Genomic DNA, 52,790 nt, shown 5'->3' on the forward strand with positions numbered 1-52,790 from the left:
TTGCGGAAGGTGGTGATCTTGCCGCCGAAGACCGAAAGCAGCGGCGCCTGCCCAGCCGGTGCGTCGAGTTCGAATATGTAATCGCGGGTCACCGCGCTCGGATTGTCGGCATTGTCGTCATAGAGCGGCCTGACGCCGGAAAACGAGTAGACGACGTCGCTTCGTGCGAGCTGGCGCTTGAAGTAGCGATTGACTGCCTTGATCAGGTAATCGATCTCGCTCGCATCGGCGGTCACGTCCTCCGGCCGCCCTTCATAGGGAATGTCAGTGGTGCCGATCAGCGCCAGATCGTCCTGATAGGGATTGATGAAGATCACCCGCTTGTCGCTGTTCTGAACGAGATAGGCCTGCCGCCCTTCCCAGAATTTCGGCACAACGATGTGGCTGCCCTTGACCAGGCGCACGTTGCGCCTGGAATTCTGGCCGCCGACGCGGTTGATGACGTCGTTGACCCAGGGTCCGGCGGCGTTGATCAGCGCCCGTGCCCGGACTGTGGTCCTGACGCCGGTTCGACCGTCGCGCATCTCCACCGACCACAGGCCGTTTTCGCGGCGGGCAGCGGTGCAGGCAGTGCGGGTGAATATCCTGGCCCCACGCTCCGCGGCGTCGAGCGCATTGATGACGACCAGGCGGGCGTCGTCGACCCAGCAGTCGGAATATTCGAAGCCGCGCTTGAAGCTGTCCTTGATCGGCGCGCCTTCTGGCGCGGTGCGCAGGTCGAGCGTGCGGGTGGCCGGCAGTCGCTTGCGGCCGCCAAGATGGTCGTAGAGGAACAGGCCGAGCCGCACCAGCCAGGCCGGCCGATCATCGGGGCTGTGTGGCAGCACGAAGCGCATCGGCCAGATGATGTGCGGCGCGGATTCGAGCAGCACCTCGCGCTCGATCAGCGCCTCCCGCACCAGGCGGAACTCGTAATATTCGAGATAGCGCAAACCGCCATGAACGAGCTTTCCCGATCGCGAACTGGTGCCCTCGGCAAGATCGTCCTTTTCGCAAAGAATGACCGACAGACCCCGGCCCGCCGCATCGCGCGCGATTCCGGCGCCATTGACACCGCCGCCGATGACGAAGAGGTCGACGATTTCGGTTTCACCGTTCATCTCGCTCTATGCCCTGTCGTCAGCATGGATTGACCGGAGGCAGCCCGGCGATGTAGCGGCGCACTTCCTGGGCCGCCTGCTCGGCCGCGTAGGTCACGGTGCGTACCGACGCGCCGGCGATATGCGGCGTCAGCGTCACGTTCGGCAGTTGCAACAGCGGCCAGTCGGCAGGCACCGGCTCGATGGCGAACGTCTCCAGCATAGCGCTGCCGATCTGCCCCGAGACGAGCGCATCGTAGAGCGCATCGTAGTCGACCAGCGGTCCGCGCGCGGTATTGACGAAGATTACGCCGGGTTTCATCCGGGCGATGGCGTTCTTGCCGATCAGGCCGCGCGTCTCCTCGGTGACCCGGGAATGCAGCGTGACCACATCGGAGCGCGACAGCAGATCGTCCAGCGCAACCAGTTCGACGCCGGCATTGCGGTCCTCGGCGCTCAATTGCACATAGGGATCGCAAACCAAGATGCGGCAGCCGAAGGCGCGCAGCAGGCGAACCAGCCTGGTGCCGATATTGCCGTAGCCGATGACGCCGACGGTCATTTCGTTGAGCTCGCGGCCGGTGCGATCGGCGCGGTAGAGATCGCCGCGCCATTCGCCCTTGCGCAAGGCTTCGTGACCGACGCGGATCAGCCGCGTTTCAGCGAGAATGGCGCCGATGGTGAACTCGGCCACGGCGCTGGCGTTGCGGCCGGGCACATTGACCACGGTGATGCCGTGGGCCTTGGCGGCGGCCATGTCGATGTTGATCGGTCCGCCGCGCGAGACCGCAACCAGCTTGAGCGTGGGCAGGCGCTGCATCATGCTTTCGGAGAGCGGCGCAAGCTGGGTGACGAAGATTTCGGCGTCGCCGATGAAATCCACCACCTCGTCGGGATCGCCGAAATACTCCTTGACCTTGTCCAGACCAAGCGCGGCATTGCCGAATTGCATCGGCTCGTCGGGCCAAGCGGTCTCAATGCTGCGGATGTCGAGATTGTCGCCGCAGGCCGCCTCGATTTTCTCGCGAAACACTTCCGGAAGCATGAAGCGGTCGCCGATGATCGCAATTTTCTTGGGCATGCTCTTCTCAATTCACGTCGGTTTGCCTGGACGCGGCCATCGAGCGCCAGACCGGCCGCAGCGCCTCATGCGCCAATGTGTAGGACGGAGCCATCGCCTCATAGGCAGCGGCAAGTTTCCGATCGCTGGGTTCGGCCGTACGGAGCAAAGGCGTGACCCATTCGCTGACGCAATCGTCCATCGATGCGTATTGGCCGACGCAGACCGCAGCAATCATTGCGGCGCCCGCAGCACCGGCCTCCTCGCGCTCGCTGGTGCGAATGTCGGCGCCGACCGCAGCACCCAGGATCTTGCGCAGAGCCGGGCTCCTGGCCGCTCCGCCGGTCAGGCGGATTTCCTTGGGCAGGGCCCCCATGGCGGCGTAGCAATCGCGCGCCGCGAAAGCCAGCCCCTCGAACACCGCGCGGACTATGTCGGCATAGCCGTGCCTGGACGAAATGCCGATGAAGCCGGCCCTGGCATTGGCATCGACGAACGGCCCGCGCTCGCCGGCCTCCGAGACATAGGGCTGGTAGAGCAGCGCGCCTGGCTCGGACGACGATATCCACTGGTCGACCAGCGCGATCATCTCGCCATTGGTCCGCGTAATACCTTGCGAGGCGAGAATGCCGGAGGCGAGGCCAAGGACCCAGTCGATATTGAGCGTTGCCGCCATGTTCGACTGCATCTGCGCAAAGACGCCGGGTGCCGGCATCGTCATCGTGTAGCCGGTTGCAGCCTCGTTGAGCAGAACCTGGTCCGGCGTTTCGGCAAGCCGCATATGCATTCCGGTGGAGCCGATGATCGAGCATCCCGGCTTGCGTTCGCGATCGAACAGGCCGGCGCCGAGCGCCGTGCAGGCGACATCGACATAGGCCAGAACGACCGGTGTGCCGGCGAGCAGGCCGGTCGCATCGGCTGCTGCCGCCGACAGCGAGGTGCTTTGCCTGGTGCCATCGACGATGGGCGGCAACAGATGCCGGAGATCGGTGACGCCGAGTACCTCGAGCACATCATCGCAATAGCCGCGCGTGCGGAAGTCGCCGAAGGTGAAGGTGCCCTCGGACGGGTCGGTGGCGCGGTGGCCGGTCAGCTTGAAATAGAGCCAGTCCTTGCAGTGGAACGCCGTCGCTGCATTGGCAAGCATCGCGGGCATGTGGCGCTTCATGAACACGAACTGCGATCCCTGCTGGCAGGCAGCGAGCCCGCTGCCGGTCTTTTCGAAGCGCAGCCGGTCCTCCGGCCGCGCGCGGATCTCCTCGACGACCGCGGCAGCGCGCGCGTCGAGCCACAGCCAGCCCTTGGCAACCGGCTCGCCATCCTTGTCGATCAGCCAGGTACCGTCGCCCTGCCCGGTCACGGCGATGGCAATGGTCCGGCTGGCGAGATCCGGCACCTTGTCGGCAAGCTCGCACAAGGTCGTCGCGGTATCGGCCCAGGTGCGTGTCAGGTCCTGCTCGGCGCCGCCGCCCGGCAGTGTCTCGTATTTATTGGGCAGCGCGGCGGACGCGATCTGCCTGCCCGCCGTGTCAAAGGCGACGCATTTTATGACAGACGTGCCGGCGTCGATGCCGATCAGCACATCCTGCATCAAGCCAGCTCCGTGCCGTGCGAAATGGCATTGCCGCTCGCCTGATCGAAGACGTGAAGGTTTTTCGGATCGATGCTGATCTTGATCGGCGCGCCAAGCTCCAAGCGGGTTCGGTCATGTTCGACCAGGACCAGCGAACCGCCGGCGAAATCGGCGGCGATATGGGTCTGGTCGCCGAGCCATTGATTGGCCGAAACCGTCGCCGGCACACCATCTTTCGAGCGGCGGACCGCATAGGGCCTGACGCCGATGACGACGCGCTGCCGGTTGAGCAATTCGTCGCGAACCGGGCCGCTGAACGCATCCTTGTCGTATTCGAGCGAAAGCCCGTCGGGCAGCTTGAGACTGATCTTGCCGGCAGCTGTGCCGACATAGGCCTCGAAGACATTCATCGGCGGCTCGCCAACGAAGGTGCCGGTGAACAGGTTTGCCGGCCGCTCCTTGAGCCTGTCAGGCGTATCGAACTGCTGCAGCACGCCGCCCTCCATGACAGCGATGCGATCGGCCAGAGCATTGGCCTCGGTCTGGTCGTGGGTGACAAGGATCGCGGTCAGGCCACGCTCCTTGATGAAATGCTTGATGCGGCCGCGCAGCACGGCGCGAAGCTGCGGCTCGAGCTGGCCCATCGGCTCGTCCAGCAGATGCAGGTCGGCCTCGCGGATCAGCGCCCGGCCGAGGCTGGCGCGCTGCTGCTGGCCGCCGGAGATCGAGCTCGGATAGCGCTCGAGAATGTCCTCGATCTCGAGCAGCTTGGCGATGTTGGCAACCTTTGCATCGACCGCACTCTTCGCCAGCCTGGCGGCCTTGAGGGCGAAGGCCATGTTCTCGCGCACGGTCAGCGGCGGGTAGAGCGAATAGCCCTCGAAGGCCATTGCGACGTTGCGCCTGACCGGCGGCAACGTGTGCACCTTGCGGCCGGCAACCGAGATGCTACCCCGCGAGACCTCTTCGAAGCCTGCGATCATGCGCAATGTCGAGGTCTTGCCGCAGCCGGACGAGCCGAGCAGCGCCACGATCTCGCCCTTGACGATTTCCATCGTCAGGTTCTTGACGGCGTGTACGCCACGGTCGATCGGACCGTAGAACTTGTCGACGCCCGAAATGGTGATTGCGGTCGGGCTCATGCCGCTTCTCCGCTACGCAAATTGACGACGTTTTTCGAGCCGATGCGCTCGCCGCTTGTGCGATCGAACAAAAGGGCGCTTTTACTGTCGACGGCAATGTAGACCTTGCCCTCGGATTGGCCCGGTGTCCCGGAAGGACGCGAAACCAGAATTTCACGGCCGCGCACGGTGCGCACCAGCGTGACGATCTTCTCGTTGAGCGGCGTCTCAGCCTCGACCGTCACCGGGATGGCGCCGAGCGTGCGTTCATCGACAAACGCCAGCGCCTCCGGCCGCAAACCGATCACGCAGTCGCGGCCGACCGCCGCCTCATGAGCGCCGGCAAGATGGACCTGGACGTTGGACAGGCCGACATAGATGCCCTTGGCGTCCCGCGCCGGCTTGACGTCCAGAAGGTTGATGGTCGGGTCGCCGAACAGCCGGGCAATCTCGACATTGGCCGGCTCGCGATAGATCTGCTCGGGCGTGCCGAGCTGTTTGACGACGCCCTGCGACATCACCGCGATGCGGTCGCCGAGCGCCATCGCTTCCTTGTAGTCCTGGGTGACGTAGATAACGGTCGCGCCACGATCCGCCAGCAGTCTTGGCAGTTCCAGCCGCATTTCGAAGCGCAATTTGGCATCGACGTTGCGCAAGGGATCATCGAGCAGCAGCAGCGGCGGCGAGCCGACCAGGGCGCGGGCAAGCGCGGTGCGTTGCTTCTGGCCATTGGACAGCGCCCGCGGCTTGTGGCTGAGCACATGGCCGATTTTCAACAGCTTGGCGACGCTCTCGACGCCGGTCTTTATCGTGCCTTGCGATGAGTGCTTCGCCTGCAGCGGCGTCGCAATGTTATCGAACGCCGTCATATGCGGGAACAGCGCGAAGTTCTGAAATGCCATGCCGACGCCGCGGAACTCGGCGTCGAGATCGGTCATGTCCTCGCCGCCGATGAGTATCTTTCCCTCGTCGGGGTCGATGACGCCGGCCACCAGCCGCAGCAGCACGGTCTTGCCGGCGCCGGACGGCCCGAACAGGACCAGCGTTTCGCCGTCGGCGACGGTCAGCGACAGATTGTCGAGAACAGTCTGGCTTTTATAGCGCTTGACGATGTTTCGCAGTTCGAGGCTTGCCATCGGACTATCCTTTCACCGCGCCAAGCGACAGGCCTTCGACGAGATAGCGTTGCGCATAGAGCGCGAGCGCCAGCGTTGGCGTGATCGACAGCACGATCGCCGCCGAGATCTGGCCATACTGGATGCCCGAGGAGGTGATGAAGGCGAGCGCGCCGACCGTCACCGGCTGCTTGTCGGCCGAGGCGAGCACCAGCGCAAAAACGAAATTGTTCCAGGCAAAGATGAACGCGAGCAGACCGGCAGCGGCAATGCCTGGGCCGGCGAGCGGCAGCGCGATCTTGCGGAAGGTGGCAAACCAGGAATGTCCGGCAATGCGGTAGGCGTATTCGATGTCGGCGGGAATGTCCTCGAAATAGCCGCGCACGATCCACAGGATCAACGGCAGGCAGATCAACTGATAGACCCAGATCAGCCCGATATAGGTGTTGGCCAGCCCGAGCTTCTGGAAATAGAGGGTGAGCGGCAGGAGCACCAGCAGCGCCGGCGCAAACCGGAACGACAGCAGCGTAAAGGCAATGTCCTCCGAGCCGCGGAATTTGTGCCGCGCAAAGGCGTAGGCCGCCGGAACGCCGAGCAGCAACGCGACGGCAACCGAGGTGACCGACAGGAAGACGGAATTCCAGAGGTTGCGCATGAAGGCGATGTCGAGCGTGCCGGCCGCCGTCATCAGCTTGCCGGTGATCAAGGCAGTGTAGTTGGCGAGCGTCGGCTCGAAGACAAGCTGCGGCGGAATCCGCAGGATTGTCTCGTTGGTCTGGAACGACATCATCAGAATCCAGACGATCGGGAACATGAAGAAGATCACGACCAGCGCCAGGGCAATGCCGCGCAGGATGCGTTCGAGAAGCGAGGTGTGTTCCACGCCAGCCTCCTATGCCTGGCCGCGGGCGCGTTCGCGCAGCCGCAGCCAGTTCTTGATGAAAATGTTCGAGAGGAAATAGGTGATCGCCCACAGGATGATCATCAGTGCCGCCGAGCGGCCGACATTGGTCGACTGGAAGAAATTGAGATACGCCTCGACCTGGAACACGGTCAGCGTGTCGCCCGGACCGCCCTGCGTCATGGCGTAAATGATGTCGAACTGCTGGATGGAATCAAGCAGGCGGAACAGGGTCGCCGTCAGGATGTAGGGGGTCAGCATCGGCAGTGTGATGCGGAAGAAGACGAAGCTGCGTGGCACGCCGTCGAGTGCTGCCGCCTCGAAGGGCTGCGTCGGCAGGCTGCGCAGACCTGCAAGCAGCAGGATCATGATGAAGGGCGTGTAGACCCAAATGTCGACGAGCACGACGGTGAGCAGCGCCGTCGACGGAGACGAGGCCCAGCGGAAATCCTGCAACCCGATCAGGCTGGCGAGATAGCTGAGCACGCCGAAACCGGGATTGGTCATCAGCTTCCACATCAGCGCGGCGAGCGCCGGCGCCGTCATCAGCGGCATCAGCAGCATGATCGAGATGAAGTTGTTCAGCGTCGAGCGCTTTTGCAGCAGCATGGCGATGCCGAGACCGAGAAGCAGTTCAAGCACAACGGTGATGCCGGCGTAGAGCAGCGAGATCTCCAGCGTGTTCCAGAACTTCGGGTCGGTGAAGAAGGAGATATAGTTGTCGCCCCAGTTGAACTGCCGCGCCCAGGGTTGGCTCAACCGGTAGCGCTGGAACGAATAGACCACCGACGTCAGGAACGGGATCAGGATGCCGATGCAGACCAGCAGAGCCGGCAGGCTGAGGAGATAGGGCAGCACCCGCTTGCTGATCCTGAAGCCCGACGGCCTGTTTCTTTGTATTGTCGCCGCAGTCATCGGCTGCTCCGTCATCCTGTTGCTTCGCCGTCCCGGCCGCCCAAGGGAGCAAGGCGGCCGGTCGGGCGAGCAGGCGGCACCTTTCGGGACCGCGTCGCAAACGTATCACATCTCAAAGGCTGGCCCGCGGACGGGCCAGCCTTGGCCGCGGCTTAGCCGAGCCCGGCTTCCTTGAGCTGGCTGTTGATGCTCTCGGCCAGCTTGTCGAGGCCCTCGTCGACCGGCACTTCCTTGGCCACCATCTTCTGCAGCGTCGCCGCCCATTCGGTGGTGAGATCAAAGAACAGCGGCTGCGGGGTGAACTTGATGCTGGCGCCCGGCGCCGAGACGTCGAACATCTCGACATAACCCGGATAGCTCTTGTTCAGCTTCTCGCGGAACATCTCGTCGTTCCAGACCGACTGACGAACCGGATTGACGAAGTCCATCTTGGTCGCACCGAACAATGCATGCTCGGGTCCGGATGCCCATTGCATGAAGTACCAGGTGGCGTCCTTGTCCTTGGAGAAGTTGGACATCGACAGCGACCAGATCCAGATATTGGGCGTCGGCGCCTTGGCGGCAGGATTGGCCTTGAATGCCGAAAAGGCGAGCTTGCCGGCCATCTTGTTGTCGCCGCCATTCATGAAGTAGCCAAGGATGTCGGCGTCGTAAATCATCGCCGAAGCACCTGCACCGAGATCGGTGCCGACCTGGTACCAGGTGTAGGTCGACCAGTCCTTCGGGCCGCTCTCCTGGATCATCTGGACCCACTGCTTGTGGAAAGCCTTGGATTCGGCGGTGCTCATCGCGGCCGACAGCTTGCCGTCAGCCGAGACGTTCAGGTCCTTCTGGTCGAAATTGGCGTAAGCCGACAGGAATCCCGGGTGGATCGTCGCCCAAGAGCGCGAGCCGCGCACGCCGATGCCGTAGACGCCACCGCCGACGTCCTTGGTGAGCTTCGCCGCCGTAGCGACCATCTCATCCATATTGCCGGGAACGCTGACGCCGACCTTGTCGAACATGCCCTTGTTGTAGGTGATGTTGTTCTGCTCGAAGCCCCACGGAATGCACCATTGCTTGGCGTCCGCCGAACCGAGGGCGCCGCCCGGCTGGCCGTTCCAGGCGCAGGAGTTCTTGACGCCGGGCAGGAAGTCGTCCCAGGCATATTTCGGGTTGGTCTTGGCCGGATCCTTGATCCATTCGTTGAGGTCGGTGATCCAGCCGGCCGGACCGTAGGTCCAGGTCATGTAGGCGCCGGTCATGAAGGCATCGTATTCGGGCGAGCTGGCCGACAGCGCGGCGGTAACCTTGTCGAAATAGACGTCTTCGGGGAACACGTCATAGACGACTTCCATGCCGGTCAGCTTCTTGAAATTGTCGAGGTTGGCGATCATCGCATCGGCGTAAGGATGCTTGTTGAGCAACAGCTTGATGGTTTTGCCCTTATGCGCCTGCCAGTCGAAATCAGCCGCCAGGGCGCGGGTCTGCCCGAAATTGAGCAGTGTGCCGGCGGTGCTGGCGGCAAGGCCCATTGCACCGAGGCCCTTGATCAGCCCACGGCGGTCGACTTGTCCACGCAGGAATGCGTCGATGAGGTCTTTCTCTTTCTCATGCATTTCTCTTCTCCTCCACAGGGTAGTTTCAACGAAATGGTTGCCGGCTACCCGACCGGCGTCTGTTCCACGAGCGATCGCGCCGTCCGCTCGTCGGTTATCAAGCCTTTGAGATAACGGCCCTCCAGCACTGACTTGATGGCGCGAACCTTCACCTTGCCGCCGGCGACGGCGACAATCCTGCGGTTGCTGATGTCTTCGCGCGCCAGTGCCAGCGCCCGGTCGGAAAGCGTCGTCGCAACGGCCTTTCCGGCATCGTCGAAGAAATGGCCGAGCAGTTCGCCGACACCGCCGTTGCGGCGGATCTCCTCCATCTCGCCCTTCTCGATCATACCGGTGGCGACAAGCGAGGCCTCACGTTCGGCGGTGCCGATGCCGGCGATGAGCAAGTCGGCGGACTTGGCGAGGTCGAAGACATCGCTGACGCCTTTCTGCCCGAGCAATACTGTTCGATCCTCGACCGTGTTGGCGAACATCGGTACGGGCATCACATAGGCCTCCGCACCGGTGCGTTCGGCGACGCGGTGGATGACGTCATGGGGGTTGGCCGAGAACTTGCGCGTCAGGCCGCCAAGCAGCGAGACGAAACGGATCCTGCCGGCCGATATGCGCGGCAGATATTCCACGCAGGCGGCAAGCGTGCGGCCGTGGCCGACGCCGATCAGCGCCTCTTCGCCGCGTTCGATCTCGCGCTTGAGAAACTGCGCGCCGGCAATGCCGAGCGCCTTGAGCGGCAGGTCTTCGGCATCGAAGTCCGGAACCACCTCGCAGTAGTCGAGGCCGTACCGGCCGGACAACTCATCCTCAAGCTCCACGCATTCTGAGACTTCGCCGTCGATGTAGACTTTGACCAGGCCTTCCTGATTGGCCTTGGTGATCAGGCGATGCGCCTTGAGACTGGTCAGGCCGAGCCGCTTGGCGACCTCCGACTGGGTCAGGCCGCCGGCATAGTGAAGCCAAGCGGCACGGGCGGCCATCCCGGTCTCATCGTCGCGCAGCAGGCCGTTGCCAAAACCAACCATTTCCGCCCTTTGATATTTTTATCAGTTGCTGCAAAATTTTTCACAAGGCGTCGCCCGAGTCAAGCAACCGCTGCGTTTAAATCTCCGGCCAGGAGCTTGCCGGCCGGGGCCGAATTGGGCCGCGCTAACCAACGGGCAAGAAACAACACCGACCATGCGCATTTAAAACGTTTGCAATTTGGATTGGACGCATTACAAACGTTTCAAACTTCGTTCGGGAGAAACGATGCCGGCCCGCGTTACCACCCTCAAGGAACTTGCTGCGCAGCTCGGCCTGTCGATTACCACCGTTTCGCGCGCCCTTGCCGGCCACGTGCAGATCGCCTTGAAAACGCGCCAACGTGTCGCCGAGGCTGCGCATCAGGCCGGCTATGTGCCGAACACCGCAGCCCGCACGCTGGTCTCCGGCCGCAGCGGCTTTGTCGGCATGGTGCTTCCGATCCGCGGCCCCAATCTGGTCGACTCCTTCCTCGGTGAATTCGTCACAGGGCTCGGCGAAGGGCTGGTTTCGCACGGCTCCGACCTGATCCTGGCCGCAGCAGCGCAAGGCCAGTCGGAACTTTCCGTGCTTCGCCATGTCGTCGAATCGGGCCGCGCCGACGGGGTCGTCGTCACCCGCATCGCCGAGATCGACGAGCGGCTTGCCTATCTGCGCCAGCGCAATTTCCCGTTCGTCGCGCATGGCCGGCTGCTCGACGGCGACTTTGCCTACCATTGGCTCGATACCGATGGCGCGCACGCATTCGGCGAGGCCTTCGACATGCTCTACGATCTCGGACACCGCCATTTCGGCCTGGTGACGATTTCCGAGCCGATGACATTTCGCCATCTCAGGCAGGACGGGCTCGCCGCCGCGATCGCCCGCCGGGGCGATCCGTCTGTCAGCCTCGATGTGGCGACGGCGCCGCGTTTCGATCGCGGTGCCCGCATCCAGGCAATCAACCGGCTTCTGCACGCCACCGAGCGGCCGACGGCGATTGTCGCACTGTTCGACGAGCTGGCGCTGACTGTGATGGAAGAGGCGGGGCGCGCCGGACTTGCCATTCCTCGCGACCTTTCGGTGATCGGCTTCGACAACATAGCCGCCTCCGCCTATGCGCCGCCGGGGCTGACCACTTTCGACGCCTCGATCCGCCAGTGCGCGCGCGAGATCGGCGAGATGCTGCTGACCGTCATCGGCGACAGGCCGGACGCGCCACTGACGCGGCTGGTCCGGCCGACACTTGTCTCGCGGGCAAGTCATGGCCCGGCACCCGCAGGACGGAACTGACGCCTTAGCGGCGCACAACCAGGGAGGAAGACGACGATGAATGCGTTGAGGACATTGGCAGGTGCGGTGCTGGCGTTGTCGCTTGCTGCCGGCGCAGCACAAGCCCAGCAGGTGTTGTTCTGGTCGACACAGGCGCGACCAGTGGAAGAGACACAGAAGATGCGCAGCGAAGTGCTGAAGGGGTTTGACGGCCAGGTCGACTATCAGGTCGCCGAGGACGGGCCCTGGCTCACCCGCCTTCAGGCCGAACTGCAGGCCGGCGCCGGCACCATAGGCGTGCTCGGCGGCCTGCACGGAGACTTCTCCACCGTCGGCGCGAACCTTGTCGATCTCTCTGGCGTCGATCTCGGTGGTGTCAAGGTCAACGAGACCTACAAGAAGCTCGGCATGCTCGGCACCGGCGAGCAGAAGTACCTGCCATGGATGCAGGCCACCTTTCTGATGGCGGCCAACAAACAGGCGCTGCAATATCTGCCGGCCGGCACCGATCTCAACACCATCACTTATGACCAACTGATCGAGTGGGCGAAAAACATCGCTGAAAAGACTGGTTCGCCCAAATTCGGTTTTCCGGCCGGCCCGAAAGGGCTGAAGCACCGTTTCTTCGAGGGTTTTCTCCTTCCATCGTATACCGGCTCGATGGTGACGAAGTTCCGCTCGGCGGAGGCCGAGACGGCGTGGAACAAGTTCAAGGAATTGTGGCAATACACCAACCCGAATTCGACCAACTATGCCTTCATGCAGGAGCCGCTGCTGACCGGCGAAGTCTGGGTGGCATTCGATCACGTGGCGCGCCTCGCCGACGCCTTCAACCAGAAACCCGACGAGTTTGTCGCCTTCCCGGCGCCGGCTGGCCCGGCAGGCCGCGGCTACATGCCGGTGGTGGCCGGTGTCGCTATCCCGAAGACCTCGCCTGACATGGACAAGGCCAAGGCGCTGGTCGCCTATATGCTGAAACCGGAAACCCAGATCGCGACGCTGAAGGCGACAAACTTCTTCCCGATCGTCGACGTCAAGCTGCCCGACGACATGCCGGCCTCGGTGAAGGCCTTCAGCCCAGTGATCGCCACCATGACCGGAGCTCCCGATGCGTTGCCGGCGCTGCTGCCGATGGGACTTGGCGGCCTCGGCGGCAAGTTCAATCAGATCTACACCGACAGCTTCGAGCGCATCGTGCTCGGCGGCGAGGATGTGCACGGCGTGCTCGACGAACAGGCGACGGCGCTGAAAGCGATCATCGAAGAGGCCAAGGCGCCGTGCTGGGCGCCCGACAAGCCCTCGCAAGGCGCCTGCCCGGTCGATTAAGAATCCTCCCGGGCGTCCGGATTTCCAGCGCGCCGGGCGCCCACCCCTTTTGAAGCTTCGAATAGAGAGCGCTCCATGCACAGCAAGGCCCTGCCCTATCTGCTGCTGACACCGGCGGCGCTGTTCCTCTGCGTCTTCTTCCTCTACCCGTTCGTGTTGGTCGCCTTCGAGGCGTTCACCCGCGACGGCGGCTTTACGCTCGACAATTTCCGCACCATGGCGGGCAGCTGGAAGTTTCCGGTCACTGTCCGCAATACGCTACTGCTGAGCGTCGTCGTCGTGCCGATTCAGTTGGTCATGGCACTGCTGATGGCAACCGCGGTGTCGCGGCTCGAAACCGGACGCAGCGCCGCGCTTTATATCTTCGCCATTCCGCTCGGCATCTCCGATCTGGCCGCCGGGCTGATCTGGCTCGCCATCTTCGACCAGTCCGGCTTCCTGAACACCTTGCTCTCCAATCTCGGCGTCATCGACAGCCCGGTCATGTTCCTCGGCTACCAGAGCAAGCTGACGATCTTCATCGCCGTGGCGCTGGCCGAGATCTGGCGCGCGACCGCCATCATGATGGTCATTCTGGTCGCCGGCATGGGGCTGATCCCCCGGGAATACTACGAGGCGGCGGAGGTTTTTGGCGCTAGCCCGTGGAAGCGCTTCATCAAGATCACGCTGCCTCTGCTGCGCCCAAGCCTGCAGACGGCGATCATCCTGCGCGTCATCCTTGCCTTTGAGGTCTTTGCCGTGGTTGCAGCACTCGGCGGCACCAATCTGCCGGTGCTGATGGGCGAGACCTACAATTGGCAGTTCACGCTGCAGGACCACAATGTCGCCGCCGCCATGGCGCTGTTCATCCTCGCCATCTCGATCGGTTTCACACTGTTCTTCCTGCGTGTGCTGCGTGTGCCGAAGGAGGCGCGGATATGAGCACTGTCGCGGAGATCTCGATCGCCGCGCCTGAGGCCCGCAAAGCCGGCAACTGGCTGCTGGTCGCCACCGTCATCCTGCTTTGCGTCTGGGTGCTGCTGCCGATCTATCTGCTGATCGTCAACGCGCTGTCGTCGCCGGAAGAGGTGACCGCCTTTCCCAAGCGCTTCTTCCCGTCATTCGATTTCGGCAGCTTTGCTTTCTTCATCAATTTCGCCGGCATCGCCAAGGCGCTGTGGAACTCCGTGCTCGTCGCCACGCTGACGATGATCCTCTCGATCGGCTTCGGCGCACCGGCCGGCTACGCACTGTCGCGCTTCGATTTCCCGGGCAAGGAAACGTTCCGTTTCCTCGTGCTGATGACCCGCGCCTTCCCGCTGCCGCTGCTGGCGCTGCCGCTGGCGGTGATGTTCATCCGCACCGGCCTCGACGACACCGCGATCGGGCTGGCGCTGGTCCACACCACGCTGGCGCTGCCGTTTGCGGTGCTGATCACTTTCTCGCTGTTCTCCGGCATTCCCGTCGAGCTGGAGGAGGCGGCCTGGACGCTCGGCTGCACGAGATTGCAGGCATTCCGAAAAGTCATTCTGCCGCTGGCGCTGCCGGGCATCGCGGCGTCCGCGGTGTTTGCCTTCACCATCTCCTGGAACGAGGTGTTTGCCGCCGCCGTGCTCACCATCGAGAACCGGACGCTGACCGCCTTCCTGCTGCAGAGCCTTGGCGAATCGCCGCTCTACCTCAAATTCACCGGCGGTGCTGCCTTGGTTATCCCGGCACTGATCTTCATTTTTGCCGTCCGCAAATATCTGTTCGCCATGTGGGGGATCGCCAATCGATGACGCGCACAAAAGAGAACGCCGATGGCTGAGATCGTCATCAAGCAGGTGGCAAAACGTTTCGGCGGCTTCACCGCGCTGCATTCGATCGACCTGACCATCGCCGACCAGGAATTCATGGTGCTGCTCGGCGCCTCGGGTTGCGGCAAGACCACGCTGCTGAGGATCGTCGCCGGGCTGGAAACGCCAAGCCAGGGCGAGGTCTGGATCGGCGGCCGTCGCGTCGACCATCTGCCGCCGCGCGAACGCGGCATCGCTATGGTGTTCCAGAATTACGCCGTGTTTCCGCACCTGACGGTATTCGAGAATATCGCCTTCGGCCTGCGCATGAAGAAGCTGCCGCAGCAGGAGGTCGACGGGCGCGTCAACCGCACCGCCGAGCTAATGCATATCGAACAGCTTTTGAAGCGCTATTCGGGCCAGCTTTCCGGCGGTCAGCGCCAACGCGTGGCTGTGGCCCGCGCCCTGGCGATGGAGCCTGACGTGATCTTGATGGACGAGCCGCTGTCCAACCTGGACGCGCTGCTGCGGCTCGAAATGCGCGCCGAGCTCAAAGGTGTGCTCGCGGCGTCCAAGACCACCACCATCTACGTTACCCACGACCAGGTCGAGGCGATGAGCCTTGCCGACCGCATCGCCGTCATGCATCAGGGCCGTATCGTCCAGGCCGCCTCGCCGGTAGAGGTCTACCGCAATCCGGCGGCCCGCTTCGTCGGCTCCTTCATCGGCAACCCGCCGATGAATTTCATCCCGGCGACGAAGACGGCCGACGGCAGTTGGACCGTCGCCGGGCTGACGCTGCCCGGCCCCAAATCGGACAAGCAGACGATAGAATTCGCCATTCGCCCCGAGGATGTAGACGCCGGCAACGAAGGTATTAACGCCACCGTGCGCGTTGTCGAGCCGCTCGGACCGCACACGCTGGTCACCTGCGGCGTCGAGGGCGGCCTGTTCCGCGCCATCCTCGAATCGAATGCCACGGTCGCCGTCGGCGATCACTTGCGGCTTTCGCCCAAACCCGATCGCATCCGCTGGTTCGATCCCGAAACCACCAACGCCCTTTGATCCCCTTCGATTCTGAAAGTACGAACGCCCGATGATATCTCTTGCTGTCGACGAAACCATCGCCCGCGCCGTCGAGGTGCTCAGGGAAAATGACCAAGGCACCTACACCATACCGACCAAGGGCCTCTACCCGTTTCAGTGGAACTGGGATTCCTGCCTGACCGCGCTCGGCCTTGCCCACTATGACGAGGCGCGCGCCTGGACCGAGATCGACACGCTGTTCGCCCACCAATGGCCAGACGGCATGGTGCCGCACATCGTCTTCCATGTCTGGAGCGACGGCTATTTCCCCGGGCCGGAGGTCTGGCGAACCAATCGCCCGACTGCCACCTCCGGCATCACCCAGCCGGCGGTCGCCGGCTTTGCCGTGCGCCGCTTGTTCGACCAGGCCAAGGACAAGACCCCGGCGGCCGAGCGCGCCCGCGCACTGTTGCCGAAAATCGATGCCTGGCACCGCTGGTTCTACGAAAATCGCGACCCGGACGGCGAAGGGCTGGTCGCCATAATCCACCCATGGGAGTCCGGTCGCGACAACTCGATCGACTGGGACGAGGCGTTCGAGCGCGTGCCGACCGAAGGCGTCGAGCCCTACACCCGCCGCGACATCCTGCACGCCGATCCGGCGCATCGTCCAACCAAGGCACAGTATGACCGCTATGTCTGGCTGTTGCAGCATTTCCGCGGGCTTGGCTGGGACAATGCCCGGCTGCACGATGCCTCGCCATTCCAGGTCGTCGATCCCGGCTTCAACGCCATCCTGATCCGTTCCGCCGCCGACCTTGCCGATCTCGCCGAGGCACTTGGCGAAACCGAAATCGCAGAAGCCAATCGCGCCCGTGCCGAAAAGGGGCTTTCGGCAATGGAACGGCTGTGGAGCGACGCGCATGGCCAGTACATTTGTTTCGACCGAGTGGCCGGAAAGCATGTTGACAGCGCGTCGGTCGGCGGCATTCTGTCGGTATTTTCGGCCATCCCGGAAAGCCGGGCAGCGACCATCGCTGCAACGATCGAGCGCATCGCCGGCAAAACGCGTTGCATCGTCCCGTCGCACGATCCTGAGGATGGGCGCTTCGACCCAAAGCGCTACTGGCGCGGCCCGGTCTGGCTGGTGGTCAACTACATGATCGCCGACGGCCTTGCCGTCGCCGGCCACAGCCAAATCGCACAACGCATCACGCAATCCAGTCTCGAGCTGATCGCCGAGAGCGGTTTTGCCGAATATTACGATCCCCTCAACGGCGAGCCGCTCGGCGGCAATCGCTTCACCTGGACCGCGGCAATGGTGATCGAGTTCCTGAAGGGCAGAGCCTGAAGCTTCCGCCAAGGCCGCCGGCTACCAAAGCCCGTTCTGTCCGCCGAATAACAGTCGATACTATTTGCGTCTGAGGCACGTCCTGGTCCATCAAAACAGGGCCAAGGCATGCCAATCTTCACCATGCCAGAGCTATAATAATTCTTCACAAACCGCTATCTATACTGCGTCGAGGCGGGGAGAAGCGCGGCTCGCGGCACTTGGCATTCCGGTCTTCGCCTGCACCCCGGATCTGTTTCCGGACATGATGGCGGCGGCACTGCGGCGGGAGGATATCGGCGCCTGGGCGGCGGGAGCCGACATCAAGCTCATTTGCGCCGAGGCTGAGGCGCCTGGGACGCGTGAGTGAGCGTTTGCCTCGGTCCAGAATACTGGGCCGCCCGCAGGTAAGCGCTTGCGGTCAAAGGTTTGACAAATAGCCGGCCGCGCCTATGGTCGACCTGTTACAGGAGCGACGCATGGCGAAGACAACCGGCTGTATTCTTGGCGGGTTTTCCGCACATTTGCTGAACAGTAGAAATCAGCCACGGCCGCTTTCACAGCCCTCGCCCTTCCCTCTCCCGGCCGCGTCGATGCGCCCGGGCCGTTCATGTCCTTGAGCCACATGTCGCAGAAAATTACCGAGCTTCTGTCGCGGCTGGAAAAGCGGCTGGACAGGTCAGCGATTGTCTCGGCTGAGGAGGCCGGACCACGCTACCGGGAAGACCCCGACGGCAAGGACGGCGCGCCGCCGGCGATCGTCTTGCGTCCACGCACGACCGGCGAGGTGTCGGACATTCTGCGCCTGTGCAACGAGGTCGGGCAAAGGCTCCTCGTCCAGGGTGGCCGCACCGGTCTTGCGGGCGCGGCGCGCATCCAGCGCGGCGAAGCGGTGCTGTCGCTGGAGCGCATGACTTCCGTTGAGGCTATCGACCGCGAGGCGGCGACCATCATCGCCGAGGCCGGCGCGCCGCTGCAAGCGGTGCAGGAAGCCGCCGATGCGGCCGGCTTGCTGTTCGGCGTCGACATCGGAGCGCGCGGCACGGCCACCGTCGGCGGCAATGTCGCCACCAATGCCGGCGGCATCCGTGTGCTGCGCTACGGCATGTACCGGGCGCAGGTGCTTGGGCTGGAAGCGGTGCTTGCCGACGGCAGTATCCTGACCTCGCTCAAGGGTTTGGCGAAGGACAACTCCGGCTACGACCTCAGCCAATTGTTCATCGGCAGCGAAGGCACGCTCGGCGTGGTCACGCGCGCATGCCTGCGGCTGCATCCGAAGCCGGCCACCGAGATCAATGCCTTCTGCGCGCTTGCTTCGCTGGACGCGGCGATCACGTTGCTTGCGCTGCTCAGGCGGAAGCTCGGGCCCTTGCTATCGGCCTATGAGGTGAATTTCGCACCGCTCTATGGCGCCATGATCGCCGGCATGGAGGCGCCGGCGCCGCTGCCGGTCGGCTCGCCCGTCTATGTGCTTGCCGAGATACAGGGCAGCGAGCCCGACCGCGACCGCGAACGTTTTGCCGCGGTGCTGATGCAGGCGGTTGAAGATGGCGTGATCGACGACGTGGTCGTCTCGCAATCGCCGCGCGAATTCCGGGCGCTCTGGGCGGTGCGCGAGGAGGCCAACCGTTTCCTGTTTTCGATGGCAGGCCTGATCGGCGTCGATATCAGCATCCCACTGGCGAGAATGGCGACTTTCCTGGGCGAAACAGAAGCCGTCATCAAGGCCGTCGACCGCAGCGCCGACGTCTACGTCTTCGGCCATCTTGGCGATGGCAATCTGCATTATCAGGTTCGCACCGGGGATCCGGCGGCCGCATACGACATCGTCTACCGGCGCGTGGCCGCGGCTGGCGGCGGCGTCTCGGCCGAGCATGGCATCGGCCTGGACAAGAAGGAATGGCTGCACCTTGTGCGCAGCGACGCCGAGATCGCGGCCATGCGGCGCCTGAAAGCAGCCTTCGACCGGAACAACATCCTCAATGCCGGGCGCATCTTCGACCTCGCGCCGGGCTGAAATCGAAGGTGCGTAGCGCTGGCCGGGCGCTGTCTCTATCTGGTCGCGCCCTTCAATTCCGCATGCGCAACCGCGATGCGGGCAGCAAGCGCGGCGTTGTTGCGGACCAGCGCGATGTTGGCCTTCAGGCTGCGGCCTTGCGAAAGCTCATTGATGCGTGCGAGCAGAAACGGCGTCAGTTCCTTGCGCCCGATGCCGCGCTTCTCGGCCTCAGCCACGGCCGCTGCGATCGTGCCGTCGATGAACGCCGGATCGAGCGCGTCCGCTTCGGGAATAGGGTTGGCGACGAGAATGCCGGTGCCGGATTCCATCTCGTCATGCAGCAGCATGGCTCGCGCGATCTCGTCGGGCGTGTCGAGGCGATGATCGGCCTTGAGCCCGCTGGAGCGGGTGTAGAAAGCCGGAAAATCATCGCTCCCATAGGCGATCACCGGCACGCGCTGAGTTTCCAGATATTCCAGCGTCTTCGCAATATCGAGGATCGACTTAACTCCGGCGCAGACCACGGTCGTGCCGGTTTGGCCGAGTTCGGTCAGGTCGGCGGAGATATCGAAAGTGGCTTCGGCGCCGCGATGCACGCCGCCCACGCCGCCGGTCGCAAAAATGCCGATCCCGGCTAACGCGGCGATCCGCATCGTCGCCGAGACGGTGGTTCCGGCCGAGCCGCCGCGCACCATGATGGCGGCGAGATCGCGCCCGGAAGCCTTGACCACGCCCTTTGCCGCTGCCAGCTCTTCCAGCTCACGGTCGTCGAGGCCAACCTTGATCTTGCCGGCGACCACTGCGATTGTGGCGGGCACGGCGCCGTTTTCACGCACCACGGTCTCGACACCACGGGCAGTTTCCAGATTGGCCGGATAGGGCATGCCGTGGGTGATGATCGTCGATTCCAATGCCACCACCGCGCGGCCTTCATCAAGCGCAGCAGCGACTTCATCGTTCAGGTGGACAAGGAAAGGTTTCATATCATCTCGCTTTCAGGCAGGAATGCGGTACATGCCGGCGGCAAGGAAGCGCGGCGACAGATCGGGATGGACGCTGGCTTCGCTCTCGGTGGTCAGTGTGGCAAGCAGCGCGCCGGTGCGCACGGCATGAGCGACCGGCTCACCCGAAAGCACCTTGTACAGTGTGCCGGCGATCATCGCGTCACCGGCGCCGGTGATATCGACGGGCTTGGCCGGGACGGAGTGCATGGTCGTCACACCGCTCTCAGTCGCAACGGCAAATCCATGCGCGCCCACGGTCACGATCACCTCGCCGGCGCCGGCCGCGCGCAGCGCTGCCGCTGCTTCCTCCGGCGTCAGCCGCCTGTCGGCATCCGTCATGCCGAGCATCGTATTGGCCTCGTCATGATTGGTGAACAGAAGATCGATGCCGGTCAGGTCCTTCGGCAGGCGCGCTGATTTCGGCGCCGATACCGTGTCGACGGCGAGCTTGAAGCGCGCACCCTGCTTGCGCGACATCAGTGCTGCGAGGGTCGCGGCCGGCAGATTGCAGTCGATGAACACCCATGTCGCCGAAGCCAGATGCGGCCAGAAGCGGTCGAGATAGGACGACGAAAACAGATCGAAGATCTCCATGTCGGCAATGCCGAGCACGAGGTCGTTGTTGCGGTCGAGGATGGCCGCGTATTCCGCCGTCGGCCGTTCCGTGGTGGTGATGACCTGGCTGACATCGGCGCCGAGGTCGCGCAGATGCCGCACCAGTGAGCGGCCGGTTTCATCGTCGCCGACGATCGAGACGAAGCTTATGTCGACGCCGAGGCGGGCAAGGTTTTCGGCGACGTTGCGGGCAACCCCGCCGAAGCTGCGATAGCCGTCGACCGGGTTCGACGTCTCGAAAATCAGATCCTTCTTGGCGTGGTATTTGCGGTCGAGCACCGCGCCGCCGACGCAGACCATGCGCTTTGACGTCGGCAAGACGTAACCACGGCCGAGAATGTATCCCTTGTTGACGAGTTGCACGATGTGGGCCGCAACCGTCGAGCGGGCAATGCCGAGCGCGGTTGCAATATCCTGCTGGCCGGCGAACGGATTCGCCGCAATGAGGTCGAGAACCGCTTGTTCCTGTGCTCCAATGTCGTCCATCGTCTCACCTGGCCCGCCAAATTCGAGCCTGAATGTACGATATTCTAAACAACAGATGCTCTTGTCAATATTTGTTTGAAGCTGGGCGTTCCAGTCGACTGCCCGCATTTCGGCGACGCCCAGTCAGTCCACTTGGCGACTGTATCGACGTATCGATCGTGCTCACGCTGAAGGTCCGTACGCCGCGGGGATTCCGTCGAAAAACGGGACTCTTTAACACCAGGCCGCGAATACCGCTAAGCCTTCAGCACCGAGACGGCCAATTCGCTGTTGTGGACGTATTCGTTGGCGTCAGGCTGCTTCTGCACGAGCAGGATGAACAGCAGGTCGGTCAGCGTCAGTTGTGCATCACGCGCAGTTATCGATGAAGAGCGCGCGCGCTCTTCATCGGCGATCGTGTGGAGGCGAATGTCGGCAACCCGGCTCAGCGGATTGTCGCGAAGTCCGGTGACGGCGATCACGGTGGTGCCACGTTTGCGGGCAAGTTCAGCTATCCGCAGGGTTTCGATGCTCGCCCCGGAATAGGAGAGCGCGAACAGCACGTCACCTCGTCCAAGCGTCGAGACATTGGCCATTTGCACATGGCTGTCGCTGTCGTGCAGCACGTTGCGGCCGAGTTTCATCAGCTTGTAGGAAAAATCGCGCGCCACCAGCGAGGATGCGCCGACGCCGGCCAAATGAATGCGGCGCGCACCGTTCAACGCTTCGAGGGCCTTGCCGATTTCCTGCTCGGTGTTGGCCGCGACGGTCTGTTGCATCGACAAGAGCTTGCTGCCGATCAGCTTGCGCAGGATGACCAGATAGCTGTCGCCGACCTCGATCGAACCGTGGATCATGCCGGCCGGCACGTGCCATTCCTGCGACTTGGCCTCGCTGACGGCGAGCTTAAGCTCCTGATAGCTGGAATAGCCGAGCTTCTGGCTGAACTTGACGACGCTCGACTGGCTGCGGCCGATCTCGGCGGCAAGCGCCGCCGTCGACAGGCGGAGCATCTGGTCGGGATTATCGACGATATACCGACCGATCTCGCGGTCGCCGGGCGCCATGACTTCGAGCTTGGCCTCGATCTTCTTCAGGACGGACATGCGTTCCCCCATTGCCTGTCATCGACAATGCCAAGCCAAGGAATAAATTATTCCGTCTCTGATTGACAGCCAAGAATGAACCATCAAATCTCGACTGATGCAGTTGCGGCCCAGCCTTCGGGCATGTCGACGATTCGGACATGAAAAGATCGTAGACTCGCCGACAGCTCGGGATTAGGTCAGAGCCATGGACAAATTGCGGATCGTCGGCGGGCACAGGCTTGAGGGCGCGGTTACGATCTCCGGCGCCAAGAACGCGGCCTTGCCGCAAATAGCGGCGGCGTTGCTCAGCCCCTATCCGCTGCAGCTGACCAACCTGCCTGAGGTGACGGATGTCGATAACATGCTTGGCGTCGTCGGCCTTCATGGGGCCGAAGTCACCAGATCGGCGCATGCCGCCACAATCGATACCAGTGCCGCCGCTTCCAGGGAGACAAGCTACGATACAGTCAGGCGCATGCGCGCGACGGTGCTGGTTCTCGGTCCACTGCTTGCCCGCTTCGGCCATGCCCGGGTCTCGCTGCCTGGCGGCTGCGCGATCGGCGCACGGCCGGTCGACATGCATGTCGCCGCACTTGCCGCACTTGGCGCCGATATCGCGATCGAAAACGGACTGATCGTCGCGTCTGCGCCGGGCGGACTGAAAGGCGCGCGCATCGTTTTGAGCTCGCCGTCGGTCGGCGCGACCGAAACGGCGATGATGGCGGCGACGACGGCAAACGGCGAGACCGAGATCCTCAACGCGGCCCGCGAGCCGGAGGTGGCCGATCTTGCCGCCTGCCTGAACGACATGGGCGCGCAGATCGAGGGCGCCGGCACGCACCGCATCCTGATCGGGGGCAGCACAGACTGGCGCGCCGCCACGCACGACATCATCCCGGACCGGATAGAGGCCGGCACCTATGCCGTCGCAGCGGCCATCACCGGCGGTCAGCTCGAGCTGACCCACGCGCGGCTCGAGCACATGGCATCCATCGTCCAGCTGCTCGAAGCAGCCGGTGTGAAAATATGGCCGGGCGACCGCGGGCTGATCGTGTCGAGAGACGGGCCGCTCAAGGCGGTCGACGTGACGACGGAGCCATATCCGGGCTTTCCGACCGATCTCCAGGCGCAGTTCATGGCGTTGATGTGCTGTGCCGAGGGCGCTTCGCTGTTGCGCGAGACGATCTTCGAGAACCGCTTCATGCATGTGCCTGAACTGATGCGGCTCGGCGCCAATATCAAGCTGCAAGGCACCATGGCGCTGGTGCGCGGAGGCGAGAAGCTGAAGGGCGCGCAAGTGATGGCGACCGACCTGCGCGCCTCCGTCTCGCTGGTGCTGGCAGCGCTGGTGTCGGAGGGCGAGACGACGATCAATCGCGTCTATCATCTCGACCGCGGGTACGAGCAGTTGGACCGCAAGCTCCGGCTGTGCGGTGCCCAGATCGAACGAATAAGGCAATGAGTGCCGGTGGGGCGTCTCCGCATTATTTCCTGGGCGTCGATGGCGGCGGAACCGGCTGCCGGGCGCGTATCGAAGACGAGGCAGGAACCGTGCTCGGGCAAGGCCTGTCGGGCCCGGCGACAACGCGACTCGGTATAGAGGTGGCCTGGGCCTCGATTGCCAAAGCCTTTGGCGCGGCGATCGAAGAGGGAGGGTTCACGGCGGCGGAAATCGCCAGGATCCGCGCGGGTATCGGTGTTGCCGGCATCGGCCGTAAGGGTGCGCTCGAGGCGTTTCATGGCATCGAACAACCCTTTGCGAGCATCGACTTCGTCAGCGACGGCGTCGCGGCTTGCCTTGGCGCGCATTCGGGTCAAGACGGCGCCATCGTCATAGCCGGGACCGGTTCGATCGGGCTCGGCTTTGTCGAAGGGCGCGACCTGCGCGTCGGCGGCTACGGTTTTCCGATTTCCGATGAGGGCAGCGGCGCCGATCTCGGACTGAAGGCAGTGCAGCTTGCCTTGCGAGCCCATGACGGTCGGCATGAGCGGACGGCGCTGCTGGCCGAGGTGATGCAGCGCTTCAAGGACGATCCGTTCGAGGCGGTGGCCTGGATGGACCGCGCCAGTGCGACTGACTATGCCGCCCTGGCGCCGATGGTGATCCGCCATGCCGATCAGGGCGATCCGGCCGGTCGGCGGATCGTGCAAGGCGCTGCCGAGCAGATCGACACCTTCGTGCGGGTGCTGTTCGAAAAAGGCGCGCCGCGGGTTACGCTGCTCGGAGGGTTGTCCAGCCCGCTTGAGCCATGGCTCGCTCCCGACGTCCGCCGACGGCTGAAGCCGGCCGACGGCGACGCGGTTTCGGGAGCCATAATCCTGGCCAGAAAATCCCTCTGCCGCCAGTGATGCCTTGCTCGCAAGGAATATAATATTCCTACTTTCTGTTGACACAGGGAATATCGAATTCTAAAAAGTTAACGAAACAGAACCGGCGCAGCCGGTACGGAGCCGACGGCCAGGTGCAGGCACTGGACGCCGCTTGCTGTGGGCATCACAGTCCTGCTCGCAGTCGCACTTGAAAGTAAGCGAAGTGGTCGAACAAGGGTTGATGTCGGAGCTGGAGCGGCTGGTTTCCGAGGACCGGAACCCGAAAACCATGGACATCGATCTGTTGCCGACCCTCGAGGTGCTGCGCAAGATCAATGACGAGGACAAAGGCGTTGCGGCAGCCGTCGAGAAGGTCATCCCCGATATTGCTGCGGCCGTGGACCGGATCGTGAGCGCGTTCCAGGACGGTGCACGCCTTGTCTATATGGGGGCTGGCACCAGCGGCCGGCTCGGCGTCCTTGACGCCTCGGAATGCCCGCCGACCTTCGGCGTACCCGAGGACATGGTGGTGGGCCTGATCGCCGGCGGCGTCGACGCGCTGGTGCACTCTGCGGAAGGCGCCGAGGACGATCCGAAACAGGGAATAAAGGCGCTGCAGGACATCAAGCTGACCGCCGACGACGTGGTGGTCGGCATCGCTGTCAGCGGACGCACACCTTATGTCATCGGCGGCCTGACCTATGCCAAGGAGGTGGGAGCCACCACCGTGGCGTTGTCCTGCAATCCTCGATCGACCATTGCCGGCATTGCCGATATTGCCATCTCTCCGGTGGTTGGCCCGGAGGTCCTCACCGGCTCGACCCGGCTGAAATCGGGAACCGCGCAAAAGCTGGTGCTCAATATGCTGTCCACCGCCAGTATGATCCGCATCGGCAAGAGCTATCAGAACCTGATGGTTGACCTCAATCCAAGCAACAAGAAGCTTGTCGCAAGGGCGGTCAGGATCGTGATGCAGACGACCGGCTGCGCGGCACAGCAGGCACGACAGGCACTCGACCAGACCGGCAATGATGTAAAACTGGCAATCCTCGTGACGATCACCGGCATGGGTGTCGAAGAAGCACGTAAGGCGCTTGCCAACGCGGGAGGTTTCCTGCGCAAGGCGATAGGCGAAAAGACGGTGTAAAACCGCATGGATACTGGGCCGATGTTCCGGGGCGTGTGTCCCTTTGAAGCGGTCCGGGGAACTGCAAGGCATCTGGTTTAACAATAATGGGAGACGACAATGGTACGGCACATTGGCAAGAAACTGCTTTCCGGCATGACGCTCGCGGCAATGGTTGGCATCGCCGCGCTACCGGTGCAGGCGAGTGCGGCGACGCTGCATATGGCGTGGTCGCAGGACGCCACCGGTCTTGATCCGCACAAGCAGACGGCATTCTCCTCACTGCGGCTGCTGGAGCTGATCTACGAACCGCTGGTGCGGCTCGACGCAAACCTGCAAATCACGCCCGCGATTGCCGATTCATGGCAGTTCTCGCCGGGCGGCAAGGAGCTGAGCTTCAAGCTCAATCCGAAAGCAAAATTCCAGAACGGCGCCGCCGTGACCTCGGCCGACGTCAAGGCATCGTTCGAGCGCATACTCGACGAGAAGACGGGTGCTGCGGCGCGCGCGAACTTTCTCTCGATCGCCAGCATCGACACGCCCGATCCAGCCACCGTCGTGTTCCACCTCTCGCAGCCGGACGTGCCGATCCTGACGGCGATGAGCGACGTCAATGCGGCGATCGTCCCGGCAAGCGAAATCGCGGCCGGCTCGATCGGCACGACAACGATCGGCTCGGGTCCGTTCAAGCTCGAAAAATGGGATCCGAATTCCAAGGAAGTGCTTGTCGCCAACAAGGACTGGGCAGGCGGCGCGACCGGCGTCGACGGCATCGATATCAGCGTGCTGCCGGACGAGACGGCAATCCTGGCGGCGATGCGCACCAAGCAGATCGATTTTGCCCTGCTCAACGATCCGCTTGTCGCCACGCTGGTGCCCAAGGAAGCCAGCCTGCAGTTGAACCGCGTGCCGGTGCTTGCCTATCACGTGCTGCAGCTCAATCCCTCCCGCAAGCCGATGACCGAACTCAAGGTGCGTCAGGCGATTTCCTGCGCCATCGACCGGCAGGAAGTGCTGGACACCGCCTCGCTCGGCGAAGGCAAGGTCACCGGCCCGCTGACCATCCCGGCACTGGCGACCGATCCGAAGCAGTTGTTCTGCTATAAGCGCGACATTGGGAAGGCCAAGCAGTTGATGGTCCAAGCCGGCTATGCCGACGGCTTTTCGGCGACCGTGATCGGCGCCACCGGCGAGCCGCCGACGGCAGCGGCGGAAGCCCAGGTGATCCAGTCGCAACTCGCAGAAATCGGCGTCAAGCTCGACATCAAGATGATGGAGCTCAACGTCTATGTCGACGCCTGGCTGAAGGGCGATTTCGACATGGCCGTCGCGCTGAACGGCGGCAGGGCCGATCCCTACACTATGTACAACCGCTACTGGACCAAGACGGGCAATCTGCAGAAGGTGGCGAACTATATCGACGACACGCTGGACAGTCTTATGCAGAAGGGCCGCACCGAGACCGACCCGGCAGCGCGCAAAGCGATCTTCGCCGACTTCGAGAAGCACATCACTGAGATGTCGCCCTGGATCTGGCTCTACACGTCCTACAGCTACACGGCACAGCAGAAGAATATCGCAGGATTCGAACCGGTGCCGACAGGCTCGCTGTTCAGCCTCGCCAAGGTGACGATCCAGTAGCTGCTTTGATGCCGGACGAGAGGATATTCTTCGCGTGAACTATCTGATGCGGCGACTGGCGACCTTCCCTCTCGTCCTGCTTGGCGTGTCCATCGTGGTGTTCCTGGCGATCAGGATGGTTCCGGGCGATTCGATCACGGCAATGCTGGGGACCGAAGCCGGCCTGCTGACGCCGCAGCAGCGCGATGCGCTTGCAGCTTATTTCGGCATCGACCAGCCCTGGTTCATCCAATACTGGCGCTGGCTGCTTGGTCTTTTCCAAGGTAATCTCGGCATTTCGTCCACCTATGGCAGGCCGGTGCTCGACGTCATCCTCGAGCGTTTCCCGCTAACGCTGGAACTCGCCTTGCTGTCGATGATCATCGCCCTGGTTGTCGGCATGCCGGCCGGGATTTTTGCCGCCACCCATAATGAAAAGCTATCCGACCTCGGCGTGCGCGTTGTCGCAATGATCGGGCAGTCGACGCCGAACTTCGTCCTTGCCCTGCTGATCATCTACACGCTGTCGGCGGGGTTTGGCGTTTTGCCGGCGATGGGCGAGTTTTCGCCGCTGTGGCAGGATCCGCTGCGCAATCTCGGCCAGCTGTTGCTGCCTGCGGTCACGCTTGGATTTGCCTTCGCGGCTTCGGTGACCCGCATATCGCGTTCGGCGATGCTCGATGTGCTCAGCGACGACTATGTCAGGACGGCGCGCAGCAAGGGCGTTTCGGCGCGCGGCGTCATCTGGCGGCATGCTTTGCCCAACGCGCTCATCCCGGTCGTGACGCTGAGCGGCATAGAGTTCGGCTACCTCCTGGGCGGAGCTGTCATCGTCGAGCAGATCTATGCGCTGCCCGGTCTCGGCCGCATGGTGCTGGATGCCATCCTGCAGCGCGACTACGCGCTGGTGCAGGGAAGCGTGCTATTCATCGCCTTCAACTTCATGATCGTCAATCTCCTCGTCGACCTCGCCTATGTCGCGCTCGACCCGCGTATCCGGCTAAGCGAGCACTGATGGCGACATTGCGGGCTATATTTGCGCATCCCAGCGGCCGGATCGGCGGTGCCATCGTTGCGCTTTATCTGCTGCTTGCCGTGCTTGGCATGCTGGGGCTGACGCCGCACAATCCGTTGACGCAGCACCGGGTCGAGCGACTGCATGCGCCTGACGGCATCTACTGGATGGGCACGGACCTGTTCGGCCGCGATGTCGCAAGTCGGCTGATGACCGGGATCGACCAGTCCTTCATCGTGGCCTTCTTTTCGGTCGCCTTTGCGACACTGGCCGGCACCGTGCTCGGGCTGGCGGCAGCCTGGTTCGGGCGCCGCTGGGACGGCATGGTGATGCGCATCATGGACGTTGTGCTGGCGTTCCCGGCGATCCTGCTGGCGCTGCTGATCGTCGCGGTTGCGGGACCGGGAACCTCGACCAGCGTCATTGCCATCGCCGTCGTCTACACACCGATCTTCACGCGCGTCGTGCGAGGTCCGGCTCTGTCGCTCAAGGCGCGCGAGTTCGTCGACGCGGCCCGCACGTTCGGCAGCAGTGCGGGCTATATCGTAACACGGCATCTGCTGCTCAATCTGGTGGCGCCACTGACGGTTCAGGTGACGCTGGCGCTGGCCTGGGCACTGCTGACCGAAGCCGGCTTAAGCTTCCTCGGGCTCGGCACGCAGCCGCCCGCCGCGTCGCTCGGCCTGATGCTGAGCGACAGCCGCAATCTGATGGAGACAGCTCCCTGGCTGATGATCTTCCCGGGCGTGGCGATCATGATCGGCATCCTCGGTTTCAACCTGCTCGGCGATGCGTTGCGCGATGTCCTCGACCCGAAGATGCGGAGATCGATCGCATGATCCCGCTGCTGTCCGTCAGCGGATTGCACGTCGGCTTCGGTCGCAACCCGCAAGCCAATGAGGTCGTGCGCGGCGTCAGCTTCGATCTCGCCGACGGCGAAACGCTGGCCATCGTCGGCGAAAGCGGCTCGGGCAAGTCGGTCACGGCGCTGTCGATCAATCGCCTCGTCGATTATGGCGGCGGCCGCATCACCGGCGGGTCGATCAAGCTGAGGCGGGCCGACGGCAGCACCTTCGACCTGACAGCCGCAGCCGAGCCGCAATTGACGAAGATCCGCGGCGGCGAAATCGGCATGATCTTCCAGGAGCCGATGACCTCGCTCAATCCGGTGCTGACCATCGGCAGGCAGATCGAGGAATCGTTTCGCCTGCATCGCGGCCTGACCGGCCGGCGAGCGACGGCGGCGGCCAAGGACGCGCTCGACCGCGTGCGTATTCCCGACGCTGCACGGCGGCTGAAATACACGCCCAACCAGCTTTCGGGCGGCATGCTGCAGCGGGTGATGATCGCCATGGCGATTGCGTGCAACCCGCGCCTGCTCATTGCCGACGAGCCAACGACGGCGCTGGATGTTACGGTGCAGGCGCAGATCATGGCGCTGCTCGCCGAGTTGAAGCAGGAAACCGGGATGTCGATGATCTTCATCACCCACGACATCGGTCTGGTTGCAGGCATCGCCGACAAGGTGATGGTGATGCAAGGCGGAGAAGCTGTCGAGCAGGGCGCATTGAACCAGATATTGGACGATCCGCGGCATCCCTATACGCGGCATCTGCTTCATGCGGTGCCGCATTTCGCCGGCGGCAGTGCCGCACGCAAGGACGTGCAACGCGAAACGCAAAAAGCTGCCGAGCCGGCGCTGAAGGTCGATGGCCTCGTAGTGCGGTTTCCGGTCAAGGCTGGGTTTTTCAGCCGTACCAGCGGTGCCGTCCATGCCGTGGACGGTGTGGATTTCGAGCTAATGCCGGGCGAGACATTGGCGGTCGTCGGCGAGAGCGGTTCCGGAAAGTCCACCACCGCCCGCGCGATTCTGGGGCTGGTGCGCTCGACGCGCGGCACGATCTCGGCCAGCGCGCGCAAGCCCGTCACCGGGCAGAGCGCCCTTCCCATGCAGATGGTGTTCCAGAATCCCTATGGCTCGCTCAATCCCAGACTCACCATCCAAAGCATCCTCGCAGAGCCTGTGATCGCTACCGGCGGACGGATAACTGCTGAAACGCGGGCGAAAATGGCCGCGCTGCTGAAACGCGTCGGCCTTCCGGAAAACAGCCTGCAGCGCTATCCGCACGAATTCTCCGGCGGCCAGCGGCAACGCCTGTGCATCGCTCGCGCGCTGATGCTCAATCCTTCGGTTGTCGTCCTCGACGAAGCGGTTTCGGCGCTCGATGTGTCGGTGCAGGCCAGGGTGTTGGAGCTTTTGATCGAGCTGCAGCGTGAATTCGGGCTGGCCTATCTGTTCATCTCGCATGACATGGCTGTCGTCGAGCGGATCGCCCATCGCATCGCGGTCATCTATGCCGGCCAGATCGTCGAGATCGGCGATGCCAGATCGGTGCTCTCGGAGCCGAAGCACTCCTATACCAAACAGCTTATCGCGGCCGTTCCTACTATAGACCGGCGGCATGAACGTTTCGAGCTGGACACGCGCCAGGTCCCCTCGCTCGTGCGTCCGCTGGGGTTTGAGCCGGGGCCGGCCAATTGGCAGCAATTCGGGCCGGATCATAGGGCACGGGTGGAAGCGTGATGATTGTCGCTCGAAAGCATGCAGAGTCAGACGGACAGCCCCTCGCTGCCTTCCAAACGGAGGCGTAGTTGATCGACCATGATTTCTTCTCCCGCGCATTCGCCCCGCTCGAAGCGGCCGTGGCCGCATCGCGCATTCCGGGCTGCGTGCTCGGCATAGTTGACGGGGACGGCGAACGCATCGTCCGGGCAATCGGCTCAGCCCAAGTCGTGCCCAAGATACGGCCGATGCATGTCGGGACATGGTTCGACCTGGCCTCCCTGACCAAAGTCATCTTCACCACGTCGCGTATCCTGGCACTGGCGGAAGAAGGCGTCGTCGACCTCGACGCGCCGCTGATTTCCGTCCTGTCCGACCTTCGCCAATATGACGAAAAAGCCTGGGAACGGAACGTAACGTTTCGCCAGTGTCTCGGCCATCAGACACCGTTTCCCGCCGTCGCGCCGATCTACACCTATGGCCACGATCCGGACCTGCTGCGCGCCTTCATCCTGCAGCGCGAATGGCAGGCTGGCGAGCCGGTCTATTCTGATATCAACTTCATCCTGCTCGGCTTCGTCCTAGAGCGCCTGTCTGGCAAGACCATTCGCGAGATGGATCCCGGTCCGGGCTTCGCGTTCTCCGCCGAACCAGATCAAGCGGCGGCGACCGAAGACTGCACATGGCGTCATCGCGTGCTCTGCGGCGAAGTCCACGACGACAATTGCTCGGCCTTGCAAGGTGCCGGTCACGCCGGCCTGTTCGGAACGGCGGCTTCGGTCCTCGACTTTGCGCAAGGGCTGCTGGACGGGACCGGCGCGTCGCAGCGTTCGATCGCGCTAATGCGCACGCCCTTGTCGGCAACCCGCACCCATGGCTGGGAGCGACCCTACGAAGGCTGGTCCGGCGGCCGGTTATGCAGCCCCGAAACCATCGGGCATACCGGCTTTACCGGTGTCGGGCTGTGGGTCGACTTCGACAAAGGCAGAGCCTGGACCTTGCTCACCAACCGGATCCATCCGACACGTCATTTCAACAGCGGGATCGTAGCGCTTCGCCAAGCGGTCGGCGATCTCGTCAACGGAGCCTGACAACCATGAATCCGAAAAATGGCGAACCCATGTGGGCCGTCGGCCTGATGACCGGCACCGTGCTGGACGGCAATATCGATGTCGCGCTGATCAAGACCGACGGCGAACGGATTGACGACTTCGGCATCTACACGCTTGCCCCCTACCCGCAGTCGATCCGGACCTTGCTGGAAGAGACGCTGCGGCAGGCAAGGAGCTGGAATTTCACAGGGCCGGAACCGGCAATCTTCGACGAGGCAGAGGAAGCGCTGACGCGCGCCCAGTCCGCGGCAGTCAAGGATCTGGTCGAAAGCCACGGGCTGACGATGGCCGATATAGGGGTCGTCGGCTTCCACGGCCAGACCGTGCTGCACCGTGCCCCGCAAGTGGGCCGACTGGGCCAGACCCGCCAGCTTGGCGACGGCGAGCTGATGCATGCCATCCTTGGCACCAGGGTCGCCTATGACTTCCGCTCGGCCGACATGCGCGCCGGCGGCCAGGGCGCGCCGCTGTCGGCCGCCTATCACGCCGCGCTGCTGCGCGAAGCCGACGCCACCGGCGACACGGCGGTGCTCAATCTCGGCGGCGTCGCCAACATCACCTGGTGGGATGGCACGGACAATGTTGTTGCCTTCGACACCGGGCCCGCCAACGCACCGCTGAACGATTTCATCAAATCGAAGGGGCTCGGCGAAATGGACCGCGACGGCGCCCTTGCCCGCGCCGGCACGGTCGACGAAGCGCGGCTGGCCAAGCTCCTGCAGCATCCGTATTTGACCAAACCCTACCCGAAATCGCTGGACCGTTTCGATTTCGGCGCCTCAATGGCGGACGGAATGAACGCCGAGGACGGCGCAGCCCTGCTGACGGCCTTCACCGCGGCCGCCGTCGGCAAGGCGCTCGATCTTCTGCCGCGCCGGCCGAAGCGGCTGGTGGTCAGCGGTGGCGGTCGACACAACCCAACGATCATGGCCATGCTTGCCAGCCGCGCTGGCGTCGAAGCGGTTCCGGCCGAGGCGCTTGGCTGGAAGGGCGATGCGGTGGAGGCGGAGTGTTTTGCGTTCCTGGCAGTGCGCGTGCTCAGGGGCTTGCCGATCAGCTTCCCCAGTACGACCGGCGTGCCAAAGCCGATGTGCGGCGGACGCCTTGCCGGCTAGTCAGGCTTCAGCCTCTTCTGCAGGAAGATGCGGCTGCGGCCGACGGGAAAATCGGCAAGCACGCCGAAGGGCTGATAGCCCTGGCGCTCATAGGCCTTGGCGGCCTTGGGATTGAACGTGTCGATCCAGGCGCCGCGACAGTCGCGCGCGATCGCCTCCCTCTCGGCCGCCTCGAGCATCCTGCCGGCCATGCGGTGACCGCGCAGTTTTTCATTGACCCAGAGCCATTGCACATAGAGCCAGCCCCAGGCGGTGTATCCCGAGATGCCGGCGACAATAGCGCCGTGCTCATCGCGCACGAACACGGCCAATGCCTTCCTGCAGGAGGCGCCGACATCACTGTCGTTGAACGCCGCAAGCCGCTCTCCGAGAAAAGCCAGCTCGTGCGGCAAGGGGTCGGCGGTTGTCTCAAGCGTTGTATTGTCCATCCACCAAGCATCTATCGAAGGACGGGACCGAGACGCAAGCCTTGCTGTGCTATAGCTTCGGCGAACGCCACGCCGCTGCCGCAGCAGCGATTAGCATGAGCAAGGCTGCAACCACCGCCGATGCCGCAAAACCGAACGTGGAATAGAGCGGTCCGAACGCCGTGGTGCCGACGAACACCGCAAGATAGGTCACCGCGCTGTTCAAACCCATGATCGTGCCGCGGCGCGCAGGGTCGAGCGCCGACAGGCGCATCACCAGCACGTTCAGCCCGAAATGATTGGCAAGGCCCCAGACGGCTATCACCGCTATGGTCAGATGAAAACTACTGCTTGCCGCGGCAATCGCGACATAGACGACCGCGACGAGCAGGTAGGCAAACGGCATGACACGCCGCGCACCCAGGCGATCGATAACGCCGTCAAGGAGCGCCGCCGCGCCAAAGCCGACACCATAGGCGAGCGCGGCCAGCCCGTTCGCGCTGACCGGCCGTCCCAAGCCGTTGTGAAGGTGATCGCCAAGATAGCCGTAGATGCCGTAGAACGCGGTCATGAAGGCGGCGCAGGCGACCAGCAGCGGCACTATGCCCGGAACGGCCAACGCACCCAGCGGCGTCGGTGCCGGACCGCTCTTCCTGACATCGCTCAGCGACGTCAGCGCCAGGCTTGCCAATGCGAGTGCTGCGAGCACCGCGACCGCCGCGAAAACGGCGCGCCAATGCACCAGATCGGCAAGTACGGCCGACAGCGAAACGCCGGCGACCATGCTCAGCGTCCAGCCGGTCAGCACGACGCCTATGGTGCCGCTTTCACGACCGGGCGGCGCAATCGCGGCGGAGCTGGCATAGATTGCCGGCATGGCGACACCTGCAGCGATGCCGGCGAGAAGCTGGGCCGCGACCAGCGTCGTCACGGTCGGCGCAGCGGCGCTGGCGACGAGCGCTATCGCCAGCAGCAGCAACGCCCCTTGCAGCATGCGACGGGCGCCAAGCCGATCGATATAGCGCGCCAGGAACAAGGCGCTCGCCGACGTACCGAGCCCGAACGCGGCGGACGCGATCATAACCGCCGGCACGCTTGTGCCGAAGGACGCGGCCACCGCCGGTGCGATCGGACCGAGCACCAGCGAGTTCGAGCCGATCACGGCAATGCATCCGGTGAGGAGGTAAGCGAGGGCCGGGATAGGCGGCCTTGCTGTAAATGTTGCGACTTGATCAGTGTTCGACATATGGCGATAATGGCCGTATTAAATTCTGCATCAATCGGGAATTTTAATATGGATGAAGAAACAGATGGCATTCCGCAGAACAGGCCCGCCGCCCGCGATATCGATGCAACCGACCGAAAAATATTAGGCGTTCTGGTCGACGACGCCACGATCAGCTATGCCGAGCTCGGCGACCGCGTCGGCCTTTCACCGCCGGCAGCCCATGAACGCGTCAAGCGCCTCCGGCGCAGCGGCGCCATCCGCAACACCGCGGTCATCATCGATCCCAAGGCGGTGCACAAGCCGCTGCTTGCCTTCGTCCATATCGACACAAAGGGGTGGGGAAAGACGCCGGAGCTGATGGCAATCTCCGAACACCCCGAAGTCGAGGAGATCCATTCGGTGGCCGGCGACACATGCATGCTGATCAAGGTCCGCACCGAGGACACGCGGGCGCTCGAGGGCCTGCTGTCGCGCCTCTACGAAACACCCGGCGTCACCTCGACCCGAAGCTATGTGGTCCTGTCGACCTATCTCGAGCGGCCGGTGCAGCCGGGGATAACGACGGAATGGCCGACCCCCCGGCACATGGCCAAGCCGCTTTATTAGCTCAAACGGTCCTCACGCGTATCCAAAGTCGAACCGGAAACGTCTCAGGCAAGCATCCTGTGGTCATCCGTCGGGCCGGTTCGTTTGCGCCGGTTCTTGGATCCGACTGGATGCCTGTTGCGCAACCGGAGACACGCGATGAGAAAATTGATCGTGGGCAGCTTCATTTCGCTGGACGGCGGGCCAGGGCGCGGATCGCGCCATCGAGCGGCTGGTGATCCATCTGCCGCCCAAGGAGCGCGCCTGCGTCCTGCTCAAGGATGTCTTCGACTATTCGCTGGAAGAGATTGCCGATCTCGTCGGCTCGACCGTGGGTGGTGTCAAAGCTGCGTTGAACCGAGGCCGCTCTGGGCTGGTGCGGTGGTCGTTTCCAGGCCGGCCTGACCAGCAACAGGACATGCAAGTGTCCGGCATCAACCTCAATGGAATGGGATCGATGCCGGACAAGACATGGGCGGCTTACTGAAGCTTCGCCTGCAGGGCGTTGACGTCATCCGTCGTCATTTCGCCGTCGGTCGTCACCTTGCCGTCGACGATCTTCCAGAGGCGGAACGGGCCGGTGATGTCGCCGTATTTGTCGAAGGCGACCGGGCCGATGACGCCTTCGTAGCGGATCGGCTTGCCATCCTTGATCAGGCCGAGCGCCTTGGCGAACTCATCCTTGCCGGCATAGATCGGCGTGCCGGCCGGGTCGACCGCCTTGTACATCGCCTCCTTGATCTTGGCCGGATCCTCGGAGCCCGCAATGGCGATGGCCAGGCCGACGATGGCGCCGGCATCATACGACCGGTCGGCCGCCGGGTTCGACGGTTCGATGCCCGAAAATTCCTTATAGTTCTTGGTGAAATACTCGGTCGATGCGGTCGGGCTGGTGCCGGAGGAAGTGCCGTACGCATCCTTCAGATAATCCGCGCCAACGGATTCGATGAAGTCCGGGCTGTTCATGCCGTCATTGAGCAGGAATTTCTGGACACCGCCCTGCGAAATCCAAGTGCGGGCGATGGTTGCGCCGTCGACAGGCGTGCTGACGAGATAAAGCCCGTCGGGCTCGCCGGCCATCGCCGCCGTCACTTCCGAGGCATAGCTCGACTGCTTTTCATTGTAGGGCGTGTCGGAGACGATGGTGCCGCCGAGTGCCTTATAGGCGCGCGAAAATTCCGCCACCATGTTGACGCCGAAGTCGTTGTTGACGTGGATGACCGCCAGCTTCTTGAAGCCTTTGTCGATGGCATATTTGGCGGCGGCGACGCCCTGCAGCGCATCAGATGTGATGGTGCGGAAGAAGATGCCGTTGGTCTTGCCGTCGCGCCCGAGCGCCGTCAGCGTCGGCGACGAGGAAGCAGGCGACACCTGGACTATCTTGGCCGGAGCGGTGACCGAGGTCAGGATCGGGATCGACACCGAGGAGATGATGCCGCCGATGATCACTGGCACCTTCTTGACCTGCACGAGCTGCGTCGCGGCGTCGACCGCAATGTTGCCCTGGCTCTGGCTGTCGCGCGTGTCGGTTGCGAGATCGCAGCCGCGGACGCCACCCGCATCGTTGATGTCGCGGAAGGCCATCTCGACCGATTTGGCGCCGGCCTGGCCGTACTCGCCGGCCGGGCCTGTCAGTTCCATGACGAGGCCGACGGTGATCTTGCAATCGGCGGCTTGCGCTGCGCCGGCCGCTGTCAGCAGTGCGAGCGCGGTGGTGATCTGAAGTATGGTCTTTTTCATTGTTGTTCCCCTTTCGTTACACGACTCTCATTGATGTCTTGAGCCTGTTCAGCCTTCCGGCATCTGCAGCCAGGTTTCATGCAGATGTCGCCATTCGACGCCGTTGGGCGCCGATGAACTGGTGGTGAAAACGGCACTTGAGCGGCGGCGGCTATGTTTGCCGGCGCGCTGCTGCGCTTCGATGTAGCTGACGACGATCGTGTCGCCTTGTTGCCAGCCGGCCCGGATTTCCTCGATCGAGATGGTGAAATCGCCGTCACAAGTGGCGCGGCTTGCCCTGACATGGTCGAGCACCGCGTCACGATCGAGGACCTGGCCGTCCGGCACAACCATGCGGAAGCCTTCGCCCATGACGCGTTCGAAGCGCCTGAAATCTGAATTGTCCGCACTCGCCGCATTGAACCAGTCGACGAAGAAGCGGTGGAGATCGACCACCTCGGCGCTGGCGCGGGAAAGCAAGGAGGGCTTTTCGTCCATGGCCGCGTTCATTTCCTGCCTGCATTCAAATTGTAATGCATGATCGAGCCGTGGCGGCCGTGACGGTCGCGTTCCAAAGTGTAGACGTCTCCCAGCGGCCCACGGCTTTGCGCGATCACGGCAGCGATCCTCGCCCGGTCGTCGGCATCGAGCGCGACGTCCATGATTCTGGAATTGGCAAGGGCGTGCGCCTGGTTGCGAGCGCCGACGATGATGGCCGCCACTTGCGGCTGCTCCAGCACCCAGGCGCTGGCGATGGTGGCGATATCGACGCCGTGGCGGTCGGCGACGGCCTTCAGTGTGCGAAGCAACTCCTGGAAAAGCTCCCAGCCACCAAAGTCGTCAATGATCAGCTTGTATTTGACCAGCGATCGGTTTTCGAGCGGCGTCTGCGGCTCGGCAGCGCCAAGCCATTTTTCGCTGAGGAAGCCGCCAGCCACCGAACCGTAGCAGAGGAAACTGACGCCGTGCCGGCTGGCGAGCGCTGCAAGGCTGTTGGCTGGCCGCTGGTCGAGCACCGAGTATTGCAATTGCTGGCTGACCAGCGGCACACCGGCGGCCAGGATCTCGGCCAACCGCGGCGTGTCGAAGTTCGTGGTGCCGATGTTGCGCACCTTGCCTTCCCTGCGGATTTCGTTGAGCCAGCCCATCGCTTCGACATAGCCGGGCAGCGCATAGTCCCACCAGTGGAACTGCACGAGATCGAGCCGCTCGGTCTTCAGCCGCCGCAGCGATTGCTCGACGATGCTGCTGATGTAGTCGCGGCTGATCGTGGAAAGCCGTTCGAGGTCAGGCACCAGCTTGGTGTGCACCTTCATCTTGGCGGCAGCATCAAGGCCACGCTCATTGGCAAGGCGCAGGCGTGCCGCGCCGATCAGCTCCTCTACACCGGTATAGATATCGGCGCAATCATAGGTCCTGATGCCGGCGTCGAAGGTGGCGATCAGGTCGGTTACCGCCTGTTGGCGGTCGATCGCGCCGTGCCCGCCGGCAAGCTGCCAGCCGCCGCGAATAACGCGCGAGATCGTATAGCCGGGGCTGAGCTCGAAAGCCTTGGCGGTCATCTCCGGTCATTCTCCTTCGGCAGCGGCACCGCCGTCGTTTCGGCATGGCTGAACCGCCGCTTGCCGGTCCTGACGATCCTCAGCCGGCTGGCACAATTGGGATCCGGACAAGCGATCTCGGCGTCCGACGTCATCCAGTCGTTCCTGTGGGTCGGGCGCTGCTTTGCGGCCAGAAGCGGCAACACTGCCGCAATGGAATAGATCGAGAAACCTTGCCCCGCCGGCATCGACAGCATCTCGCCCTTCAACTCGAAATAGTCGCCGGGCTTGGCGCCGCAATAGATCGGCTTGCCCTCGGGGATAACCGCCTCGACGCGAAGGTCGAAGAGCTCAAAACTGTCGTCGGTCTCAGCCATTCAGATCTCCACCCGGGTGAAGGTGATGTCGCAGGCACCGTTGCGGCGGATCACGCCACAAGCGGCTGCGAATTTGTCGCGATCCTCAGGCACCACCTGCGCGACGACGCTTCCGGCAAGCCAGCCGATCGGGAACAGCAGGCGTGCACCCGCTCCGTAGAACAGGCCGACGTCAAAGATGGCATTCGGGTTGCCGCCCCACATGCGCGGCGGCACGTAGGACAACACGATGTCGCCCGGCTGCGGCGTCAGCGTTGCGTTCTCCGCCGGCAAAGGCCTGGCATAGGTTTGGCCCTCAAGTTCGGCTGATGGAACCGGGCAGGAGATTTCCGGCCCCGTCCACATAGCATGGATGCCGGCAACGACGCGCGGCTGCTCGAGATAGGCCAGCAGGAAGGCAGCGTTGTCGGGCGCCTTTTCAGGCAACAGCAGCGCGGTCACGGAAAGCATCGAGTGTGGCTCGGTGATGCTGATGCCAGGCGCCGTCATGCCCTCAATCCTTCCTTGCTTGTGGATTGGAGCTTGTCGCGCAGAAAGGCGAAGGGCCGGCTGATGTCGGCCACCAGAGCCTCACGCGCCGCTTGCGCATCCTGCCTTGAAAGCGCTGCGACGATGCTGCGGTGGTAGTGGGCCGTATCGACCTCGCCGGCGTCGGAGAAGGCGTAAATGGCAACGCGGATGCAAGGCCCGGATTGCAACCACAGGCTCTCGATCATTGGGATCAGCACGGCGGAACCGCAGCAACGGTAGATCTCGAAGTGGAAGCTCTGGTTGAGCGTGGCCTCGCGGTCGATATCCTTCTTATGCTTCAGCGCCCGCATCTCGTCCCATTCGCCGAGCATGGCCTCGACCGAAGCGATCTGGCGCGGGTTCATGCGCGTGGCGGCCAGCGCGATCGCTTCGCCCTCGATCAGAGAGCGGGCGCGCAAGAGGTCGTCGATGCGCTCCAGCGTGATCGGCGGCACGCGCACCGAACGGTTGGGAAGCGCCTCCAGTGCCTTCTCGGTGATCAGCCGTCCGAGCGCCTCGCGCACCGGCATGGTGCTGGTGACCAGCGCGTCGGCGAGGCCGCGGATGGTCAGAACCTGGCTCGGCTCGAAAAGGCCGCCGATCAAGGCGCGGCGCAGCTCCGAATAGACGCGATCCTGCACGGTCTCGCGGCCGACCGGCGTAAGCTGGGCTGCGATCACCTCATTGTTCCTTTCGATGGCGGCCTTCTGCATGGGCAATCCCGGTCTTGGCCGTTTTCGGCTTGCGGAAGAAATTAAAGCCGAATAGCGTGATCAAAGCAAGTGTGATCACAAATCAAATCATTGGCGGCGAAGATCGCTTTCGGCCTGAGGGATTCATGGGCGACACGACGGAACGGCAGGAGGAGATCCGCACGCCGGTTCTGACGGCCAGGAACGTCGTCAAGCGCTTCGGCGGCCTCGTCGCGGTCAACAATGTCTCGTTTGACGTCCGGCCGGGCGAAATACTTGGCCTCATCGGCCCGAACGGCGCCGGCAAGACCACGATGTTCGACCTGCTCGCCGGCAGCATTCTGCCGACCAGCGGCGAAATCCTCCTCAATGGCGTATCGGTGTCGGGGGAAGCAGCCCATCGCCGCATCGGCCGCGGCCTTGGCCGCACGTTCCAGATCCCCCGGCCCTTGCCTAACCTGACGCTGATCGAAAACGTCATGCTGGCCGCGCAAGGACAGACTGGAGAAAAACTGCTCGCCAATTTCCTGACGCCCCGGCGAGTCGCTGCCGAAGAAAGGGCTGCCGAGACAAGAGCCGTCGAACTGCTCGAGCTCGTCACGATCGCTCACCTCGCGCACGAACCTGCGCGCGTGCTTTCAGGCGGCCAGCGCAAGCTGCTCGAGTTGGCCCGCGTGATGATGGCCGACCCGGCGATCATCCTGCTCGACGAGCCGGCGGCCGGGGTCAACGCAACCCTGCTCGAGATCATTATCGATCGCATCCGCGACATCAATGCGCGCGGCATCACCTTCCTGCTGATCGAGCACAATATCGAAATGGTGACGCGGCTTTGCCACCGCGTCCTGGTCATGGCAAGCGGCCAACTTCTGTGCGAAGGCACCCCGGAGGAGGTGGCGCGCGACCCGCGCGTCATCGAGGCCTACCTCGGAGGCACGGCATGAGCCAAAAGGTACTCGATGTCCGCGATCTCGAAGCCGGCTACGAGCCTGGCGTTCCGATCGTGCGCGGCGCTTCGATCACCGTCGACCAGGGCGAGATCGTCGTCGTTCTCGGTCCCAACGGCGCCGGCAAGTCGAGCCTTATCAAGGCCATCGCCGGCCTTGTCCCGATCACCGGCGGCACGGTGCTGCTGGACGGCAAGGATATCACGGCGTCGCCCGCTCACATCATGGTCCGCCGTGGCCTTGCCTTCGTGCCACAGACAGAGAACATCTTCCCGCTGATGTCGGTCGAGGACAATCTCAGGGTCGCCTGCGGCATCCTGAGGCCGCGCGAGGTCCCAGCCCGCATCGAGGAGATGTATGCGGCCTTTCCCGATCTCGCCCGTCAGCGCAGAACGGCCGCGGGCAATCTGTCGGGTGGACAGCGGCAGATGCTGGGCGTCGCCCGGGCGTTGATTGTCCATCCCAAGGTGCTGGTGCTCGACGAGCCGTCGGCCGGCCTGTCGCCGAAATTCGTGGCGATGGTGTTCGAGATGCTGGCCGGCATCCGAAAGTCCGGCGTCACCATCCTGCTGGTCGAACAGAACGCCAAGGCAGCGCTTGCCATTGGAGACCGCGCCTATGTGCTGGTTGAGGGCAAGGAGCGGCACCAAGGCGTCGCCTCCGAGCTCTGGAGCGACCCGGTCGTGGCTGAACTCTATCTTGGCCAGCGCCGCCTCGATCTTGGACAAGGAAGCGCGGCATGAACCTGCAATTCGTCGTCGACGGACTGCTGGCAGGCTCGATGATCGGCCTCGGCGCCATCGGCGTGACACTCACCTATTCGATCCTGCGCTTCTCGAACTTCGCCCATGGCGACTTCATGGCCTGGGGCGCCTATGCGACGCTCGCCGTGGTTGGCGCCATTGGCGCGATTTTCGGCAAGATCGCGCCGATCGCGCCCCTCTCCTTCGGTTGGCCGCTGATCGTCGCGCTCATCATCGGCATGGCGGCCACCGGCCTGCTGGCGCTGGTGCTCGACATGGTGCTGTTCGCGCGGCTGCGGGCCAAGGGCCAGGCGATCATCGTGGTGATGGCGAGCTTCGGCGCCTCGATGGCGCTGAGAAGCCTGCTCGAATTCATCTTCACCTCGCGTCCGACCTATTTCAGCCGGGCGATCCAGATCGCCATGCCGATAGGTTTCGGCATCCGCATCACCCCGGACCAGATCGCGCTGCTGCTGCTGACCGCCGTGCTGGTGCTCGGCGTGCATCTCCTGATGACGCGGACCCAGACCGGCCGCTCGATGCAGGCATTGAGCCAGAACGCGGCACTTGCCCGCATCGTCGGCATCGACGTCGCCAGGGTGGTGCGCGTCACCTGGATCATCGGCGGCGCGCTGGCCTGCGTCGCCGGCGTCATGATCGGCATTCTCATCCAAGTCCGCCCGTTCATGGGTTTCGAGATGCTGCTGCCGATGTTCGCGGCCGCCATCCTCGGCGGCATCGGCAGCGTGCCTGGCGCCGTTCTCGGCGGCCTGATCATCGGCATGGCCGAAGCGGCTGCCGTGCATTTGATCGGCGCCGAATGGCGGGCAGCCGTCTCGTTCATCATCCTGATGGCGGTGCTGTTCGTGCGGCCCATCGGCCTTTTCGGAGTGAGGGAACGCTGATGGATCTGCTCGGCTACGGCGCCTTCTTCCTGACCACCGCGCTGATCTTTTCGCTCATCACGCTCGGGCTCAATCTGCAATGGGGGCTGACCGGGCTTTTCAATGTCGGGGTCGCCGGCTTCGTTGCCATCGGCGCCTACACCTCGGCGCTGCTGACCACGCCCGACGATGCCGCGCGCCTGGGCGGCTTCGACCTGCCGATCCTTATCGGCTGGCTTGGCGCCATGCTGTTGGGCGGCGTCGCCGCCGCCATCACCGGCATTGCCACGCTACGTCTGAGATCGGACTATCTGGCGATCACTACTTTCGGCGTCGCCGTCGTCGTGCAACTGATAGCGCTCAATGCCCAGAAGCTGACCGGCGGGCCGTTCGGCATCGGCTTTATTCCGCGTCCGTTCGGCGGTCTTGCCGAAACGCCGTTGCTGTTCAACCTTTCGAACCTTGCGATCGTCTCGGTAGTGACGCTGATCGTCTATCTCGCGCTGGAGCATCTGTCGCGCAGCCCGTGGGGACGCGTGCTGAAGGCGCTTCGCGAGGATGAGCGGGCCGCGATATCCCTAGGCAAAAGCGCACGGTTCTACCGCGTCCAGGCCTTTGCCGTCGGTGGCGCCATCATGGCGCTTGCCGGTGCGCTGCAGGCGCATTTCACCGGCTTCATCGCCCCGGACAATTATTTGCCGGCGCTGACTTTCCAGGTCTGGGTGATGCTGATCGTCGGTGGCTCGGGCAGCAACATCGGCGCCGTCATCGGCAGCATCCTGGTCTGGGCGATATGGGCCGGATCGGGAGCCTTGACCAGTGTGTTGTTCTCGCCGGAACAGCAGGCCCGCGCCGCTTCGCTGCAGATCGTCGCCATCGGCGTGATGCTGTGCGTCATCCTTCTGGTCAGGCCGAACGGCCTGTTTGGCGACAGGCTGCGGCGTCCAAGGTTCGGCAAGCGTGCACGCGTGGCCCCGAGCGAGAGCGGCTCATGAACGCCGTAACCCGGCCGCACGGCGTTTCCCTTTGGCATGCCGTCAGCCGCAGTCGCCACGACCGGCCCACCCTCGAAGGCGCACTCGATGTCGATCTGGCAATTGTCGGCGGCGGGTTTTCAGGTCTTTCCACCGCGCTGCACAGTGCCGAGAAAGGCATCTCGGTTGCCGTCCTCGAGGCGGAAATCATCGCCTGGGGGGCAACCGGCAGGAATGCCGGCTTCGTCGTGCCGAATTTCGCGAAAAGAGACCCCGACGATATCATTGCCCAGCTCGGGCCCGAACGCGGCGAACGCCTTGTCGATTTCGCCGCCGGCAGCGCCGACCTCGTCTTCGACCTGATCAGGAGGCATGCCATCGAATGCGATGCCGTCCAGAGCGGCTGGATACAACCAGCCCATTCACCGGCCGCTTTGCAAAAGACCAGATCGCGCGCCGAACAATGGGCACCACGCGGAAGGCCGGCTGTTGCGCTGGATAGACAAGCGGTCGAAGAGCTGACCGGCGTTCGCGGTTATCTCGGCGGCTGGATGGACAGATCGGGTGGCGTCCTCAATCCGGTCGAATATGCGCGCGGATTGGCCGACGCGGCGGAAAAGGCCGGAGCGCGCATCTTCGAGAATACGCGTGTCGCGTCGATCGATCACATAGGCGATGGTTGGGCTTTGAAGACGGCTGCCGGTTCGGTGCGTGCCGAAAAAGTGCTGGTCGCCACCAATGCCTATGGCGGGTCGCTGAACCGCACGCTTGAGCGAACCTACATCCCGCTGAAAATCTTCCAGATCGCGACAGCGCCGCTGCCGCGCGAAATACGCACTCGCCTGCTTCCTGGCGGGCAAGGCGTCGGCGACACAAGACGCAATCTCTTCACCTTCCGCTTCGACGGCGAAAACAGGCTGATCACCGGCGGCATGCATGTTTTTGGCCCCGGTGCCGACACGCGGGTGCCGCGGGCGATCTGGCGGCGGCTTGCCGGGCATCTCGATCTCCCGGACATCCCGCCGCTTGAATACAGCTGGTCGGGGATGGCTGCCGTCGAGCCCGACTTCCTGCCGCACCTCGGCGATCTCGGCCCCGGGCTGATCGCCGGCTTGGCGTGCAACGGACGCGGCATCGCCATGACCACTGCGATGGGCAAGGTGCTTGCGGATTGGGCTGATGGAACAAAACCTCAGGATTTGCCGCTGCCGTTTGCGCCGCCGTCGCCGATCCCGTTCCATAGCCTGATGCGGCATGCACCAAACATGGTGCTCCCCTGGAGCATGCTGCGCGACCGGCTGGATGGCTGATCGACGTGCGTCTCCGGCCGCCGTCCTGATACCCGAACTGCTAGACTCGCCCACATCATGTTGTTAACGACAGCGGATGAAGCAGAACTATCTTTATCTCATCATCGGCGCTTTGGCCGTCGCCGTTATTGCGTTGGGGATTTACGTTTATCGCGAGGAGACTAGGCCGAAAGGCGTGGAACTTCGCATCGACGATTCCGGCATTTCAGTTCAGGAAAAATAGACCGCGTAGTCCTGTTGCCCGACTTTGCACTGGAAGTCGGCTTGTACCGCCTCACCCCAACTCCAACGTCGTTATCGCAAAAATTCCGGACTGCATGAGCTGCGGCGCCTTTCCCTTGTACATCCGAGCCGTCTCGAAGCCCTGTTGAAGGCCTGCGGACGACAGCAAGTCTGCAAATTGCCGGCTGGTTTCGGGAACGTCGAGATGGACGTTTCCGGGACCGGACATGTGCGCGAGCGCGGCGAAGAGATGGCTTGCCGCGTCCAGGCTGTCGGCAAAGAGCGGGCCGATCTTGCAGCCGTCCCGGCATTGGCGCGCGACGCCGTATCCCGCAATGGCGCCGTGCTTGAGGATCGCAAGCGCCATGTGCGGCGGGCGCAGCCAGTGTTCCAGGAAGGATCGCCTCGGACCGGGAAAGAAGCGGCGGTCATAGTCCAGTATGTCCGGCACGAGTTCCGGCCCTATGGCGCGAATGTCGTTGCCGACGGCTGCCGGGACATTCGGTGACCCCATGAACCGGATCGTCCGGTAGGCCGGTGCAAAACCCATGCTGCGGTAGTTGGCCTGCTGTTCGACAACGCCGTCGAGGCCGATCGTGCGCTTGCCGAGCCGCGCTATGCCGGCATCCCAGACCGCCTTGCCATGACCTTGGGCACGCCTGTCCGGCCGGCAGATGTAGAGGCCGATGAAGCCGAAACCATCGCCATAGGCGACGGCCGAAATGCCGGCCGCCATCTCGCCATCGATAAAGGCGCCGATGAAGCCCTGCGGGTCGGCTGCCTGAAACAGCGCGGCATCGTTAAGGCCGGGATTCCAGCCTTCCGCCGCCGCCCAATCGACAAGGGTTTGCACTTCTTCACGTGCGAGCGTTCGGATCGTTCGGGGCATTGCGATCACTCGGCGGCGCCAGGCGCGAAGGATTTCAACGCGCCATGATAAGACTTTGCCAACGGGCTTGCATAGGCGCCGCGCTTGGATGTCGTCAGGCCAAGGGCGATCAATGCCTCGGCCTGTTTCACGGCAGCGCCCACGCCGTCGATGACCGGAAGCCCGAATTCCCGCTGCAGCGCCGCCGCCAGATCGGCCATGCCGGCACAGCCGAGCACGATCGCCTCGGCGCGATCCTCGTCGATGGCGCGCGCAATCTCGCTGCGCAGCCTGAGCAGTGCGTCGGACGCCGGATCTTCGAGGGCAAGAACCGGGATGTCGGCGGCGCGCACGCGTGCCCGCCCCGCCATGCCATAGCGTTGCACCAGGCCTTCGACCGGCACGCGCGAACGTCCGGTGGTGGTGACGACGGTGAAGCGCTGGGCGATGAACGAGGCCGTGCTGAGCGATGCCTCGCAAATGCCGATGACCGGAATGTTGGCCATGGCGCGCGCGGCATCGAGGCCGGTGTCGTCGAAACAGGCAATGATCGCGGCTTGCGCGCCGGAGCGTTCGCCGGCGGCGATCTCGACCAGCAGGCCGGGCACGGCAAGTGCTTCATCGTAATAGCCTTCGATCGATACAGGTCCCATCGACGAGGTGACGGCAACGATCTTCGTCGATTGAGCAGCGACCGATCGGGCTGCCGCCGCGATAGTGTCGGTCATGCTGGCGGTGGTGTTTGGATTGACGACGAGGATCTGCACTGTCAGGCACGCTCGCGGCGGCGGCCGACATAGACGATTGCGCCGAGCGTCAGCAGGATCACCAGGAAGGAAAACACGGTCGTCACGGTGCCCAGCGCATAGAGCACCGGCGTCGTGACATTCGTCGTCATGCCGTAGATTTCGAGCGGCAACGTGTTGAACGTGCCCGAGGTCATCAGCGTGCGGGCGAACTCGTCATATGACAGAGTGAAGCCGAACAGGCCGACGCCGATCAGGCTGGGCGCGATCATCGGCAGCACGACATGGGCAAAGGTCTGCCACGACGATGCTCCGAGATCGCGCGCGGCTTCCTCATAGGCTGGCGAGAACCGGTTGAAGACAGCAAACATAATCAGCACGCCGAAAGGCAAGGTCCAGGTCAGATGGGCGCCGAAAGCGGAGGTGTACCAGGCGGGGCGGAAGCCGATCTGCTGGAAGACGACGCCGATGCCGAGACTGATGATGATCGACGGCACGACCAGGCTGGCGACGGCCAGATAGAACAGTGCGGTTGCGCCGCGAAATTTCTGCCGGAAGGCCAGGCCGGCGAGCAGCGACACGGCGACAGTGACGACCATCACCATCAGGCCAAGGACGAGCGAGCGTTTGAAGCTGCCGCCGAAGTCGCCGACCGCCTGGCGCTCGAACAAATTGGCGAACCAGTGCAGCGACACGCCGTTCAGCGGAAATGTCAGACCGCCGTTCTCGCCCTGGAAAGAGAGGATCAGGATCGCCGAAAGCGGGCCGTAGAGGAACAACACGAAAAGACCGAAGAACGCCGCCAACACATAGAATTCGAGGGTGCGCTTGTCCTGGCTCATCGCCTCACAGCTCCTTGCGGATGTCGACGATGCGCAGGATGCCCGCGACCATCAGCAGCACCAGCACCAAGAGCACGACGGCGTTGGCGGCAGCTGCCGGATATTGCAGCAGCGACATCTGGTTCTTCATCATCAGCGCGACGGAGGCGCTCTGCCCGCCGGACATCACCTGCACCGTCGAGAAGTCGGCCATCACCAGGGTGACGACGAAAATGGTGCCGATCGCCATGCCGGGCTTGGCGAGCGGAATGACGACGTTCCACAGAACCTGCCAGCCGGAAGCACCGGCGTCGCGCGCGGCTTCTATCAACGACTTGTCGATGCGCATCAGCGTGTTGAAGATCGGCGTCACCATGAACAGCGTATAGAGATGCACCATGGCCAGCACCACGGCGAATTCGGAATAGAGCAGCCATTCGATCGGCTTCGGGATCAGCCCCATTTGCACCAGCGTCGAGTTGACCAGGCCATTGCGGCCAAGCACCGGAATCCACGAGATCATGCGGATGATGTTAGAGGTCAGGAACGGCACCGTGCAGACAAGGAACAGCACCATCTGCATGGCCGTGGTCCTGATATGGAAGGCAAGGAAATAGGCGACCCAGAAACCGATGAACAGCGTCAGCGCCCAGACGATGGCGGCGTATTTCAGCGTATTCAGGTAGGTTTTCCAGGTGACCCAGGAGCCGAGCGTGTCGGAATAATTGGTGGTCAGGAAATCCGGATACATCGCCGCGAAATCGTAATCCCAGAATGAGACCACGGCGATCATCAGAATTGGCAGCAGGAGGAACGCGCCGAGGATCAGCGCCAGCGGTGCCGCCTGGAGATAGGGTGCGACTCCGGCAAAGGAGCGCCTACGTCTGGCAGGCCTTGCAGACGTAACGTGCGTGGATTGTTCGAGCGCTACTGCCATCTATATCTCGGTCGAAGTCGGCGATGCGACTGAGGGGTGTGCCCTTCTCCCCCTGTGGGAGAAGGTGGCCGAGCGAAGCTCGATCGGATGAGGGGTGTTCCAGCTTGGCACCAACAGTGCTCCGTCCAGCACCCCTCAACCGTCTTGGCGCTGCGCGCCAATCTGCCTTCTCCCACAAGGGGAGAAGGCAGAGGGCATCAAGCAGCGATGAACTCGTTCCAGCGCTTCACCATGTAGCGGTCCTCGTCCATGACCGAGTTCCAGCAGGCGACCTTGCCCATGCGCTCTTCGAACGAGCCGCCGTCACGCACGGCGCCAGCCTTTTCCATGACCTTGCCGTCCGGCGACAGGATATCGCCCTTTGCCGGCTTGCCTTCGATCCAGTAGCCCCACTCGTCCTCGGACATGAACTTCTTGGCCGACACCATGTTGGCCGAGTAATAGCCCTGACGGTTGAGATAGCCGCCAACCCAGCCGGACGTGTACCAGTTGATGTATTCATAGGCGGCATCGAGTTCGGCGCCGGAGAGATGGGCTGCCAGGCCAAGCCCGCCACCCCAGGACCGGTAGCCTTCCTTGAGCGGCTGGAACCGGCACGCGATGCCCTTGGAGCGGACCGCGGCCACGGCCGGCGACCACATCGACTGGATTACGACTTCGCCTGAAGCCATCAGGTTGACGCTCTCGTCGAAGGATTTCCAGAAGGCGCGGAACTGGCCGGCTTGCTTGGCCTTGATCAGGAAGTCGATCGTCTTGTCGATCTCCTCCTTGGTCATGTTGCCCTTGTCGGCGTATTTGATGTTGCCCGTTGCCTCCATGATCATCGCCGCATCCATGATGCCGATCGACGGGATGTTGAGGATGGCGGTCTTGCCCTTGAAGGCCGGATCCATGATGTCGGCCCAGGTGGTGATATCGCGGCCGACGAGGTCGGGGCGGATGCCGAGCGTATCGGCATTGTAGATCGTCGGCACCATGGTGAACCAGTTGGTCGGCGCCTTGGCGAAGACCTTGCTGTCCTGCGCCTCGACGTAACCGACGGTATGCGGCGCGGTGCCCTGGGCAATGACGCTGTCCGGCGTCAGCTTGCCGGTTTTGAACAGCGGCACCAGCTCGTCGTAATATTTCAGCTTGCTGACATCCATCGGCTGCAGGACGCCTGTCGGGAACACCTTCTTGCAGATCCAGTATTCGATGTCGGCGATGTCGTAGCTGTCGGGCTGCGTCACAGCGCGCTGCGCGGCGGCGTCGGAATCGGTTGCTGTCATCTCCAGCGTGATGCCGAGGTCGGCCTTGCACTTGTCGGCGATGGCATTGAGGTTGGATACGCCGGTGCCGAACTGGCGCAGCGTGATGTTCGATTGCGCCCAGATGGTCGGAAAGCCTGATATGGCGCCGGAACCGGCGGCGAAACCGACGGCGGCGGCACCTGTCTTGAGCAGCGAACGTCGCGATATTCCAGTCTTCTTGTCGGTGGTGTTGGTCATGTTCAGTTCCCCTGTTTTGGTTGGTTATGCTGGATTTCAGGAATCGAGACGGCCAAGGACGATCGCGTCCTCGGCGTCCCAGGCGATCGGCACTGCGTCGCCGACGGCAACCGGCCTGGCGAAGAAGCTGGTGTCGTCGACGATCACCGTGAAATCCTCGATGCCGGCGCCGTTGACTGAGAGCTTCACGGTCGAACCGCGGTACTCGACGTTTGCAATAATGCCGGTGAAGCCGAGCCCGGCTGCCGGCGGCTCGCCGATGCGCACGTGGTCGGTGCGAATGGCGATGTCGATGGGTTCCCCGGTCTCCCTGCCCTGCCCGCTGGCGGCGAGCGTGACGCCGCCGGGCACATCGAAAACGACCATGCCGTCGCGACTGCCGGCGACGCGCCCGGAGATGACATTGTGGTCGCCCATGAAACGAGCGACGAAGGCCGTGGCCGGCCGCTCGAACACCGTGCGAGGGTGCGCCGCCTGCTCGATACGGCCGTCGTTCATCACCACGATCAGGTCGGCCAGCGCCATCGCCTCTTCCTGGCTGTGGGTGACGTGGACGAAAGTGATGCCGAGCGACGTCTGCAGCTTCTTCAGTTCGGCTCGCATGCGGATCTTCAGGAAAGGATCGAGCGCCGAAAGCGGTTCGTCGAGCAACAGCGCCTCGGGATCGGTGATCAAGGCGCGCGCAAGGGCAACGCGCTGCTGCTGCCCGCCGGAAAGCTGCGCCGGGCGGCGGCTGGCATAGGCCTCCATCTGCATCAGCTTCAGCATGTCGAGCGCCTTGGCGCGGCGCTCCTCCTTGCCGACGCCTTTCATCTTCAGGCTGAAGGCGACGTTGTCGATCAGGTCGAGATGCGGAAACAGTGCGTAGGACTGGAACATCATGGCAGTGCCGCGCCTGGCCGGCGGCAGGTCGGTGACCACTGTGTTGCCGAGACGCACGTCGCCACTCGATATGCTCTCGTGCCCGGCGATCATGCGCAGCGTCGAGGTCTTGCCACAGCCGGACGGACCGAGCAGGCAGCAATAGGTTCCGGCAGGGATTTTCAGGCTGATGCCTTCGACGGCAGTCGTCGCGCCATAGACTTTCGAAACGGACACAATGTCGATTTCGGCGGCTTTGGACATCCAGCTTCCCCTTTGGTCGGATTAGCCAAAGCATCATGCGTGCCAGTTGCGCACCGCCGCACCAACTGACTGAATCCTCGAAGAAATCAGGGCCGCCTCTATGTAGCTGCCGATACGTCGGCCTTGTGCAATGCACAAATTATAGGCGATTGCCGCCGATCTCCGCAAAGATCGTATGCAATCTTTTTCATCTCTGTATTCACTTTGTCTCTCGTCCAAGCGATGCGATTCAGGGTAGAAGAAGGCAGGACCACTGCCATGAACATTGCCGACCAGACCTTCCCTGCTATCGAGGCCGCCAACGAGGATCGCGCGCAGGCGATCCGCGACCAGTTGCGCGACGCGATCGTCGATCGCCGGCTGGCGCCGGGAACAAAGCTTTCCGAAGGCGAAGTCGGCACGCTGTTCGATGTCAGCCGCACCGTGGCGCGTGCCGCACTGCAGATGCTTTCCTTCGAGGGATTGGTGCGCACCGAGCGCAATCGCGGCGCCTTCGTCGCCAATCCGTCGCCGGAGGAAGCGCGGCAGGTTTTTGCTTCGCGCCGGCTCATCGAACCAGGCATCGCGATCGCCGCCGCCGGACGGATGACGCCGGCGCATGTCGCCGCGTTCAAGGCCCAGCTCGACGAAGAAGGCCGTTTCATCGCCGAACGCGGACCGAACGCAAGGCGATCGGAGATCAAGGCGTCGGGGGATTTTCACCTGCTTCTGGCGTCGGTCGCGGGAAACGTCATCCTGCAGCGCTTCATGGAGGAATTGGTCGCTCGTTCATCGCTGGTGATCGCACTCTATGGCCGCTCGGGCATCTCGAGCTGCGGCCACAACGAACACACGCAGATCCTCGAGGCGCTGGAAAATGGCAATGCCGAACGCGCCAGCGCGCTGATGCTGCACCACATCGACCATATCGAGGCCGACCTCGATTTGCGCGTCAGGAGCGGCCCGGCACTCAGGCAGGCGCTCGAGTTCTGAAAATTTGCCGTTCGCGGCAACCTCGCCATGCCCATAATCACCTTTGCCCGACAAGCGCTTGCCTTGCGAAGCGCGCGCGGCCGCACGCCTTCCCCCAAAGCGCAAGATACGGCCGGCGGTTGAGGTGCCGTACACGATACGTAAGTGCACCCGCTCAATGATTGCGTCGAGATAAGCGTCACATGCTCGGGGCCGCATGTAGACGCATCGAGGTATCGAGCCGGGGATGTCGCAATGCGCAAGGGCCTTGCCGCGGTGCTTATGGATTTCGTCAGAGCTCGTCGGTCGCGGCGAAGCTGCGCCTCGCTGGACCTTTCGTTTGGCCGGATTATCTCCGGAATGACAGCGGTGTCTTTCATCTTGCTGCCGACGGTGGGCTTCACCAGCGATCACATCTCCGCCTGGCGCCTGGGCGCCCGTATCGTCGCCGTCGGGCTGCCGGGCGTGGCCGGCGTGCGCGAGGTGGGGCGTTTTCATAATGGCGGACCGATACCGGGAAATCCGGAATTCCTGCTGACCACGCGCGAAGGACGTGTGCTCGATCCGCTTAGGGTTCTGGTCGCGGTATGCAGCAATTTCGGCGCGCCACCAGGC

General features: G+C 63.3%; 51 protein-coding genes and 1 pseudogene (1 of these 52 only partly in view). 26 read left to right on the forward strand and 26 right to left on the reverse strand.

Annotated elements, in window-relative coordinates; all coding sequences use genetic code 11:
* From NKJ81_RS26625 to NKJ81_RS26665, 9 genes are all read right to left on the reverse strand, one after another.
* A protein-coding gene (locus NKJ81_RS26625; RefSeq protein ID WP_352542233.1) for a glycerol-3-phosphate dehydrogenase crosses the window boundary here: on the reverse strand, positions 1-1,100 show its 5' portion. Its footprint begins 418 nt before the window's first position; only the first 1,100 of its 1,518 coding nucleotides appear in the window; its start codon is at positions 1,098-1,100; the stop codon falls past the left edge of the window.
* A gap of 19 nt (positions 1,101-1,119) precedes the next feature.
* The gene (locus tag NKJ81_RS26630; protein WP_352502998.1) at positions 1,120-2,160 is read right to left on the reverse strand and encodes a 2-hydroxyacid dehydrogenase; all 1,041 of its coding nucleotides are present in this window, start codon (positions 2,158-2,160) and stop codon (positions 1,120-1,122) included.
* A gap of 7 nt (positions 2,161-2,167) precedes the next feature.
* Positions 2,168-3,730: an FGGY-family carbohydrate kinase gene (locus NKJ81_RS26635; protein WP_352542234.1), complete on the reverse strand. Its 1,563-nt coding sequence runs from the start codon at positions 3,728-3,730 to the stop codon at positions 2,168-2,170.
* Positions 3,730-4,854: an ABC transporter ATP-binding protein gene (locus NKJ81_RS26640; protein WP_352502997.1), complete on the reverse strand. Its 1,125-nt coding sequence runs from the start codon at positions 4,852-4,854 to the stop codon at positions 3,730-3,732. Before NKJ81_RS26640 ends, NKJ81_RS26635 begins: the two co-directional genes overlap by 1 nt.
* Complete coding sequence (locus NKJ81_RS26645; protein WP_352502996.1) at positions 4,851-5,969, reverse strand: ABC transporter ATP-binding protein; 1,119 nt, start codon at positions 5,967-5,969, stop codon at positions 4,851-4,853. The genes NKJ81_RS26640 and NKJ81_RS26645 overlap by 4 nt, the downstream gene beginning before the upstream one ends.
* Before the next feature lie 4 nt (positions 5,970-5,973).
* A complete protein-coding gene (locus NKJ81_RS26650; RefSeq protein WP_023676025.1) occupies positions 5,974-6,831 on the reverse strand; it encodes a carbohydrate ABC transporter permease in 858 nt (285 codons plus the stop codon).
* A 9-nt stretch (positions 6,832-6,840) separates the two neighbouring features.
* Positions 6,841-7,764, reverse strand: coding sequence for a carbohydrate ABC transporter permease (locus tag NKJ81_RS26655; protein ID WP_352452414.1), 924 nt, complete (start codon positions 7,762-7,764; stop codon positions 6,841-6,843).
* Positions 7,765-7,916: 152 nt separating this feature from the next.
* Positions 7,917-9,362 carry an ABC transporter substrate-binding protein gene (locus NKJ81_RS26660; protein ID WP_352455241.1) on the reverse strand — a complete coding sequence of 482 codons (1,446 nt, stop codon included), beginning with the start codon at positions 9,360-9,362 and terminating at the stop codon, positions 7,917-7,919.
* A 44-nt stretch (positions 9,363-9,406) separates the two neighbouring features.
* Positions 9,407-10,381: a sugar-binding transcriptional regulator gene (locus NKJ81_RS26665; protein ID WP_023676028.1), complete on the reverse strand. Its 975-nt coding sequence runs from the start codon at positions 10,379-10,381 to the stop codon at positions 9,407-9,409.
* Positions 10,382-10,607: 226 nt separating this feature from the next.
* Between NKJ81_RS26665 and NKJ81_RS26670 the strand changes: the two genes are divergently transcribed.
* The 7 genes from NKJ81_RS26670 (at position 10,608) to NKJ81_RS26700 (ending at position 19,086) form a co-directional block, all read left to right on the forward strand.
* On the forward strand, positions 10,608-11,651 hold the full coding sequence (locus NKJ81_RS26670; protein ID WP_352542235.1) for a substrate-binding domain-containing protein: 1,044 nt from the start codon (positions 10,608-10,610) through the stop codon (positions 11,649-11,651).
* A 36-nt stretch (positions 11,652-11,687) separates the two neighbouring features.
* On the forward strand, positions 11,688-12,956 hold the full coding sequence (locus NKJ81_RS26675) for an ABC transporter substrate-binding protein (protein ID WP_352542236.1): 1,269 nt from the start codon (positions 11,688-11,690) through the stop codon (positions 12,954-12,956).
* A gap of 75 nt (positions 12,957-13,031) precedes the next feature.
* Positions 13,032-13,877, forward strand: coding sequence for a carbohydrate ABC transporter permease (locus tag NKJ81_RS26680; protein WP_352542237.1), 846 nt, complete (start codon positions 13,032-13,034; stop codon positions 13,875-13,877).
* Positions 13,874-14,716, forward strand: coding sequence for a carbohydrate ABC transporter permease (locus NKJ81_RS26685; RefSeq protein ID WP_352542238.1), 843 nt, complete (start codon positions 13,874-13,876; stop codon positions 14,714-14,716). The genes NKJ81_RS26680 and NKJ81_RS26685 overlap by 4 nt, the downstream gene beginning before the upstream one ends.
* Before the next feature lie 21 nt (positions 14,717-14,737).
* On the forward strand, positions 14,738-15,778 hold the full coding sequence (locus tag NKJ81_RS26690; RefSeq protein ID WP_352542239.1) for an ABC transporter ATP-binding protein: 1,041 nt from the start codon (positions 14,738-14,740) through the stop codon (positions 15,776-15,778).
* Between the two features lie 31 nt (positions 15,779-15,809).
* Complete coding sequence (locus tag NKJ81_RS26695; RefSeq protein ID WP_352542240.1) at positions 15,810-17,090, forward strand: amylo-alpha-1,6-glucosidase; 1,281 nt, start codon at positions 15,810-15,812, stop codon at positions 17,088-17,090.
* 604 nt (positions 17,091-17,694) lie between these two features.
* On the forward strand, positions 17,695-19,086 hold the full coding sequence (locus tag NKJ81_RS26700) for an FAD-binding oxidoreductase (protein WP_352542241.1): 1,392 nt from the start codon (positions 17,695-17,697) through the stop codon (positions 19,084-19,086).
* A gap of 35 nt (positions 19,087-19,121) precedes the next feature.
* Here the strand turns inward: NKJ81_RS26700 and NKJ81_RS26705 are convergent, their stop codons facing one another.
* The 3 genes from NKJ81_RS26705 to NKJ81_RS26715 all read right to left on the reverse strand — a co-directional run bounded on the left by NKJ81_RS26705 (position 19,122) and on the right by NKJ81_RS26715 (position 22,258).
* The gene (locus NKJ81_RS26705) at positions 19,122-20,051 is read right to left on the reverse strand and encodes a pseudouridine-5'-phosphate glycosidase (RefSeq protein ID WP_352502990.1); all 930 of its coding nucleotides are present in this window, start codon (positions 20,049-20,051) and stop codon (positions 19,122-19,124) included.
* A gap of 12 nt (positions 20,052-20,063) precedes the next feature.
* Entirely contained in the window at positions 20,064-21,173 is a 1,110-nt protein-coding gene (locus NKJ81_RS26710; protein WP_352542242.1) for a carbohydrate kinase, read from the reverse strand.
* 236 nt (positions 21,174-21,409) lie between these two features.
* Complete coding sequence (locus tag NKJ81_RS26715) at positions 21,410-22,258, reverse strand: MurR/RpiR family transcriptional regulator (RefSeq protein WP_352542243.1); 849 nt, start codon at positions 22,256-22,258, stop codon at positions 21,410-21,412.
* 187 nt (positions 22,259-22,445) lie between these two features.
* Here NKJ81_RS26715 and murA point away from each other — a divergent pair, with 187 nt between their 5' ends.
* From murA to NKJ81_RS26760, 9 genes are all read left to right on the forward strand, one after another.
* Positions 22,446-23,702: a UDP-N-acetylglucosamine 1-carboxyvinyltransferase gene (gene murA / locus NKJ81_RS26720; RefSeq protein ID WP_352542244.1), complete on the forward strand. Its 1,257-nt coding sequence runs from the start codon at positions 22,446-22,448 to the stop codon at positions 23,700-23,702.
* Positions 23,699-24,589, forward strand: coding sequence for a glucosamine kinase nucleotide-binding domain-containing protein (locus tag NKJ81_RS26725; RefSeq protein WP_352542245.1), 891 nt, complete (start codon positions 23,699-23,701; stop codon positions 24,587-24,589). Before murA ends, NKJ81_RS26725 begins: the two co-directional genes overlap by 4 nt.
* 184 nt (positions 24,590-24,773) lie before the next feature.
* Positions 24,774-25,697 (forward strand): N-acetylmuramic acid 6-phosphate etherase, encoded by a 924-nt coding sequence (murQ, locus tag NKJ81_RS26730; protein ID WP_352542256.1) that lies wholly within the window; start codon positions 24,774-24,776, stop codon positions 25,695-25,697.
* A gap of 99 nt (positions 25,698-25,796) precedes the next feature.
* The gene (locus NKJ81_RS26735) at positions 25,797-27,317 is read left to right on the forward strand and encodes an ABC transporter substrate-binding protein (RefSeq protein WP_352542246.1); all 1,521 of its coding nucleotides are present in this window, start codon (positions 25,797-25,799) and stop codon (positions 27,315-27,317) included.
* 34 nt (positions 27,318-27,351) lie between these two features.
* Positions 27,352-28,311: an ABC transporter permease gene (locus NKJ81_RS26740; protein WP_352502985.1), complete on the forward strand. Its 960-nt coding sequence runs from the start codon at positions 27,352-27,354 to the stop codon at positions 28,309-28,311.
* Entirely contained in the window at positions 28,311-29,150 is an 840-nt protein-coding gene (locus tag NKJ81_RS26745; protein ID WP_352502984.1) for an ABC transporter permease, read from the forward strand. The genes NKJ81_RS26740 and NKJ81_RS26745 overlap by 1 nt, the downstream gene beginning before the upstream one ends.
* On the forward strand, positions 29,147-30,895 hold the full coding sequence (locus tag NKJ81_RS26750) for an ABC transporter ATP-binding protein (protein ID WP_352542247.1): 1,749 nt from the start codon (positions 29,147-29,149) through the stop codon (positions 30,893-30,895). The genes NKJ81_RS26745 and NKJ81_RS26750 overlap by 4 nt, the downstream gene beginning before the upstream one ends.
* 68 nt (positions 30,896-30,963) lie before the next feature.
* Positions 30,964-31,965, forward strand: a complete 1,002-nt coding sequence (locus tag NKJ81_RS26755) for a serine hydrolase domain-containing protein (protein WP_352542248.1) — start codon at positions 30,964-30,966, stop codon at positions 31,963-31,965.
* Between the two features lie 5 nt (positions 31,966-31,970).
* Positions 31,971-33,101: an anhydro-N-acetylmuramic acid kinase gene (locus NKJ81_RS26760; RefSeq protein ID WP_352542249.1), complete on the forward strand. Its 1,131-nt coding sequence runs from the start codon at positions 31,971-31,973 to the stop codon at positions 33,099-33,101.
* Here NKJ81_RS26760 and NKJ81_RS26765 read toward each other — a convergent pair.
* Both NKJ81_RS26765 and NKJ81_RS26770 read right to left on the reverse strand, forming a co-directional pair.
* Positions 33,098-33,529 carry a GNAT family N-acetyltransferase gene (locus NKJ81_RS26765; RefSeq protein WP_352502980.1) on the reverse strand — a complete coding sequence of 144 codons (432 nt, stop codon included), beginning with the start codon at positions 33,527-33,529 and terminating at the stop codon, positions 33,098-33,100. The genes NKJ81_RS26760 and NKJ81_RS26765 overlap by 4 nt on opposite strands.
* 49 nt (positions 33,530-33,578) lie before the next feature.
* Positions 33,579-34,754 carry an MFS transporter gene (locus tag NKJ81_RS26770; RefSeq protein ID WP_352542250.1) on the reverse strand — a complete coding sequence of 392 codons (1,176 nt, stop codon included), beginning with the start codon at positions 34,752-34,754 and terminating at the stop codon, positions 33,579-33,581.
* Between the two features lie 48 nt (positions 34,755-34,802).
* Here NKJ81_RS26770 and NKJ81_RS26775 point away from each other — a divergent pair, with 48 nt between their 5' ends.
* Together NKJ81_RS26775 and NKJ81_RS26780 are read left to right on the forward strand one after the other, a co-directional pair.
* Positions 34,803-35,342, forward strand: a complete 540-nt coding sequence (locus NKJ81_RS26775; protein WP_352452390.1) for an Lrp/AsnC family transcriptional regulator — start codon at positions 34,803-34,805, stop codon at positions 35,340-35,342.
* 202 nt (positions 35,343-35,544) lie between these two features.
* Entirely contained in the window at positions 35,545-35,808 is a 264-nt protein-coding gene (locus NKJ81_RS26780) for a sigma-70 region 4 domain-containing protein (protein WP_352503014.1), read from the forward strand.
* On the opposite strand, the gene NKJ81_RS26785 is transcribed toward NKJ81_RS26780, so the two are convergent.
* The 6 genes from NKJ81_RS26785 to NKJ81_RS26810 are packed head-to-tail and all read right to left on the reverse strand — an operon-like array spanning position 35,802 to position 40,181.
* Positions 35,802-37,061: an ABC transporter substrate-binding protein gene (locus NKJ81_RS26785; RefSeq protein ID WP_352472226.1), complete on the reverse strand. Its 1,260-nt coding sequence runs from the start codon at positions 37,059-37,061 to the stop codon at positions 35,802-35,804. The genes NKJ81_RS26780 and NKJ81_RS26785 overlap by 7 nt on opposite strands.
* A 48-nt stretch (positions 37,062-37,109) precedes the next feature.
* A complete protein-coding gene (locus NKJ81_RS26790) occupies positions 37,110-37,538 on the reverse strand; it encodes a DUF4440 domain-containing protein (protein WP_352542251.1) in 429 nt (142 codons plus the stop codon).
* An 8-nt stretch (positions 37,539-37,546) separates the two neighbouring features.
* Entirely contained in the window at positions 37,547-38,602 is a 1,056-nt protein-coding gene (locus NKJ81_RS26795) for an aldo/keto reductase (RefSeq protein WP_352542252.1), read from the reverse strand.
* Positions 38,599-38,958 carry a TIGR04076 family protein gene (locus NKJ81_RS26800; RefSeq protein ID WP_352472221.1) on the reverse strand — a complete coding sequence of 120 codons (360 nt, stop codon included), beginning with the start codon at positions 38,956-38,958 and terminating at the stop codon, positions 38,599-38,601. The genes NKJ81_RS26795 and NKJ81_RS26800 overlap by 4 nt, the downstream gene beginning before the upstream one ends.
* On the reverse strand, positions 38,959-39,447 hold the full coding sequence (locus NKJ81_RS26805) for a DUF3830 family protein (protein WP_352542253.1): 489 nt from the start codon (positions 39,445-39,447) through the stop codon (positions 38,959-38,961).
* Positions 39,444-40,181 (reverse strand): GntR family transcriptional regulator, encoded by a 738-nt coding sequence (locus tag NKJ81_RS26810; protein WP_352542254.1) that lies wholly within the window; start codon positions 40,179-40,181, stop codon positions 39,444-39,446. The genes NKJ81_RS26805 and NKJ81_RS26810 overlap by 4 nt, the downstream gene beginning before the upstream one ends.
* 125 nt (positions 40,182-40,306) lie before the next feature.
* On the opposite strand from NKJ81_RS26810, the gene NKJ81_RS26815 reads away from it, so the two are divergent.
* The 6 genes from NKJ81_RS26815 (at position 40,307) to NKJ81_RS26840 (ending at position 45,241) form a co-directional block, all read left to right on the forward strand.
* Positions 40,307-41,104, forward strand: a complete 798-nt coding sequence (locus NKJ81_RS26815) for an ABC transporter ATP-binding protein (RefSeq protein ID WP_352502974.1) — start codon at positions 40,307-40,309, stop codon at positions 41,102-41,104.
* Positions 41,101-41,850, forward strand: coding sequence for an ABC transporter ATP-binding protein (locus NKJ81_RS26820; RefSeq protein ID WP_352472217.1), 750 nt, complete (start codon positions 41,101-41,103; stop codon positions 41,848-41,850). The genes NKJ81_RS26815 and NKJ81_RS26820 overlap by 4 nt, the downstream gene beginning before the upstream one ends.
* A complete protein-coding gene (locus tag NKJ81_RS26825; RefSeq protein WP_352472215.1) occupies positions 41,847-42,755 on the forward strand; it encodes a branched-chain amino acid ABC transporter permease in 909 nt (302 codons plus the stop codon). Before NKJ81_RS26820 ends, NKJ81_RS26825 begins: the two co-directional genes overlap by 4 nt.
* Positions 42,752-43,729, forward strand: a complete 978-nt coding sequence (locus NKJ81_RS26830; RefSeq protein ID WP_352472315.1) for a branched-chain amino acid ABC transporter permease — start codon at positions 42,752-42,754, stop codon at positions 43,727-43,729. Before NKJ81_RS26825 ends, NKJ81_RS26830 begins: the two co-directional genes overlap by 4 nt.
* On the forward strand, positions 43,726-45,018 hold the full coding sequence (locus tag NKJ81_RS26835; protein WP_352472214.1) for an NAD(P)/FAD-dependent oxidoreductase: 1,293 nt from the start codon (positions 43,726-43,728) through the stop codon (positions 45,016-45,018). The genes NKJ81_RS26830 and NKJ81_RS26835 overlap by 4 nt, the downstream gene beginning before the upstream one ends.
* Before the next feature lie 76 nt (positions 45,019-45,094).
* The gene (locus NKJ81_RS26840) at positions 45,095-45,241 is read left to right on the forward strand and encodes a hypothetical protein (protein WP_352452379.1); all 147 of its coding nucleotides are present in this window, start codon (positions 45,095-45,097) and stop codon (positions 45,239-45,241) included.
* A gap of 51 nt (positions 45,242-45,292) precedes the next feature.
* Here NKJ81_RS26840 and NKJ81_RS26845 read toward each other — a convergent pair whose 3' ends face one another.
* From NKJ81_RS26845 to NKJ81_RS26870, 6 genes are all read right to left on the reverse strand, one after another.
* Entirely contained in the window at positions 45,293-46,129 is an 837-nt protein-coding gene (locus NKJ81_RS26845) for a GNAT family N-acetyltransferase (RefSeq protein ID WP_352472212.1), read from the reverse strand.
* A 5-nt stretch (positions 46,130-46,134) separates the two neighbouring features.
* Positions 46,135-46,875: an aspartate/glutamate racemase family protein gene (locus NKJ81_RS26850; RefSeq protein WP_352472211.1), complete on the reverse strand. Its 741-nt coding sequence runs from the start codon at positions 46,873-46,875 to the stop codon at positions 46,135-46,137.
* A 2-nt stretch (positions 46,876-46,877) separates the two neighbouring features.
* Positions 46,878-47,696 (reverse strand): ABC transporter permease, encoded by an 819-nt coding sequence (locus tag NKJ81_RS26855; protein ID WP_352451583.1) that lies wholly within the window; start codon positions 47,694-47,696, stop codon positions 46,878-46,880.
* A 4-nt stretch (positions 47,697-47,700) separates the two neighbouring features.
* Positions 47,701-48,612, reverse strand: coding sequence for an ABC transporter permease (locus NKJ81_RS26860; RefSeq protein WP_352472210.1), 912 nt, complete (start codon positions 48,610-48,612; stop codon positions 47,701-47,703).
* 197 nt (positions 48,613-48,809) lie between these two features.
* Positions 48,810-50,099 carry an ABC transporter substrate-binding protein gene (locus NKJ81_RS26865; protein ID WP_352472208.1) on the reverse strand — a complete coding sequence of 430 codons (1,290 nt, stop codon included), beginning with the start codon at positions 50,097-50,099 and terminating at the stop codon, positions 48,810-48,812.
* Positions 50,100-50,135: 36 nt separating this feature from the next.
* Positions 50,136-51,224 carry an ABC transporter ATP-binding protein gene (locus tag NKJ81_RS26870; protein WP_352472207.1) on the reverse strand — a complete coding sequence of 363 codons (1,089 nt, stop codon included), beginning with the start codon at positions 51,222-51,224 and terminating at the stop codon, positions 50,136-50,138.
* Between the two features lie 258 nt (positions 51,225-51,482).
* Between NKJ81_RS26870 and NKJ81_RS26875 the strand changes: the two genes are divergently transcribed.
* A complete protein-coding gene (locus NKJ81_RS26875) occupies positions 51,483-52,196 on the forward strand; it encodes a GntR family transcriptional regulator (RefSeq protein WP_023676076.1) in 714 nt (237 codons plus the stop codon).
* A gap of 339 nt (positions 52,197-52,535) precedes the next feature.
* Positions 52,536-52,790: pseudogene (locus tag NKJ81_RS26880) on the forward strand (hypothetical protein); the annotation flags it as partial.

Origin of the sequence: Mesorhizobium sp. M0018 (genome assembly GCF_040323955.1) — a bacterium.
Lineage (GTDB): Bacteria > Pseudomonadota > Alphaproteobacteria > Rhizobiales > Rhizobiaceae > Mesorhizobium.

What these genes read in the sequence shown, in the direction of transcription:
- NKJ81_RS26865 (WP_352472208.1), bottom strand. Translation starts at nt 50,099, where the DNA reads ATGACCAACACCACCGACAAGAAGACTGGAATATCGCGACGTTCGCTG.
- NKJ81_RS26790 (WP_352542251.1), bottom strand. Translation starts at nt 37,538, where the DNA reads ATGGACGAAAAGCCCTCCTTGCTTTCCCGCGCCAGCGCCGAGGTGGTC.
- NKJ81_RS26660 (WP_352455241.1), bottom strand. Translation starts at nt 9,362, where the DNA reads ATGCATGAGAAAGAGAAAGACCTCATCGACGCATTCCTGCGTGGACAA.
- NKJ81_RS26745 (WP_352502984.1), top strand. Translation starts at nt 28,311, where the DNA reads ATGGCGACATTGCGGGCTATATTTGCGCATCCCAGCGGCCGGATCGGC.
- NKJ81_RS26710 (WP_352542242.1), bottom strand. Translation starts at nt 21,173, where the DNA reads ATGGACGACATTGGAGCACAGGAACAAGCGGTTCTCGACCTCATTGCG.
- NKJ81_RS26700 (WP_352542241.1), top strand. Translation starts at nt 17,695, where the DNA reads ATGTCGCAGAAAATTACCGAGCTTCTGTCGCGGCTGGAAAAGCGGCTG.
- NKJ81_RS26725 (WP_352542245.1), top strand. Translation starts at nt 23,699, where the DNA reads ATGAGTGCCGGTGGGGCGTCTCCGCATTATTTCCTGGGCGTCGATGGC.
- NKJ81_RS26665 (WP_023676028.1), bottom strand. Translation starts at nt 10,381, where the DNA reads ATGGTTGGTTTTGGCAACGGCCTGCTGCGCGACGATGAGACCGGGATG.
- NKJ81_RS26630 (WP_352502998.1), bottom strand. Translation starts at nt 2,160, where the DNA reads ATGCCCAAGAAAATTGCGATCATCGGCGACCGCTTCATGCTTCCGGAA.
- NKJ81_RS26640 (WP_352502997.1), bottom strand. Translation starts at nt 4,854, where the DNA reads ATGAGCCCGACCGCAATCACCATTTCGGGCGTCGACAAGTTCTACGGT.
- NKJ81_RS26765 (WP_352502980.1), bottom strand. Translation starts at nt 33,529, where the DNA reads ATGGACAATACAACGCTTGAGACAACCGCCGACCCCTTGCCGCACGAG.
- NKJ81_RS26825 (WP_352472215.1), top strand. Translation starts at nt 41,847, where the DNA reads ATGAACCTGCAATTCGTCGTCGACGGACTGCTGGCAGGCTCGATGATC.
- NKJ81_RS26855 (WP_352451583.1), bottom strand. Translation starts at nt 47,696, where the DNA reads ATGAGCCAGGACAAGCGCACCCTCGAATTCTATGTGTTGGCGGCGTTC.
- NKJ81_RS26860 (WP_352472210.1), bottom strand. Translation starts at nt 48,612, where the DNA reads ATGGCAGTAGCGCTCGAACAATCCACGCACGTTACGTCTGCAAGGCCT.
- NKJ81_RS26705 (WP_352502990.1), bottom strand. Translation starts at nt 20,051, where the DNA reads ATGAAACCTTTCCTTGTCCACCTGAACGATGAAGTCGCTGCTGCGCTT.
- NKJ81_RS26760 (WP_352542249.1), top strand. Translation starts at nt 31,971, where the DNA reads ATGAATCCGAAAAATGGCGAACCCATGTGGGCCGTCGGCCTGATGACC.
- NKJ81_RS26800 (WP_352472221.1), bottom strand. Translation starts at nt 38,958, where the DNA reads ATGGCTGAGACCGACGACAGTTTTGAGCTCTTCGACCTTCGCGTCGAG.
- NKJ81_RS26810 (WP_352542254.1), bottom strand. Translation starts at nt 40,181, where the DNA reads ATGCAGAAGGCCGCCATCGAAAGGAACAATGAGGTGATCGCAGCCCAG.
- NKJ81_RS26645 (WP_352502996.1), bottom strand. Translation starts at nt 5,969, where the DNA reads ATGGCAAGCCTCGAACTGCGAAACATCGTCAAGCGCTATAAAAGCCAG.
- NKJ81_RS26655 (WP_352452414.1), bottom strand. Translation starts at nt 7,764, where the DNA reads ATGACTGCGGCGACAATACAAAGAAACAGGCCGTCGGGCTTCAGGATC.
- NKJ81_RS26735 (WP_352542246.1), top strand. Translation starts at nt 25,797, where the DNA reads ATGGTACGGCACATTGGCAAGAAACTGCTTTCCGGCATGACGCTCGCG.
- NKJ81_RS26820 (WP_352472217.1), top strand. Translation starts at nt 41,101, where the DNA reads ATGAGCCAAAAGGTACTCGATGTCCGCGATCTCGAAGCCGGCTACGAG.
- murA (WP_352542244.1), top strand. Translation starts at nt 22,446, where the DNA reads ATGGACAAATTGCGGATCGTCGGCGGGCACAGGCTTGAGGGCGCGGTT.
- NKJ81_RS26775 (WP_352452390.1), top strand. Translation starts at nt 34,803, where the DNA reads ATGGATGAAGAAACAGATGGCATTCCGCAGAACAGGCCCGCCGCCCGC.
- NKJ81_RS26675 (WP_352542236.1), top strand. Translation starts at nt 11,688, where the DNA reads ATGAATGCGTTGAGGACATTGGCAGGTGCGGTGCTGGCGTTGTCGCTT.
- NKJ81_RS26785 (WP_352472226.1), bottom strand. Translation starts at nt 37,061, where the DNA reads ATGAAAAAGACCATACTTCAGATCACCACCGCGCTCGCACTGCTGACA.
- NKJ81_RS26685 (WP_352542238.1), top strand. Translation starts at nt 13,874, where the DNA reads ATGAGCACTGTCGCGGAGATCTCGATCGCCGCGCCTGAGGCCCGCAAA.
- NKJ81_RS26795 (WP_352542252.1), bottom strand. Translation starts at nt 38,602, where the DNA reads ATGACCGCCAAGGCTTTCGAGCTCAGCCCCGGCTATACGATCTCGCGC.
- NKJ81_RS26750 (WP_352542247.1), top strand. Translation starts at nt 29,147, where the DNA reads ATGATCCCGCTGCTGTCCGTCAGCGGATTGCACGTCGGCTTCGGTCGC.
- NKJ81_RS26715 (WP_352542243.1), bottom strand. Translation starts at nt 22,258, where the DNA reads ATGTCCGTCCTGAAGAAGATCGAGGCCAAGCTCGAAGTCATGGCGCCC.
- NKJ81_RS26870 (WP_352472207.1), bottom strand. Translation starts at nt 51,224, where the DNA reads ATGTCCAAAGCCGCCGAAATCGACATTGTGTCCGTTTCGAAAGTCTAT.
- NKJ81_RS26770 (WP_352542250.1), bottom strand. Translation starts at nt 34,754, where the DNA reads ATGTCGAACACTGATCAAGTCGCAACATTTACAGCAAGGCCGCCTATC.
- NKJ81_RS26805 (WP_352542253.1), bottom strand. Translation starts at nt 39,447, where the DNA reads ATGACGGCGCCTGGCATCAGCATCACCGAGCCACACTCGATGCTTTCC.
- NKJ81_RS26695 (WP_352542240.1), top strand. Translation starts at nt 15,810, where the DNA reads ATGATATCTCTTGCTGTCGACGAAACCATCGCCCGCGCCGTCGAGGTG.
- NKJ81_RS26680 (WP_352542237.1), top strand. Translation starts at nt 13,032, where the DNA reads ATGCACAGCAAGGCCCTGCCCTATCTGCTGCTGACACCGGCGGCGCTG.
- NKJ81_RS26670 (WP_352542235.1), top strand. Translation starts at nt 10,608, where the DNA reads ATGCCGGCCCGCGTTACCACCCTCAAGGAACTTGCTGCGCAGCTCGGC.
- NKJ81_RS26835 (WP_352472214.1), top strand. Translation starts at nt 43,726, where the DNA reads ATGAACGCCGTAACCCGGCCGCACGGCGTTTCCCTTTGGCATGCCGTC.
- NKJ81_RS26635 (WP_352542234.1), bottom strand. Translation starts at nt 3,730, where the DNA reads ATGCAGGATGTGCTGATCGGCATCGACGCCGGCACGTCTGTCATAAAA.
- NKJ81_RS26875 (WP_023676076.1), top strand. Translation starts at nt 51,483, where the DNA reads ATGAACATTGCCGACCAGACCTTCCCTGCTATCGAGGCCGCCAACGAG.
- NKJ81_RS26815 (WP_352502974.1), top strand. Translation starts at nt 40,307, where the DNA reads ATGGGCGACACGACGGAACGGCAGGAGGAGATCCGCACGCCGGTTCTG.
- NKJ81_RS26845 (WP_352472212.1), bottom strand. Translation starts at nt 46,129, where the DNA reads ATGCCCCGAACGATCCGAACGCTCGCACGTGAAGAAGTGCAAACCCTT.
- NKJ81_RS26840 (WP_352452379.1), top strand. Translation starts at nt 45,095, where the DNA reads ATGAAGCAGAACTATCTTTATCTCATCATCGGCGCTTTGGCCGTCGCC.
- NKJ81_RS26690 (WP_352542239.1), top strand. Translation starts at nt 14,738, where the DNA reads ATGGCTGAGATCGTCATCAAGCAGGTGGCAAAACGTTTCGGCGGCTTC.